Source organism: Leucobacter sp. WKLB1 (assembly GCF_059696215.1).
Genome location: NZ_AP046115.1, coordinates 1250221 through 1307891, shown reverse-complemented (window position 1 = coordinate 1307891; position 57671 = coordinate 1250221). Strand labels below are relative to the sequence as shown.

The 57671-nt window shown below is 68.4% G+C and carries 45 protein-coding genes and 1 tRNA gene (1 of these 46 running past the window's edge); 21 read left to right on the top strand and 25 right to left on the bottom strand.

The features are described 5' to 3' along the window. Nucleotides 1-174 precede the first annotated feature (174 nt). Complete coding sequence (locus ACZF5Y_RS05985; RefSeq protein ID WP_497534901.1) at nt 175-2136, top strand: thiamine pyrophosphate-binding protein; 1962 nt, start codon at nt 175-177, stop codon at nt 2134-2136. A 233-nt stretch (nt 2137-2369) separates the two neighbouring features. Further along, a complete protein-coding gene (locus ACZF5Y_RS05980; protein ID WP_497534900.1) occupies nt 2370-3068 on the top strand; it encodes a hypothetical protein in 699 nt (232 codons plus the stop codon). A 548-nt stretch (nt 3069-3616) separates the two neighbouring features. On the opposite strand, the gene ACZF5Y_RS05975 is transcribed toward ACZF5Y_RS05980, so the two are convergent. The 8 genes from ACZF5Y_RS05975 to ACZF5Y_RS05940 all read right to left on the bottom strand — a co-directional run bounded on the left by ACZF5Y_RS05975 (nt 3617) and on the right by ACZF5Y_RS05940 (nt 13533). After that, nucleotides 3617-5371: an amidohydrolase gene (locus ACZF5Y_RS05975; RefSeq protein ID WP_497534899.1), complete on the bottom strand. Its 1755-nt coding sequence runs from the start codon at nt 5369-5371 to the stop codon at nt 3617-3619. Between the two features lie 42 nt (nt 5372-5413). Beyond that, on the bottom strand, nt 5414-5896 hold the full coding sequence (locus ACZF5Y_RS05970; protein WP_497534898.1) for a DUF3237 domain-containing protein: 483 nt from the start codon (nt 5894-5896) through the stop codon (nt 5414-5416). Beyond that, nucleotides 5893-7716: a nickel ABC transporter ATP-binding protein NikE gene (gene nikE, locus ACZF5Y_RS05965; RefSeq protein ID WP_497534897.1), complete on the bottom strand. Its 1824-nt coding sequence runs from the start codon at nt 7714-7716 to the stop codon at nt 5893-5895. The genes ACZF5Y_RS05970 and nikE overlap by 4 nt, the downstream gene beginning before the upstream one ends. Further along, on the bottom strand, nt 7713-8576 hold the full coding sequence (locus ACZF5Y_RS05960; RefSeq protein WP_497534896.1) for an ABC transporter permease: 864 nt from the start codon (nt 8574-8576) through the stop codon (nt 7713-7715). The genes nikE and ACZF5Y_RS05960 overlap by 4 nt, the downstream gene beginning before the upstream one ends. Further along, nucleotides 8573-9532: an ABC transporter permease gene (locus ACZF5Y_RS05955; RefSeq protein ID WP_497534895.1), complete on the bottom strand. Its 960-nt coding sequence runs from the start codon at nt 9530-9532 to the stop codon at nt 8573-8575. Before ACZF5Y_RS05955 ends, ACZF5Y_RS05960 begins: the two co-directional genes overlap by 4 nt. Nucleotides 9533-9563: 31 nt before the next feature. Then, nucleotides 9564-11207, bottom strand: a complete 1644-nt coding sequence (locus ACZF5Y_RS05950) for an ABC transporter substrate-binding protein (protein WP_497534894.1) — start codon at nt 11205-11207, stop codon at nt 9564-9566. A 122-nt stretch (nt 11208-11329) separates the two neighbouring features. Next, nucleotides 11330-11842, bottom strand: coding sequence for a DUF3237 domain-containing protein (locus tag ACZF5Y_RS05945; RefSeq protein WP_497534893.1), 513 nt, complete (start codon nt 11840-11842; stop codon nt 11330-11332). Further along, entirely contained in the window at nt 11839-13533 is a 1695-nt protein-coding gene (locus tag ACZF5Y_RS05940) for a CocE/NonD family hydrolase (protein WP_497534892.1), read from the bottom strand. Before ACZF5Y_RS05940 ends, ACZF5Y_RS05945 begins: the two co-directional genes overlap by 4 nt. A 241-nt stretch (nt 13534-13774) precedes the next feature. On the opposite strand from ACZF5Y_RS05940, the gene ACZF5Y_RS05935 reads away from it, so the two are divergent. The 3 genes from ACZF5Y_RS05935 to ACZF5Y_RS05925 all read left to right on the top strand — a co-directional run bounded on the left by ACZF5Y_RS05935 (nt 13775) and on the right by ACZF5Y_RS05925 (nt 17019). Beyond that, nucleotides 13775-14341 carry a TetR/AcrR family transcriptional regulator gene (locus tag ACZF5Y_RS05935; RefSeq protein ID WP_497534891.1) on the top strand — a complete coding sequence of 189 codons (567 nt, stop codon included), beginning with the start codon at nt 13775-13777 and terminating at the stop codon, nt 14339-14341. A 117-nt stretch (nt 14342-14458) separates the two neighbouring features. After that, on the top strand, nt 14459-15445 hold the full coding sequence (locus ACZF5Y_RS05930) for an AraC-like ligand-binding domain-containing protein (protein WP_497534890.1): 987 nt from the start codon (nt 14459-14461) through the stop codon (nt 15443-15445). A gap of 161 nt (nt 15446-15606) precedes the next feature. Beyond that, nucleotides 15607-17019 (top strand): aldehyde dehydrogenase family protein, encoded by a 1413-nt coding sequence (locus ACZF5Y_RS05925; RefSeq protein WP_497534889.1) that lies wholly within the window; start codon nt 15607-15609, stop codon nt 17017-17019. A gap of 263 nt (nt 17020-17282) precedes the next feature. On the opposite strand, the gene ACZF5Y_RS05920 is transcribed toward ACZF5Y_RS05925, so the two are convergent. Then, nucleotides 17283-19391: a DEAD/DEAH box helicase gene (locus ACZF5Y_RS05920; protein ID WP_497534888.1), complete on the bottom strand. Its 2109-nt coding sequence runs from the start codon at nt 19389-19391 to the stop codon at nt 17283-17285. Nucleotides 19392-19558: 167 nt separating this feature from the next. Here ACZF5Y_RS05920 and hpaH point away from each other — a divergent pair, with 167 nt between their 5' ends. The 7 genes from hpaH (at nt 19559) to ACZF5Y_RS05885 (ending at nt 28039) form a co-directional block, all read left to right on the top strand. Continuing rightward, the gene (gene hpaH, locus ACZF5Y_RS05915) at nt 19559-20344 is read left to right on the top strand and encodes a 2-oxo-hept-4-ene-1,7-dioate hydratase (RefSeq protein WP_497534887.1); all 786 of its coding nucleotides are present in this window, start codon (nt 19559-19561) and stop codon (nt 20342-20344) included. Then, nucleotides 20329-21138, top strand: coding sequence for an HpcH/HpaI aldolase family protein (locus ACZF5Y_RS05910; RefSeq protein ID WP_497534886.1), 810 nt, complete (start codon nt 20329-20331; stop codon nt 21136-21138). Before hpaH ends, ACZF5Y_RS05910 begins: the two co-directional genes overlap by 16 nt. Before the next feature lie 115 nt (nt 21139-21253). Then, nucleotides 21254-22786: a fumarylacetoacetate hydrolase family protein gene (locus tag ACZF5Y_RS05905; protein WP_497534885.1), complete on the top strand. Its 1533-nt coding sequence runs from the start codon at nt 21254-21256 to the stop codon at nt 22784-22786. Between the two features lie 2 nt (nt 22787-22788). Next, entirely contained in the window at nt 22789-23466 is a 678-nt protein-coding gene (locus ACZF5Y_RS05900; protein WP_497534884.1) for a GntR family transcriptional regulator, read from the top strand. A gap of 52 nt (nt 23467-23518) precedes the next feature. Next, nucleotides 23519-25015, top strand: a complete 1497-nt coding sequence (gene hpaE, locus ACZF5Y_RS05895) for a 5-carboxymethyl-2-hydroxymuconate semialdehyde dehydrogenase (RefSeq protein WP_497534883.1) — start codon at nt 23519-23521, stop codon at nt 25013-25015. A gap of 47 nt (nt 25016-25062) precedes the next feature. Continuing rightward, a complete protein-coding gene (gene hpaD / locus ACZF5Y_RS05890; protein WP_053351995.1) occupies nt 25063-26205 on the top strand; it encodes a 3,4-dihydroxyphenylacetate 2,3-dioxygenase in 1143 nt (380 codons plus the stop codon). 280 nt (nt 26206-26485) lie between these two features. After that, on the top strand, nt 26486-28039 hold the full coding sequence (locus ACZF5Y_RS05885) for an APC family permease (protein WP_497534882.1): 1554 nt from the start codon (nt 26486-26488) through the stop codon (nt 28037-28039). Nucleotides 28040-28288: 249 nt separating this feature from the next. Here ACZF5Y_RS05885 and ACZF5Y_RS05880 read toward each other — a convergent pair whose 3' ends face one another. The 3 genes from ACZF5Y_RS05880 to ACZF5Y_RS05870 form a co-directional block, all read right to left on the bottom strand. Next, complete coding sequence (locus tag ACZF5Y_RS05880; protein WP_497534881.1) at nt 28289-29266, bottom strand: ribose-phosphate diphosphokinase; 978 nt, start codon at nt 29264-29266, stop codon at nt 28289-28291. Nucleotides 29267-29310: 44 nt separating this feature from the next. Further along, nucleotides 29311-30741, bottom strand: coding sequence for a bifunctional UDP-N-acetylglucosamine diphosphorylase/glucosamine-1-phosphate N-acetyltransferase GlmU (glmU, locus tag ACZF5Y_RS05875; protein ID WP_497534880.1), 1431 nt, complete (start codon nt 30739-30741; stop codon nt 29311-29313). A gap of 85 nt (nt 30742-30826) precedes the next feature. Continuing rightward, nucleotides 30827-30898 (bottom strand) — tRNA-Gln (locus tag ACZF5Y_RS05870). Nucleotides 30899-30998: 100 nt separating this feature from the next. Between ACZF5Y_RS05870 and ACZF5Y_RS05865 the strand changes: the two genes are divergently transcribed. Next, nucleotides 30999-31556, top strand: a complete 558-nt coding sequence (locus tag ACZF5Y_RS05865; RefSeq protein ID WP_497534879.1) for a MarR family winged helix-turn-helix transcriptional regulator — start codon at nt 30999-31001, stop codon at nt 31554-31556. A 99-nt stretch (nt 31557-31655) separates the two neighbouring features. On the opposite strand, the gene ACZF5Y_RS05860 is transcribed toward ACZF5Y_RS05865, so the two are convergent. The 3 genes from ACZF5Y_RS05860 to ACZF5Y_RS05850 form a co-directional block, all read right to left on the bottom strand. After that, nucleotides 31656-34433 carry an Ig-like domain repeat protein gene (locus ACZF5Y_RS05860; RefSeq protein WP_497534878.1) on the bottom strand — a complete coding sequence of 926 codons (2778 nt, stop codon included), beginning with the start codon at nt 34431-34433 and terminating at the stop codon, nt 31656-31658. Between the two features lie 89 nt (nt 34434-34522). After that, on the bottom strand, nt 34523-36475 hold the full coding sequence (locus ACZF5Y_RS05855; RefSeq protein WP_497534877.1) for a hypothetical protein: 1953 nt from the start codon (nt 36473-36475) through the stop codon (nt 34523-34525). A gap of 131 nt (nt 36476-36606) precedes the next feature. Further along, complete coding sequence (locus ACZF5Y_RS05850) at nt 36607-38307, bottom strand: amidase (protein WP_497534876.1); 1701 nt, start codon at nt 38305-38307, stop codon at nt 36607-36609. Between the two features lie 133 nt (nt 38308-38440). Between ACZF5Y_RS05850 and ACZF5Y_RS05845 the strand changes: the two genes are divergently transcribed. Further along, entirely contained in the window at nt 38441-39019 is a 579-nt protein-coding gene (locus ACZF5Y_RS05845) for a TetR/AcrR family transcriptional regulator (RefSeq protein WP_497534875.1), read from the top strand. Here the strand turns inward: ACZF5Y_RS05845 and ACZF5Y_RS05840 are convergent. Next, nucleotides 39011-39910, bottom strand: coding sequence for a LysR family transcriptional regulator (locus ACZF5Y_RS05840; protein WP_497534874.1), 900 nt, complete (start codon nt 39908-39910; stop codon nt 39011-39013). The genes ACZF5Y_RS05845 and ACZF5Y_RS05840 overlap by 9 nt on opposite strands. Nucleotides 39911-39983: 73 nt before the next feature. On the opposite strand from ACZF5Y_RS05840, the gene ACZF5Y_RS05835 reads away from it, so the two are divergent. From ACZF5Y_RS05835 to ACZF5Y_RS05820, 4 genes are all read left to right on the top strand, one after another. Then, nucleotides 39984-41498 carry an aminotransferase class I/II-fold pyridoxal phosphate-dependent enzyme gene (locus ACZF5Y_RS05835; RefSeq protein WP_497534873.1) on the top strand — a complete coding sequence of 505 codons (1515 nt, stop codon included), beginning with the start codon at nt 39984-39986 and terminating at the stop codon, nt 41496-41498. Nucleotides 41499-41563: 65 nt separating this feature from the next. Further along, nucleotides 41564-43045 (top strand): amino acid permease, encoded by a 1482-nt coding sequence (locus ACZF5Y_RS05830; RefSeq protein WP_497534872.1) that lies wholly within the window; start codon nt 41564-41566, stop codon nt 43043-43045. Between the two features lie 81 nt (nt 43046-43126). Next, a complete protein-coding gene (locus ACZF5Y_RS05825) occupies nt 43127-43819 on the top strand; it encodes a GTP cyclohydrolase II (protein WP_497534871.1) in 693 nt (230 codons plus the stop codon). Beyond that, nucleotides 43816-44358: a MarR family winged helix-turn-helix transcriptional regulator gene (locus ACZF5Y_RS05820; RefSeq protein ID WP_497534870.1), complete on the top strand. Its 543-nt coding sequence runs from the start codon at nt 43816-43818 to the stop codon at nt 44356-44358. The genes ACZF5Y_RS05825 and ACZF5Y_RS05820 overlap by 4 nt, the downstream gene beginning before the upstream one ends. A gap of 5 nt (nt 44359-44363) precedes the next feature. On the opposite strand, the gene ACZF5Y_RS05815 is transcribed toward ACZF5Y_RS05820, so the two are convergent. Beyond that, the gene (locus tag ACZF5Y_RS05815; RefSeq protein WP_497534869.1) at nt 44364-45587 is read right to left on the bottom strand and encodes an acyl-CoA dehydrogenase family protein; all 1224 of its coding nucleotides are present in this window, start codon (nt 45585-45587) and stop codon (nt 44364-44366) included. A gap of 173 nt (nt 45588-45760) precedes the next feature. Here ACZF5Y_RS05815 and ACZF5Y_RS05810 point away from each other — a divergent pair, with 173 nt between their 5' ends. Continuing rightward, nucleotides 45761-46435, top strand: coding sequence for a TetR/AcrR family transcriptional regulator (locus ACZF5Y_RS05810; protein WP_497534868.1), 675 nt, complete (start codon nt 45761-45763; stop codon nt 46433-46435). A 3-nt stretch (nt 46436-46438) separates the two neighbouring features. Here ACZF5Y_RS05810 and ACZF5Y_RS05805 read toward each other — a convergent pair whose 3' ends face one another. The 5 genes from ACZF5Y_RS05805 to ACZF5Y_RS05785 all read right to left on the bottom strand — a co-directional run bounded on the left by ACZF5Y_RS05805 (nt 46439) and on the right by ACZF5Y_RS05785 (nt 52441). Further along, on the bottom strand, nt 46439-47749 hold the full coding sequence (locus tag ACZF5Y_RS05805; RefSeq protein ID WP_497534867.1) for an amidohydrolase: 1311 nt from the start codon (nt 47747-47749) through the stop codon (nt 46439-46441). 29 nt (nt 47750-47778) lie between these two features. Then, a complete protein-coding gene (locus ACZF5Y_RS05800) occupies nt 47779-48426 on the bottom strand; it encodes a VOC family protein (protein WP_497534866.1) in 648 nt (215 codons plus the stop codon). Between the two features lie 111 nt (nt 48427-48537). Then, nucleotides 48538-49164 carry an MBL fold metallo-hydrolase gene (locus ACZF5Y_RS05795; RefSeq protein ID WP_497534865.1) on the bottom strand — a complete coding sequence of 209 codons (627 nt, stop codon included), beginning with the start codon at nt 49162-49164 and terminating at the stop codon, nt 48538-48540. After that, nucleotides 49164-50249 carry an S-(hydroxymethyl)mycothiol dehydrogenase gene (locus ACZF5Y_RS05790; RefSeq protein WP_497534864.1) on the bottom strand — a complete coding sequence of 362 codons (1086 nt, stop codon included), beginning with the start codon at nt 50247-50249 and terminating at the stop codon, nt 49164-49166. The genes ACZF5Y_RS05795 and ACZF5Y_RS05790 overlap by 1 nt, the downstream gene beginning before the upstream one ends. 368 nt (nt 50250-50617) lie before the next feature. Beyond that, nucleotides 50618-52441: an ABC-F family ATP-binding cassette domain-containing protein gene (locus tag ACZF5Y_RS05785; RefSeq protein WP_497534863.1), complete on the bottom strand. Its 1824-nt coding sequence runs from the start codon at nt 52439-52441 to the stop codon at nt 50618-50620. Between the two features lie 110 nt (nt 52442-52551). Between ACZF5Y_RS05785 and ACZF5Y_RS05780 the strand changes: the two genes are divergently transcribed. Beyond that, entirely contained in the window at nt 52552-54462 is a 1911-nt protein-coding gene (locus tag ACZF5Y_RS05780) for a lipase family protein (RefSeq protein ID WP_497534862.1), read from the top strand. Nucleotides 54463-54612: 150 nt separating this feature from the next. Here the strand turns inward: ACZF5Y_RS05780 and ACZF5Y_RS05775 are convergent, their stop codons facing one another. From ACZF5Y_RS05775 to ACZF5Y_RS05765, 3 genes are all read right to left on the bottom strand, one after another. Continuing rightward, nucleotides 54613-54813: a hypothetical protein gene (locus tag ACZF5Y_RS05775; RefSeq protein ID WP_497534861.1), complete on the bottom strand. Its 201-nt coding sequence runs from the start codon at nt 54811-54813 to the stop codon at nt 54613-54615. A gap of 50 nt (nt 54814-54863) precedes the next feature. After that, nucleotides 54864-55547, bottom strand: coding sequence for a DsbA family oxidoreductase (locus tag ACZF5Y_RS05770; protein ID WP_497534860.1), 684 nt, complete (start codon nt 55545-55547; stop codon nt 54864-54866). Between the two features lie 90 nt (nt 55548-55637). Beyond that, a complete protein-coding gene (locus ACZF5Y_RS05765; protein WP_497534859.1) occupies nt 55638-56564 on the bottom strand; it encodes a 4-(cytidine 5'-diphospho)-2-C-methyl-D-erythritol kinase in 927 nt (308 codons plus the stop codon). A 184-nt stretch (nt 56565-56748) separates the two neighbouring features. Between ACZF5Y_RS05765 and ACZF5Y_RS05760 the strand changes: the two genes are divergently transcribed. Further along, a protein-coding gene (locus tag ACZF5Y_RS05760) for an MDR family MFS transporter (protein ID WP_497534858.1) crosses the window boundary here: on the top strand, nt 56749-57671 show its 5' portion. 793 nt of this gene lie beyond the right edge of the window; only the first 923 of its 1716 coding nucleotides appear in the window; the start codon lies at nt 56749-56751; its stop codon lies off the right edge, out of view.

Sequence of the window (57671 nt, the reverse complement as noted above, 5' to 3'; positions counted from 1 at the left end):
CGCAGTGCTGGGTTCGGCGCGCGATCCGCCAGTATGATGAGTTCGTCCAGTTCGGTCGGTTCACACCGACCCGGCCGGGGAAGGCGCTCGAAAAAGGGGCGCTGCTGCTGAGCGAAGTCGCCGGCGAGACATACACGGTTCCCTGTATTTCGTGTCCCTCCCGAAGGATCTGTGATGTCTGACACCACTCTCGTGCGCGCGCTCGCGACCGCACTCGCACCCCACTCCGCCGTCTCGTTCGGCCTCATGGGCAACGGCAACGCCCACCTCATCGAGCAGTTGAACGCGCTCGGCCTCCGCTACGTCGCGGTGCGCCACGAGGCCGGCACCGTCGCCGCCGCCGACGCCTACACGCGCGTGAGCGGCAAGCTCGCGATCGCGACCACCACGTATGGTGCCGGCTTCACAAATGCACTCACTGCACTCGCCGAAGCGGCGCAGGCGCATACCCCCATGCTCATCGTCGTCGGCGACGCGCCCAGCACGGGCCCGCGCCCGTGGGACGTCGATCAAGAGATGCTCGCGGCCGCACTCGGCATCCGCACGCACACCCTCTCGGTGACCAACATCGAACGCACGGTGGATCGCGCGGTCGCCTACGCACTGCGCGTGCGCCGGCCCGTAGTGCTCGCAATTCCCTACGATCTCGTCTCATCGGCCGTCGCGGCGCCCGCCGCACTCGGGGCTTCCGCTGTACCCGATACTGCCGCCGCATCCGGCGCACCCGATACCGGCATCGACCTCGATGATCCCGCGGTTATCGCGGCACTCTCGGCATCGGTCGCGGGGTCGGCGGTGGCGTCAGCGTCATCGACCTCGGCTGCGACTGCCTCCGGCTCCGCCTCTGGCCCCAGCGCCGGCTCCTCGAGCACCCTCGCTGCCGGCCCCGCGACGTCATCGACCTCGATCGTGCAGATGCGGCCCGCAGACCACCAGGTCGAGGCCGCCGTGCGCGCACTTCTGGGCGCCGAGCGCCCGCTCCTGATCGCCGGCCACGGCGCGCACCTCGCCGGCACCTCCGCTGCGCTCGGCGAACTCGCTGACGCGCTCGGTGCTGTTACCTCCTCGACCGCACTCGGTCGCGGGCATTTCCCGGCGCCGCAGTTCGATCTCGGTGTGACCGGCGGATTCGGGCAGCACGCCGCCATGGAACTCGTCGAGACCGCAGACGTCGTGCTCGTCGTCGGCGCCACCCTGAACCAGTTCACGATGCGCTTCGGCGATCTCTTCGGCGCGGGCACCACCGTACTGCGCGTCGACACGGAACAGGTTGCGGCGCCGAAGACCAACCGCCCGATCACCCACCAGTTGCTCCAGGGCGACGCGCTTGAGACGGTAGAGCGCATCCTTGCGGGCGTAACCGCCGTGCGTGAAGCCCGTGCTGCGGGTGCTGCCGGTGGCGACCGTGCGGCAGGTGGAGAAGCGTCCGCGACCTCCGGGGCCGGCGCGGGCTGGCGCGACCGCATCGCCGGGCTTGAGCCCGATGGGGCGCTGCGCGCGCGCAGTGCCGGCATCTCGGGAGGCCTCTGCGCCGACGGACGCCTCGACCCGCGTGCCGTTGCCGCTCGCATCGCCGAGTTGCTTCCCGCAGAGCGCCACGTGACCACCGATGGCGGGCACTTCCTCGGCTGGGCGAACATGTACTGGCCGGTGGAGTCCCCCGAGCGCATGATCATGGTGGGCACGGCGTACCAAACGATCGGCCTGGGGTTCTCGACGGTGGCCGGTGTGGCCGCCGCGGCGCCCGGAACCACGACGGTGCTCAGCACGGGCGACGGCGGCGGTCTGATGGCGCTCGCCGACCTCGAGACCGCGATCCGCACAGCGTCGAGCTGCGTGATCGTGGTCTGGAACGACGGCGCGTACGGCGCCGAGGTGCACCTGTACGGCGCGATGGGTCTCGACGAGGGCCCTATGCTCATTCCCGATGTCGACTTCGCAGGGATGGCGTCGGCGCTCGGGGCGACCGGCGTGCGGGTGCGCGGCCTCGGTGACCTCGATGCGCTGCGCACGTGGGCGGAGAACGGGGCGTATGGCACGATCCTGCTCGATTGCCGGGTCTCGCGCAGCGTCGTGGCCGAGTACCAGCGCGAGATCCAGCGCGTGAACGGCCTCGACGTCCCCGACGCCGAGTAGGTCCTGCGCCGACCCCGCCCGCGACCTCTTCGCGAGCGCACCGGTTTCTCTCGAGCGCACCCGATCTGCGCCGGTGCACTCGCACGAAACCGGTGCGTTCGAGATGCCATCCCTCACCCTGCTCGCTGCAGCAGTCTCACGATGTGCGCATCGTGAGACTGCGCGGGTCGCCCGGGCACGCGAATGCCGTGCGCAGTGAGCACCCCGGCCAATCCTTCGAGGGTTCTGCTGTCATGGGATTCCAGGCGCAGGAGCGGCTTGCCGGTGTGAGCCGTGATGCCATGATGTCGACGTTTTTCGGCGAAGAACGCTTGTTCAGGCGTTCCGCCGCGCACGAAAGAATCGAGATATTTCGCTCGGCCGTCGCACTCGATGAATACCTGTGCATCGACGAGTTCGAGGTCGACGAAGTACCGTCCGAGCTGCGGCACGACGACTTCGACCTGCAATCGAACCTCGAACCCGAGCTGCACGAGCCGAAAGCGCGCGGCGCTCTCGAACGGAGAATCGGCTCGCGGGTCTGCAAGGAGTCGCAACGCACGAACCGCTCGAACTCCGCGGCGCTCACACGAGGTTTCCGCGATCCTGCGCATGCTCGATTGCCATGCGTGCCATGCGGCATCGTCGACGACTTGCCCACGCCGGGCGCGTGCACGGAGCGACGCATCGGCGCACGCGAGGGCGAGAGTGAATCGTTCGGTTCGTGCAAGGTCAGCAACCGCGGGTTCGGCCCGCGTGACTCGCAGCCCTTCGATTTCCTCGATATCTGCGGCATGCACGTGGCTGCGGTGCCGCACGATCGCGGGTGTGGCGCCGCCTCGCCCTCCCGGCTGACCCAGTACATGCACGCGTCGAGTGTCGGGAATCGCTGCGCGCGCCGCTCCGCACACCCAGTCGCTCCATGCCGGGAGTCCGTGCAGCACCGCCGCTGACCGATGCGAAAACGTCAGCCGAGAATTCGCCGCGCGCTGCGCTGCGACGATTGCGGAAAGGTGCTGCGACTCGGGAACCGAGTTTCGCCAATACTCCCCCGCGACGTACCACCCCGCCCTCAGGCGCACGAAGTCGCCATGCGCGACCGCAAGCGCCAGACCGCGGGCGGTGACGCCTGAACGCGCGAGTTGGTTGCTGGAGGTGAGCGCGTCGGTCGCCCGCGTCAGTTGTCTGCCGAGATCATCCACCTCACGAGCATGCGGCACGTGACCGCGCAGGCATCGGGTATCCACAGGTTCTGATGCGAATGGCACCCGGGCCTGGCATGTGAGCGGATCACCTGCGCCCCGAACGCACCACTTTCTGCCGAGTGGACCGGCCCCCAAAGGGTTGCGCTCGAGAGAAAGCGGTGCATTCGGGGAGAGCGTGGCGGCGCGGGCTCAAGCGGCGGAGCAGAGGCGCGGACGCTCGGGAGAAAGTGGTGCACTCGAGGAGAGCGTGGCGGAGCGGGCTCAGGCAGGGCTCAGGCGGGGCACGCGGCGCCGCCCTAGCGCGTCTCTGCCTCGAACACCACGCGGCCGGCGACGATCGTGGCGGCCGTCGCTGTGGCGAGCACCGCCGCAGCGGGCCCGTCGAACGGGTCACGCGTCGCAATCGCGAGGTCGGCGCGCTCGCCGACGCGAATGCGCCCGGCGACTCCGAGCACCAGGCTCGACGAACCACTGGTGTAGGCGGCAACGCTCTCGGCCAATGTGAGCGCCTGGGCCGGGTCGAGTGCCTCAGCTGCACCGGCAACACCAGCACCCTCACCCCCCGCCACCGAGTCCGGCGCCGCCGGCAGCGACCGGTTCACGGCGACGTGGATCGCGAGCCACGGGTCGGGTGGCGAGACCGGCCAGTCCGAGCCCATCGCGAGGTCGGCGCCGCCGTCGGCGAGGGTGCGGAACGGGTAGCCGCGCCGCATCCGCTCCTCGCCGATCATGGGGACGACGTGCTGGTCGGGTGCGGCCCACAGCGCCTGCATGTTCGCGGTCACGCCGAGCGGCCCGAAGCGGCGGGCGTCATCGGGGTGGATCATCGAGAGGTGCGCGACATGGTGCCGCGGCCCCGGTCCGTTGGCGGCGCGGGCCGCCTCGACGGCGTCGAGTGCCACGCGGATTCCGCGATCCCCCATGATGTGCAGGTGCAGCGCGAAGCCGGCGGCGTCGAGCTGCTGCACAACGGCGCGAATGGCGCCCTCCTCGAAGTGCAGCTCGCCCGAGTCGGGCGCGGCATCGGGATCGCCATGCGAGCAGTAGGGCTCGAGCAGTGCAGCGGTGCCGCCGTGGGGCACCCCATCGATCATGGCCTTGGCGGTCGACGTCGCGAAGCCGGCCGCCGCGTTCTCCGTGCGAAGCCGCACGAAGCGTTCGACCAGCTCGGGCACGTCGTTCTCGCGCAGACCGGGGGCGATCCAGAGCGCACCCGACACCCGGCTCGGCAGCTCCGCCGATGCAATCAGCTCGCGGTACGCTGCCGAGCAGTCGGCTTTGCCGTTGTACTCGCCGAGAATCGCTTCGTGCCAGCCAGTGATGCCGAGCGACCACAGGTACTCCTGCGCGTTGAGCAGGCCGGCGGCGATTTCTGCGTCGGTCGACGACGGGATCACCCGGCCGACGAGTTCCGCAGCGGTTTCGTTGAGATACCCCGTCGGCTCCCCCAGCGCGTCGATGTGGATGTGCCCGTTGTGCGGCTGCGGCGTCGCGGCAGTCACGCCGGCGAGCTCGAGCGCACGCGAGTTCACCCAGAGCGTGTGGTGCCCCGCGTCGGAGAGCGCGACCGGGCGATCGGGCACGATGGCGTCGAGCTGCTGACGGGTCGGGTGCGGAAAGAGCTCGTGGCTCCAGCCGCCGCCGGTGATCCAGGTGTCTCGGTCGGCACCGGTACCCGCACCGGCACCACCAGCCGACTCGCGCGAGGCATCTCGAATCACCTCCAGCGTCTCGTCGACGCTCCGCGCTCCACTGAGGTCGCAGCTCAGTCGCTCGACCCCGGCGAACGCGGCGTGCACGTGCGCATCGACGAAACCGGGCGTGATGAGCCCGCCTCGCGCGTCGATTACCCGGGTGTCCGAGCCGCGGAGCGCGAGCACGCGCTCGTCGGAGCCGACTGCCACGATGCGGTCTCCCCGCACCGCCACGCCGGTGGCGTCGGTGCGCACGCGGCCGTCGAACACGCGACCGTTCACCAAGCAGAGGTCGGCGGGTGCGGGCTCCGCCGCAACGTCGTCGCGATGGTCGGTGTGACTGTCGGTGGGGGTCATATCATCGCTCCTTCGAGATGAGGCTGCCGCATGCGGCGTGGATCAGACGAGCCGGAACACGCGGATGACCACGTGCCCTGGCTCGGGCCTCGCGTACCCGATGAACTGGGACGCGGTGAGCCACTCCAGTTGGGGATGCTCGGTCTGGAAGACGAACGCGGTGCGGTAGTAGAGCGCGTCTTCTCCGACGTACTCGCCCGATTCGAGGCGCGCGAGGCCCCCTTCGTCGGTACGCCAGTATCCGCGGTTCACCACGTCGATCGCGGCCGTCACACCCCCGTCGAGTTCGGCCTCGATGATGTACCGGGCGTCGAGGCGCACGGTGAGCCCTCGACCGTTCCACCAGTCTCCGCCGCCGGGCAGAATGCGGCCGCGCAGGCGCGGGCCGTCGAACATGCCGCCGGTGATGGGGGCGAAGTGCAGCCCTTCCTCCGGAGTCGATCCGCCGATGGGCAGCGCATCGGCTACGGCGACGCGCAGTTCGAAGCAGTACTCGAACGCGGGCGTGAGCAGGGTGTCGGTCATGCGGGGTCCTTCGGTTCGGAGATGCGGCCACGAGTGCGGCCTCGGTCGAGATCGTAGCGAGGTGCGGCGGCGACCGGCCCGGTGAGGGTCGGGATCGCCGACGTGCGACCGAGGCGGCGCCGGCGCGGCACCCACCCCTCGCGGGGAATCGAGTCGAGCAGCAGTCGCGTGTACTCGGCCTGCGGGTCGTCGAGGATTTGCTCGGCCGTTCCCGCTTCTTCCACGCGCCCCGACCGCATCACGATGACACCGTCGCACAGTCGCCGGATCACCGTGAGGTCGTGGGTGATCATGAGCAGCGCGACGCCGGTCTCGCGGCGGATGGTGTCGAGCAGGCCCAGAATCTCGACCTGCGTGGTGACGTCGAGCGCCGAGACGGCCTCGTCGAGTACCAGCAGCTCGGGTTCTGCGGCGAGCGCGCGGGCGATGGCAACGCGCTGGCGTTGACCGCCCGAGAGTGCGCGCGGGCGCGCGTCGAGCAACTCGGGGTCGAGCCGTGCCTGCGCGACGAGCTCGGCGATGCGTGCGGTGATCTCGGGCTGAGATGCCCGCTTGCGGTGCACGCGGATCGCCTCGGCGAGGCACTGGCGCACGGTTTGGCGGCGGTCGAGCGACTGGTACGGATCTTGGAAAACCATCTGCACGGTTTTCGCCCGTGCCCGACGCTCCGTTCCGCCTCGCGCCGGCGTGCTCCAGTCGTCACCGGCGACGGTGACCGTGCCGGCATCGGCGCGTTCGAGACCGCAGATGATGCGGGCGGTGGTCGATTTGCCTGATCCGGATTCACCGGCGATGCCGAGCGACCCGCCAGCTCGGAGTGCGAATGCGACGTCGTCGACGGCAACGAACGTTTCGCGGGCGCCTCCAGCTCCCCGCACGCGGAACGTCTTGCGCAGACCCGCGACCTGCAGAATCGGCTCGGGCGCTTGCTCGGAAACGGAAGCGGACGCGGTAATGGAGTCCTCAGCGGCGTCGGTGAGCTCCGCGGCACCCGAGATACCGGCGACATCGGGCGCAGCCTCAACCGATACCGCCCGCGCCGTCCCATCGCCCAGCGACGCCGACATGAGCACGCGGGTGTACTCGTCACGGGCGTCGGCGCGCATGGTGCGGGCGTCGAGGGTCTCGATGGTGCGCCCCTGGCGCATCACGACGACGCGGTCGCAGACGGCGCCGGCGAGCGCGAGGTCGTGGGTGATGAACAGCAGTGATAACCCGCGATCGCGACGGAGGTCGCCGATGAGGGCCATGACCTCTTCTTGGGTGGTGACGTCGAGCGCCGTCGTGATCTCGTCGGCGAGCAATATCTCTGGGTCCATGGCGAGCGTCGCCGCGATCATGACGCGCTGCAGCAGCCCGCCCGAGAGCTCGGCGGGGTACTGTCGCAGTCGCCGAACGGGATCGGTGATCCCGACCTCGTCGAGCAGTTCGGCCGCCCGCCGTGCTGCGGCGTCGGGACGCACTCGCCCGACGGTCACCTGCGCCTCCGTGAGGAAGTCACCGATCGTGCGGAGCGGGTTGAGGTGAGCCCGGGGCATCTGAAAGATCATGCCGAGGCGGCGCGCACGCAGTTCGCGCAGTTCGGCGGGCGGGGTGCGCTCGAGGTCGTGGCCGAGCAGTCGTACGGTGCCGCCGGTGCGGAAGTGAGCTGGGAGCAGGCCGGCGACAGCGCGGACCGAAAGGGTCTTGCCCGATCCCGATTCACCGACCAGACCGACGGCCTCGCCGGCTCCCACGGTCAACGTGCAGTCGTGCACGAGCTGATGCTCGGGCGTCGCGATGGAAAGGTGGTCGAGATCGAGTACTGGGGCTGCGGTCATCGTTCCTTCTCCTCTGCCCAGGTGGTGATGCGTGCCCCGATGATGCTCACCGAGAGCACGGTGATGACGACGAGGATCGCGGGGTACATCGACTGCTCGGGTGCTCCGGCGAGAATGCCGGCCTGTCCGCTCGCGATCATCGACCCCCAGTCGGCGGCGGGCGGCTGCTCTCCGAGCCCCAGGAATGAGATCGCGGCGAGGTCGAGCATGGCGTACCCGAATCCGACCGCGACCTGCGCCGCGACCACCGGGACGAGCGCGGGCACGAGGTGCCCGAAGCAGATCGCGAGGCTCGAGACGCCCTGCACGCGGAGCGCGGCGATGTAGGGTTTGCCGAGCTCCCGAGACGCCGCGGTCTGCGTGAGCCGGGCGACGACGGGAATGTAGGCAATCGACAGCGCGATCACCGGAGCGACCACGCCCTTGCCGAACATCGCGACGGCGAGCACTGCGAGCACGAGGCCCGGAATGGCGAAGATGACGTCGATGACGCGGGCGATCGTGCCGCGGACGATCCCGCCGAACCAGGCGGCGACGATCGCGAGCGCCGAGCCGAGCACCGTCGAGAGCAGTACGACTGCGATCGGGGCGATGACGCTCGTGCGCGCGCCGGCGAGCACCCGGGAGAGGATGTCTCGCCCGACGTCATCGGTGCCGAACGGGTGTGCCAGCGAACCCACCCCGTTGATGTCGCCCACCGAGAGTTCGTTGGGGTCGTAAGGAGCGACCGACGGGCCGAGTGCGGCGGCCAGCGCGACGAGGCCGAACACGATCAGGGCGCTACGGAACAGCCAGTCGGCGCGTGCCGCCCGCTGCACCGCGCGCGGGGTTCGCCCCGCGGCGAGTTGTGCGACGCTCATGCGATCCTCCCGGACCCGACGCTGTCGGGGTCGATCAGGGCGCTCACGAGGTCGGCGACCGCGTTGAGCACGACGAAGATGGTGACGAGCAGCAGGGACACCAGCTGCACGACGGGCAGGTCTTTGCGAGCGGCGGCCTCGGTGAGCAGGGACCCGATGCCGCCGAGCCCGAACGCCTGCTCGGCGATGGCCGACGCGGCGAAGAGCCCGGCGACCGTCGTACCCGAGATCGCGAGAATCTGCGGTGCCGCGTTGCGGAAGACGTGCACCCGGAAGATGCGACCGCGCGGAATGCCTCGCACGCGTGCGGTTTCGACGTGCTCGGAGTGCAGCTGGGCCACCAGCGAACTGCGGGTCACCCGGCTGATGTAGGCGATGAACATGACGGCGAGGGAGATCGCGGGCAGGATCAGGTGCCACACGCGATCCCACCCGCCCGCGCCCTCGCCGTACACCGGGAACCAGCCGAGCGACTTCGCGAAGACCCAGATGAGCAGGATCGCCACGACGAAGGTCGGCAATGCCATGCCGAGCGCCGTCAGCAATCCGATCGCTCGGTCGACCCGGGGCCCGCGAGTCGCCGCGAGTACTCCGGAGCCGACGCCCGCGAAAAGAATGATCACGACGGTGAGCAGTACCAGTTGCAGGGTGACCCCGAAACGCGGTGCGATGAGCGTGAGCACATCGGTCTTGTAGACGAAGGATCGCCCGAAGTCGCCCGAGAACACCCCGCCGAGCCACTGGAGGTAGCGCGACCAGATCGGGTCGTCGAGGTGGTACTCCGCACGGATCTGCGCGACCAGATCGGGGGTCGGCTTCGCACCTCCCGCGAGAGCCGCGATGGGGTCGCCCGGGGTGAGGAGCAGCGCGGCGTAGATCACGATGCTCGCAAGAAACAGGGTGAGCAGGAGCCCGCCCAGTCGGCCCGCGAGTGCGCGCACGAGTGCGGTGTTCATGGCGATTCTCCGTTCGCGCTGCCCCGCTGCATCACTTGCCGCCGAGGTGCAGCGCCCAAGGGCTGCTGTACATGGCGACCGAGCTCGTGATGCCGCTGAGATCGTCGTTCAGGTAGCTCAACTGATAGGCGCCGGCGAGGGTGACCTGCAGCATGTCGGGAGCGAAGATCTGCTGCGCGGCGACGAACTCGTCGGCCGCGGTCTGCTCGTCGGTCGCGGTGCGTGCGGCCTGCATGTGCGCGGTCACCTCGTCGTTCCGGTACCCGCTCCAGTTGAAGACTCCGCCGAGATCCTCCGGCAGCATGAAGAGCGTCGGGTAGCCGAGCACGCCCGGCGTCTCGAGGTAGCCCTGCGTCGCGACGAAGTCGATGCCGTCTCGGGCCCCCGCGTCGTAGAACATCGCCCCGAAATCTGAGGCCTGCATCTCGTTGATCTCGATGGTAAGCCCGATCTGCTTCGCGGCGCTCTGCACGATCTGCGCGGTGTTCTTGAACTCCGTGGCGCCGGCTGGTACGGCGAGCACGAGCGGACGACTGACGTCTTCGCCGCTGTCGGCAACGAGCTGCTTCGCGGTATCGAGGTCGACTTCGGGTGCCGGCAGCGCGTCGTAGCCGGCCTGGTAAGTGTCTGCCGCAGCGAGCTCCTGGAAGGTGAACGGCGGCACGATGGTGCGCTGCACTTCACCGAGCCCACCCAGCACCGTCGAAATGTACTGGTCGCGATCGATCGCAAGACTCAGCGCGCGCCGAATGTCGGGGTTCGCTGCCGGTCCCTCCGACGTCGTCGGCCCGAAGCTGTACGAGGCCGTCGACGGCCCGACGATCAGGCTGCCCGCTCCGTCGCCCTCGAATGCGGCGCGCGAGCTCGGCGACACGTTGAGTGCGCCGTCGATCTCACCCTGTGTGAGCGCGGTCGCGAGCGTCGAGGAATCGGTCACGAAGACGTACTTCAGCGATTGCACGAGGGGCGCGCCGTTCCAGTAGTCGGGGTTCGCCGTGGTGACGATCTCGCTGCCCGGCTTCCATCCGCCGTCGGCGAGTTCGAACGGGCCGGTGCACATGAGACCGCCGTCAGACGTGCCCAGTGCGTCCCCCGTGCTCGCACCGTAGGCGGCGCTCATCACCGCGCCGCCCTGCCCGGCGATCGCATCGCGGAACGCCGAGTCGGGCGCTGTGAAGGTGAGCGTCACCTCGCGGTCGCCGGTCGCCGCAATACTGTCGACGAGCGCGAAGGCGCTGAACCACTGCGACTCGGGGGAACGGTTGCGCTCCAGGCTGTAGACCACATCGGCTGCGGTCAGCGGACTGCCGTCCCAGAACGTCACGTCGTCGCGAAGCTCGATCACAAAGGTCGTGGGGGTCGTCCACTCCGCACTCGTCGCGACCCCGGGCTCGACCGAGAAGTCGGGCTGCAGCGAGAGCAGATTGTCGCAGAGGTTCGGAATGATGAGGTTGGCCGATGACACCGGGTCGAGCGTCGCCGGCTCCCCCTCCAGCACCGACCAGGTGACCTCGTCGACGGGCTGCGTGCCGGCGGGCGTAGAGGCGACGAGGTCGGCCGCGCTGATCGGCGACCGATTACCGCTCGAGGCGGAGTCGCGCGGTGCGCAGGCGGTGAGGCCGAGCAGGGCGACGGCGCCGAGCGCGAGCCCGGCGGTGAGTGCCGTTCGTTTCATGATGTTTCCTTTCGCGGGTGCGACCGGTCGTCGTCGACTCGGCCGCGCGGTTCGGGGTGGATCGGAGATGATCTGGGGTGGCCGTGGCCGACGACTGCGACCACTGCGTGATGCCGTCGGTGTCAGCGCAGCACGAAGACGCGCACACACACTTGCCCGCGGTCGTCGCGCGCGAGCCCGACGAACTGGTGCTCGGCGAGCCAGCGGTGCGCGGGGGCGTCGGTCTGGAAGACCGGGGCCGTGCGGAAGTACAGGCCGTCGGTCGTCTCGGGCAGGTCCTCCCCCGCTTCCATGCGGCTCAATAAGTCGGGGGTCGCGCGGAAGTACCCACGGTTCACGATGTCGATCACCGCTCCGTCATCGGCGCGAATCAGGTAGCGGGCCTCGAGTTCGGCGGTGCCGGATCGCGTGACCGCCCAGTCGCCGCCACCCGAGAGCACCTCCCCGTTCAAAGCCGGGCCGCGCACGCTGCCGCCGGTCACCGGGGTGAAGCTCAGCGCCTCGTCGACGCCTCGCCCGATGTGGTGGTCGGGGGCGATCGAGGCGCGGATCTCGAAGACGAACTCGAGACGAGGCACGGGCAACTCGGCCAGCACGGCCGGGTCGGTATGCAGGGTGCGAGGATCGACGGTCATGCGAGGGCTCCGTTCAGCACGGGGAGTTCGATCGCGCAGGCGTCGGCGCCTCCCACGATCATGGTTTGGGTGTTTCGCGCGGTTTCGAGACCGTCCGTCCAGGGGTCGCGCCCCGTGCCGGGTTGCGGCAGGAACTCGGGGTAGTCGCTGCTCGACACGTGCACGCGCAGCCGGTGGCCCGCGCGCAGCAGGTAGCCGATGTGACCGAGATCGACCTGCAACTCACCCCCGCGCTCGGCTTCGCGCAGCTGCCGCTGCCCGCGGGCGATGCGCAGCGCGGTGCCGTCTGGAGCGACGTCGAGCAGGCGCACGAAGCAGTCGAGCACGGGGCCCGAGGAGCGCACGTTCACGGTTGCGGTGACGGGGCCCGCCAGTTCGACATCGGTCTGTTGCTCAGCGCCGGTGAAGACGAGCACATCGTCGCGGTCGCCGATCGGGGCCTCGTTCGGCAGGTGGAGCAGATACGAGAAGGCATCGGGAACGGTTGACGGAACCAGGTGGTCGGGGTTGTGCGCCCACTGCAGTTCGCTCGTCGAGGCGGGGCGATCCACCACCAACTCGCCTTCGGCGGTCGCGAACCGGGTCTCGTGCCGCACATTCGCCGGCGGCCAGACGGTCTCCACACGCTCCTCGTCGGTGCCCGCCAGGTTCCACACCACGCGCGGAATGTCTTCGGCGGCGCCGTTGCCGCGCACGAACACCTCGAAGAACGCGAGCGCGGGGTCGAGCGTGCGCGGCAGAATGTCGCGGATCTGTGCCTCGGTGCGATCCGGCACCCGATCGCCGGGAGCCTCGATGAGCTGATAGCTCTCGTGATCGATCGATTCGATGCGCAGGTGGTGATGCGCATCCCAGCCCGGCCGCGTCCGAATCTCGGCGACATCGGCCCACGAGAGCGGTGCGCAGTTGTCCCACCACCCGATCGTGTGCAGCACCGGCACGGAGCGACCCGCGAATGGACTGCCGGCCGGGAAGCGCGGCAGCGTCACGGGGTGCGGCACCCACTGGTCGTACGAGATCGAGCGCGAGCCGGCCCAGGTCTGGAACGCTTCGGCTTGCGCCTCGAAGTCGCGTCGCGACCAGTCGGGCTCCCACAAAAAGGTGTCGTTGCCGTGGAAGTGCGTGAGCGGGTACAGATTGGTGATGCCCATCTCGACCGCGCGCTCGCGGGCGTCGGCATCTCGGTGCACCGGTTCGCCGAGCGCGGTGCCGGTGACGCGCGGGGCGATCGCCCGGAGTGCCGGGTGCCCGCTCGCCGCCGCAGCCCACTGCGTGTAGCCGTAGTAGCTGTCGCCCCACATCGCCACCCGGCCGTTCGACCAGGGCTGCGCAACGATCCAGTCCAGGGTGTCTTCACCGTCGCGGACCTCGTTCACGAAGAGCAGCGCATCGCCCTCGGAGCGGAACTTGCCGCGCACGTCTTGCGCGACGACGCGGTATCCATGAGCGAGGAAGTACTCGGCGACCAGCGGAATGAACGTGTACTCGCCGCTCTTGTCGTAGGGCAGGCGGATGAGAATCGTATCCCCCGGGGTCGCATCGCGCGCTGCGGGGTCGGCGGTGCCGCCCGTGCCCGAGCTCGCGGGCAGATACACGTCGGTGGCGAGGTGCACACCGTCACGGGTGCGCACGCGCTCCTCAGTGGCGAGCGCACTCAGCGGTGCGGCTTCGATGCGCAGGTAGTCGGCCATGTCACTCCTTCGAGACGGGTCGATATAGGCAATCGCGCGGTGCGGATGCCGAGTCCGGGCGGTGCCGGTGGGATCACTGTAAGGACGATGTTAGTAAATAGTCAAGTCTGACTAGACAATTTTTACTTCGTCGAAATCATCGCTAGTCTTCGAGGGGAGCCTGCACGTGCAGGTCGCGCTGCGAAGCCCCGGCCTCGCCTCGGCACCCGGCATCCGCAGCCCGCTTCAGAGAGGATTCGCCATGGCACGCCCTTCAGTCGCCGACGAGCGCCGCGAGCAGATCATTGCCGCCACTCTCCAGACGATGGCGCAGCACGGCATCAGCGGCACGACGCTCGATCGCATCGCCGACACCGCCGGCATGTCTCGCGGCCACGTGCGTCACTTCGTCGGCAACCGCGACCGACTACTGCTCGACACGGCGCGGGCGTTCTACGCCGCCCCGGCGGTGCTGCCCGCCGAGATCGACGATCTACCGGCCGCGCTCAACTACCTCTTCGGCGACGAGTTCGCGAGCTCGAGCGCCGACAACGCCATCGTGCTCGCGTTCGTCGAGCTTGCGCGATCCTCCCCCGACATCGCCTCCGTGCTGGCCGAGGCCTACGGGTCGGCCCGCGAGCGTCTCATCGAGTTCATCGCAGCCGCGCACCCCGATGCGGCAACCCCGCTGCACGAGGTCGCAGCTCAAGGCGTATTGACGACCGCGCTCGGCAACGTCTTCATCGGCGACTTCGACCGCGAGCCGCAGCGCACCGAACGATCGCGAGCGGCCGTCGACGCGCTACTAGGGGCGCTCAAGCGCCACTGAGCCAAACCCGCAGCCCTTCACCGGCATCTCGGTGTATCCTCTCCGCAGAGGGCACCGGCGCCGACGGGCGCGGGCCGCAGCTCCCCGGGTTCCCGGGCACGATCGAAAGCATCTTTCATGGCACACGCAGCGACGCGAGCCGACCACGTGGCCGGAGCGACCATCGGGGGCGACGCGCGCGCACGCGACATCGAAGGGTTCCGGCGCATCGTTTCTTCGTCGTTCGTGCCACTGCAGGTGTCGGCCGAGCGATCCGGCCCGTTCGAGGCACGTATCGCATCGGCGGATGCCGATGATGTGGTGTTCACCGAGGTCGCGGCCCGACCGCACCTCGTCGAGCGTACTCCCGAGACGATCGCCCGCGGCGGCAATGGCTTCTATAAGGTGAGCCTGCTGCTCTCGGGTTCGAGCATTATCGTGCAAGACGGCCGCGAGATCGTCATGCGCCCCGGCGATCTCACGGTGTACGACACCTCGCGACCGTACTCGCTGCTGTTCGGCGAGGAATTCCGCAACCTGATCATGATGTTCCCGAAAGATCGGCTCGAACTTCCCGTGGCCTTCACCGATCAGCTCACAGCGGTGTCCCTGAACCGCGAGGACACGGGCCTCGCTCCCGTCATCACGGCGTTTCTGTCACAGTTCCCGGCGCAGCTCACCACGCTCGACGACCGGGTGCGCGCGAAGCTCGCCCACACGAGCATCGACCTGATGTCGACCCTGTTCACCCACATTCTCGATACCGACCCGGTGCAGCGCGATCCGCACCGCGTGCTGCTGCAGAAGATCACGGCGCACATCGACTCTGAACTCGGATCGCCGGATCTCTCCCCCGACAGCATCGCCGCCGCGCACTACATCTCCACGCGCCACCTACACGGTCTGTTCCGCGAGACCGGCACCACGGTCTCGACCTGGATTCGCGAGCGGCGACTCGAGCGCTGCCGCACGGACCTCATCGATCCGGTGCTCTCCGACCGCACCGTGTCGGCGATCGCCGCCCGCTGGGGCTTCACCGATGCGGCGCACTTCAGTCGTATCTTCAGAACGGCGTACGACGCGTCTCCGAGCGACGTGCGTCGCGGCGGCGGACCACCCGGCTGAACCGATCCGCCCTTTACCGGTGCGGCGGGAGATCCACCCTCGCCCAATCGCACCCAAGCGTGCTCGAATCGTCAAGGCGGCTGCCCCGTGAGACAAGCGCGCACACGCGCTCCGCTCGTAGCCTGATCTCATCAGGATCCGGATCTCGAAGCGGAGGACCCATGCACACCTACGACAGCTTGCTGGCAGCCATCACCCCGACGGGCGGTGAGACCCGAGAGGTCTTCGACCCCGCGACAGGCGCCCGCATCGGCACGGCCCCGGTCGAGGGTCTCGACGATCTCAACGCCGCGATCGATCGCGCCGAGTCCGCGCAGGCCTCCTGGGCAGCACTGCCCGACGCCGATCGCATCGCGACCCTGCACCGCGCCGCAGACGCGATCGAGGCATCATCCGAGGCCCTCGCCGAGCTCCTGTCGCGCGAGCAAGGCAAGCCGTTGAACGGCCCCAACGCGCGCTTCGAGGTCGGCGGATGCGTCGCCTGGACGCGTGCCGCCGCCGATACGCCGCTGCCGGTCGAGGTCATCATCGATGACGAGTCGGGCTACGCCGAGATGCACTACCGTCCCCTCGGTATCGTCGGCGCCATCTCGCCGTGGAACTGGCCCATGATGATCTCCATCTGGCAGATCGCACCGTCGCTGCGCATGGGCAACACCGTCGTCATCAAGCCCGCAGAGACCACATCTCTGTCAGTGCTCGCACTCGTCGCCGTGATGAACGAGGTGCTCCCAGAGGGCGTACTCAACATCGTGGCCGGCCCAGGCCGCACCGTCGGCGACGCCCTCACCCGGAGCCCGAAGATCGGCAAAATCATGTTCACGGGTTCGACCCCGGTGGGCAAGCGCATCATCGAGGCGTCCGCCGCGAACGTCGCGCGCCTCACGCTCGAACTCGGCGGCAATGACGCCGGGATCGTGCTGCCCGATGTCGATCCCGCCGCGATCGCGGAAGACCTGTTCTGGGGCGCGTTCATCAACACCGGTCAGACCTGCGCGGCGCTGAAGCGTCTGTACGTGCACGACTCGGTCTACGACGCGGTCGTCGATGAGCTCGCAAAGGTTGCCGCCGCCGTGCCGATGGGCGTCGGGCTCGAGGAGCAGAACGTGCTCGGGCCGCTGCAGAACCGCGCACAGTTCGAGGAGGTCGATCGCCTCGTCGAGTCGGCAAAGGCCTCGGGTGCGCGCGTGGTGCTGGGCGGCGAGCCGGATCGCGACGCCGTGGGCAACTTCTACCCGACCACACTGATCGCCGACATCGATCCGCACAACGACCTCGTGGTCGAGGAGCAGTTCGGGCCGGCCCTCCCGATTATCCGCTACTCGGATCTCGACGAGGTCATCGGGCTCGCCAACGAGCTCGAGTTCGGTCTCGGCTCCTCGGTGTGGTCGTCGGATCGCGCCAGCGCCCTCGCGGTCGCCGCGCGTTTGCAGGCGGGCACCACGTGGATCAACTCGCACGGCGGCCTGCACCCGATGATCCCGTTCGGCGGCGCGAAGCAGTCGGGATACGGCCGGGAGTTCGGCGTGGCGGGCCTGAAGGCCGTCGCTGAACCGCACGTCATCAGCGGCTGACGCGCACCACCGCTCCCTCGCGAGCTCCCGGCGGGCCCTCTCGCGGGCTCGCCCTGCCTGCGCTCGGGCTCGCCCTGCCTCGAACGCACCCCTCTCGCACGAACGCACCGGAAAACCGAGCGTACATTCGCGAGAAAGGGGTGCGTTCGGCACGGGTTGCGCGCCGTGGCGCGTGGCTCACCCTGCGGAGCCCCAGCACCCGCCCGAAACGACTGAGGGGCTGGATCCAGATGGATCCTGCCCCTCAGTTGTGACGCGAGAAGTTACCAGCGCGGCTTGCGCTTGCCGTCGGAGCGATCCGAACCGAAGTCGCGGCCGCCACGGTCGTCGCGGTTGCCGTAGCCGCCCGAACGCCCACCGCGATCATCACGATTGCCACCGTAGCCACCGCCCGAACGACCGCCACGGTCGTCGCGGTTGCCGCCGTAGCCACCGCCGGAGCGTCCGCCGCGATCGTCACGGCTGCCGCCGTACCCGCCGTCGCGCCCACCGCGATCGTCGCGCGACCAGCGATCGCCGCCGCCCGAACGCCCACCGCGGTCGTCGCGATCGCGACCGTAGCCGCCGGAGCGCCCACCGCGATCGTTACCGCCGCGATCGCCACGATCGTAACCGCCGCGGCCGCCACGACCACCGCGGTCGTCGAAGCCCTTGCCGCGGGGCGCAGGGCCGTTGTCTTCGCGGAGGTTGATCGGCTTGCCACCGATCTGCGTGTCTTCGAGGCGCGCGACCGACTCTGCGGAGAGCTTGGCGGGCAGCTCGACCAGCGAGAAGTCATCGCGGATCTGGATGCGGCCGAAGTCGTCGCGGGTCAGCCCGCCCTCGTTCGCGATCGCACCGATGATCTGACCGGGCTGCACGTTCTGGCGGCGGCCGACCTCGATGCGGTACATGCGGAGGTCGTCGCGGCGCTCGCGTGGGCCGCGGTCTTCGCGGGCCGGGCGGTCGCGGCCGCCGGCGGAGTCGTCGAGGAACTTCGCGGCCTGCTTGCGGTCGCGCTCGAACTTGCGGTCGTCTTCTTCGGTGAGCAGCAACGGGCGATCGCCCTGCGACACCACGGCGAGTGCGGCGGCGACGTCGGTCTCGGGCACATCGTGGTGACGCACGTAGTGCGCGATGATGTCGCGGAATGCGTCGATACGACGGGTCTCCGAGAGCGCCGAGGTGATCGCATCGTCGAAGCGCGAGAGACGGGTCGCGTTGACCTCATCGATCATGGGCAGCGGCATCTGGGTGAGCGGCTGCTTGGTCGCCTTCTCGATCGCCTTCAGCAGACGCTGCTCGCGAGGCGTGACGAAGCTGATCGCGTCGCCGGTACGGCCGGCGCGACCGGTGCGGCCGATGCGGTGCACGTACGACTCGGTGTCGATCGGCAGGTCGTAGTTGATGACGTGGCTGATGCGCTCGACGTCAAGGCCGCGCGCGGCGACGTCGGTGGCGACGAGAATATCGAGTTTGCCGTCTTTCAGCGCCTGCACGGTGCGCTCGCGCTGCGCCTGCTGGATATCGCCGTTGATGGCGGCAGCCGAATAGCCACGAGCACGGAGCTTCTCGGCGACCTGCTCGGAGTCACCACGGGTGCGAGTGAAGACGATCATGCCGTCGAACTCTTCGACCTCGAGAATGCGCGTGAGCGCGTCGAGCTTCTGCGTGTACGACACCACGTTGTAGCGCTGCGTGATGTTCGAGCTCGTCTGCGTCTTGCCGGCGATCTTGATCTCGCGCGGGTCGTTCAGGTGCTGCTGCGAGATGCGGCGGATCTGCGCGGGCATGGTCGCCGAGAAGAGCGCGACCTGCTTGGAGCTCGGGGTGTCGGCGAGGATCGTCTCGACGTCTTCGGCGAAGCCCATCTTGAGCATTTCGTCGGCTTCGTCGAGCACGAGGAACTTGATCTGCGTCAGGTCGAGCGATCCGCGCTTCAGGTGGTCCATGATGCGGCCCGGCGTACCCACCACGATGTCGACGCCGCGGCGCAGCGCGGAGAGCTGCTGGCCGTAGGCCTGGCCGCCGTAGACGGGGAGCAGGTGCACGTCGAGGTGAGTGGCGTAGCTTTCGAAGGCCTCGCACACCTGGAGTGCGAGTTCGCGGGTGGGGGCGAGCACGAGTGCCTGGGGCACTCCCTGGCCTGGAGTGATGCGGGAGAGGATCGGAAGTGCGAATGCAGCGGTCTTGCCGGTGCCCGTCTGTGCGAGGCCGACGACGTCGGTTCCCTCGAGCAGCACGGGGATGGTCGCGGCTTGAATCGCGGAGGGGGTCTCGTATCCGACCTCCGTTACCGCGCGGAGCACCTCGGGCGCGAGGCCCAGGTCGGCGAAGGTAATGCGCTCGCCCTCAGTTTCGGTCGGGGCAGCGTTCTCGGAAGAGGTCATCATACTAGTCTACCCCGTTCCCGCATGCCGCGAGTGCGCACGCCGTGACGTCATCAACCCGGCGCTCGCGGTCCATTCTGAGTTCACGCACGCCGCACCAGCGGGACCCTGGCGTCCGCGCAGTCAGATCGTATACGATCTACCCAACCGCGAACGACAACGGAGGTCACGTGCTCGAGCAGACGCAGATTGCAGCCATCGCCGACGAACTGGTGCAGGCGGACAAGGATCGCGCGATCCTCCCCCGGCTCACCGCCCGCTACCCCGACATGGTGATCGAAGACTCGTACGCCATTCAGAAGGAGTGGTCGGATCGCCGCATCGCCGCCGGGGCCCGCCTCGTCGGGCACAAGATCGGTCTCACCTCGAAGGTGATGCAGGTCGCCACGGGCATCAGCGAGCCCGACTACGGCGTCATCCATGACGACATGGTGCTCGAGTCGGGCGCGACGGTCGAGTTCGACAAGTTCTCGAACGTACGCATCGAGGTGGAGCTGGCGTTCGTGCTCGCGAAGCCGCTCTCGGGGCCGAACGTCACCCTCTTCGACGTGCTCGACGCGACGGCGTATGTCGTGCCGGCGCTCGAGATCCTGAACTCGCACCTGGAGTTGGAGGGTCGCACCATCGTCGACACCATCAGCGACAACGCTGCAATGGGCGCGATGGTTGTCGGCGGTCGCCCGGTGCGCGTCGACGAACTCGACCTCACGTGGGCGAAGGCCCTGCTGTACCGCAACGAGACCATCGAGGATTCGGGTGTGGCCGGTGCCGTGCTCGGACACCCGGCACTCGGCGTCGTCTGGCTCGCCAACAAGCTCGCGCAGCACGGCCAGTCACTCGAGGCCGGCGAGATCATCCTTGCCGGTTCGTTCACGAAGCCGATGTGGGTGGAGCGCGGCGACACCGTGCACGCCGACTACCACGAGCTGGGGTCGGTGACATGCCGATTCATCTGAGCCTCCCGGAGACCCTGCGGGATCGCCTGGCTTCCGCGGACCGCGCCCTCATCGGCCTGTGGGCCTCTGCCAGCAGCCCCGTCACCGCCGAGATCGTCGCCGGCAGCGGGTGCGACTGGGTGCTACTCGACGCCGAGCACTCCCCCAACGGCCTCGAGTCGGTGCTCGCGCAGCTCCATGCGATGTCGGCATATCCGGTCGCGCCCCTGGTGCGCGTGCCCTTCGGCGACACCGTGCTGCTCAAGCAGTTCCTCGATCTCGGCGCGCAGAACCTGCTCGTGCCGATGGTCGATTCGGCCGAGCAGGCCGAAGAGATCGTGCGCGCGGTACGGTATCCGCCGCGCGGCGTGCGCGGCGTCGGCTCGGCCCTCGCCCGTTCGGCCCGCTGGAACCGCGTCGAGGGCTACCTCGGTCGAGCGGACGAGACCATCAGTTTGACGGTCCAGATCGAGTCTGCGGCAGCCGTCGCCGATGCCGAACGGATCCTCGCGGTGGACGGCGTCGACGCGATTTTCATCGGCCCGTCGGATCTCGCGGCGTCGATGGGGCTGCTCGGTCAGCAGAACCACCCCGATGTGGTCGCCGCGGTACTCGCCACCATTGAGCGCTCGGTCGCCGCGGGCAAGCCCGCCGGCGTCAACGCATTCGTTCCGGACGACGCGGAGCGGTACATCGCCGCCGGCGCTGCGTTCGTCGCCGTGGGAGCGGACGTCGCGATCCTTGCCAGGCAAACCGAAGCACTCGTTGCTCGATTCGTCGGCGACAGCGCGGCGCCGCAGCGGGCCTCGTACTAATCCTGCAGCGGCACGTGCCGCATGTACGGAGTTTTCGAGCCGGCGGAGAGTGCGCCCTCGACAACTCGAACCAGATCGTATACGATTTCAGATACAACGAAGAAGTGAGGCCCCGATGACGTATGGAATCGAGCATCTCGGCATCGAGACGCCTGGCAAGGTCATTGCCGTACACCTGAACTACCCGTCGCGCATCGCGCAGCGCGGCCGTACTCCGGCGCAGCCGTCCTACTTCCTCAAGCCGGCGTCGTCGCTGGCGCCGACCGGCGGCACCGTCGAGCGCCCCGCAGGCACCGAGCTGTTGGCGTTCGAGGGCGAGATCGCACTCGTCATCGGCGAGCCGGCCCGCAACGTCTCCCCCGAGCAGGGCTGGCAGCACGTCGCCGCGGTCACCGCCGCGAACGACCTCGGCCTCTACGACCTGCGGGCCGCCGATAAGGGCTCGAACCTTCGCAACAAGGGCGGCGACGGGTTCACCCCGATCGGACCGCGCGCAATCTCGACGGCGAACATCGGGCAGGATGCCTGGCGTGTACGCACCTGGGTCAACGGTGAACTGGTGCAGGAAGATACGAGCGATACACTCGCGTTCCCCTTCGGCCGCCTCGTCGCCGACCTGTCGCAGCACCTCACGCTCGAGACCGGCGACGTGATCCTCACCGGCACGCCCGCGGGCTCCTCCGTGGTCGTGCCCGGCGACGTCGTCGAGGTGGAAGTCGACGCCCCGTCGGCGCCGGGCGCCCCGACCACCGGTCGCCTCTCGACCACCGTCACGCAGGGCACCACCGCATTCGGCGACTTCGGCTCGAAGCCGCAGATCGACGACCTGCAGCGCATCGAGGCGTGGGGCGATGAGACGGCGCACGCCGCTGCGGTCGCTGATGGCCGAGCCACCCCGCTCGACGCCAACACCGAGGCCGCACCTGCGGTACCCGCGCTGACCGATGAGATCCGCACGCAGCTCGACGGCGTCGCGGTCGCCACCGTTTCGGCCGCGCTCCGCAAGCGGGGCTATGTCGACATCTTCATCGACGGTGTGCATCCCAACCACGAGGGCGACACGATCCTCGGCACCGCGAAAACGCTCCGTTTCATCCCGTTCCGCCCCGACCTCTTCACACGGTTCGGCGGCGGCTTCAACGCCCAGAAGCGCGCGTTCGACACGGTGAACCCCGGTGAGGTGCTCGTCGTCGAGGCGCGCGGCGTGCCCGAGACCGGCACCGTCGGCGACGTACTTGCGCTGCGCGCGCAGGTGCGCGGTGCCGCGGGCATCGTCACCGATGGCGGCGTACGCGACTTTGCGGCGGTGCAAGAGTTCGACATCCCCGTGTTCTCGCAGGGGGCGCACCCGAGCGTGCTCGGCCGACGCCACGTACCGTGGGAGGTCGACGTCACCGTCGCCTGCGGCGGCGCAGCCGTGCAGCCCGGTGACATCATCATGGGCGACCGCGACGGCGTCATCGTCATCCCGCCGTTCCTGCTCGCCGAGGTGGCCGCCGAGGCTGCCGCGCAGGAAGCCGCGGACGCGTGGGTCGCCGAGCAGGTCGCGGGCGGCGCCCCCGTCGACGGACTTTTCCCGATGAACGCCGAGTGGCGGGCGAAGTACGACGCCCACGTCGCCGGCCGCACCGCAGAAGCGCAGGCCTGATCATGGCTGCCGAGTCCAAGTCCGAGATCGCCTACCGGCTGATTCGCGAGCGCATCGACAGCGGCCAGTACGTTCCGGGATACCGTCTCGTGCTGGCGCCGATCGCGACCGAGCTCGACATGTCGGTCGTGCCCGTGCGCGAGGCGATCCGCCGCCTCGAAGCCGAGCAGCTCGTGACGTTCGAGCGCAACATCGGCGCCCAGGTCGCGCTCATCAAGGAGACCGAGTACCTGCACACCATGCAGACGCTCGCGCTCGTCGAGGGCTCGGCGACTGGCCTGGCGGCGCCCGACATCACGGCCGACCACATTCGACGCGCACGTGAGATCAATCAGACGATGCGCGAGACGCTCACCGGCGCGTTCGACCCGCAACGCTTCACCGCGCTCAACCTCGAGTTCCACAGTGTGCTCTTCGAGGCGTGCCCCAATCCGCACATCCTCGACCTCGTGCACCGTGGATGGAACCGCATGAAGGTGCTGCGCAACTCCTCGTTCAGTTTCGTACCCGGACGCGCCGCCGAGTCGGTCGACGAGCACGAACAGATTCTGCAGCTCATCGAGCAGGGCGCCGATCCGCTCGAGATCGAGCTCGCGGCCCGCGCGCACCGCACCGCGACGCTCGATGCCGTCCTCGCGTACACCGAGGAGCACCACCACGCCGAACCATCGGCATCCTGACTCCCGCACGCTCCACGACTTCCATCCCCACCGCACACTTGGAGGACTCCGCATGACCCACCAGAAGCCCGCAGGCCTGCCCGACCGCATCCGCCACTTCATCGACGGCAAGTTCGTCGATTCGGTCGGCGGCGAGACGTTCGACGTACTCGATCCCGTGACCAATGAGAACTACATTCAGGCGTCCGCCGGCCAGCAGGCCGACATCGACCTCGCCGTCGCCGCGGCCAAGCGCGCGTTCCGCGAGGGCCCCTGGCCGAAGCTGCTCCCCCGCGAGCGCTCGCGTATTCTGCACAAGGTCGCCGACATCGTCGAGTCGCGCGATGCGCAGCTCGCCGAACTCGAGAGCTTCGACTCGGGCCTCCCGATCACGCAGGCGAAGGGCCAGGCCCGTCGCGCGGCCGAGAACTTCCGCTTCTTCGCCGATCTGATCGTGGCCCAGCACGATGACACCTTCAAGGTGCCCGGTCGCCAGATCAATTATGTGAACCGCAAGCCCATCGGTGTCGCCGGGCTCATCACGCCGTGGAACACCCCGTTCATGCTTGAGTCGTGGAAACTCGGCCCCGCCCTCGCGACCGGCAACACCGTCGTGCTGAAGCCGGCCGAGTTCACCCCGCTCTCGGCGTCGCTGTGGGCCGAGATCTTCCAGGAGGCGGGCATTCCCGACGGCGTCTTCAACCTGGTCAATGGACTCGGCGAGGAGGCCGGCGACGCCCTCGTGAAGCACCCCGACGTTCCCCTGATCTCGTTCACCGGCGAGAGCAGCACCGGATCGCTGATCTTCGGCAACGCCGCCCCGTTCCTCAAGGGCCTGTCGATGGAGCTCGGCGGCAAGAGCCCCGCGGTCGTCTTCGCCGACGCGGATCTCGATGCAGCGCTCGATGCGACCGTCTTCGGCGTCTTCAGCCTGAACGGCGAGCGCTGCACCGCGGGCAGCCGCATCCTCGTGCAGCGCGACATTTACGACGAGTTCGTCGAGCGCTACGCCGAACGCGCGAAGAACGTCGTCGTGGGCCTCCCCTCTGACCCCGCGACCGAGGTCGGCGCCCTCGTGCACCCCGAGCACTACGCGAAGGTGATGAGCTACGTCGAGATCGGTAAGGGCGAGGGTCGACTCGTCGCCGGCGGCGGCCGCCCCGACGGCTTCCCCACGGGCAACTACGTCGCCCCGACCGTCTTCGCCGACGTCTCCCCCGACGCCCGCATCTTCCAGGAGGAGATCTTCGGGCCGGTCGTCGCCATCACGCCCTTCGACACCGATGAGGAGGCGTTGGAGCTCGCGAACAACACCAAGTACGGCCTCGCCGCCTACATCTGGACGTCGAACCTGAAGCGCGCGCACAACTTCTCGCAGTCCGTCGACGCGGGCATGGTGTGGCTCAACTCGAACAACGTGCGCGACCTGCGCACCCCGTTCGGCGGCGTGAAGGCGTCCGGCCTCGGCCACGAGGGCGGCTACCGCTCGATCGACTTCTACACCGACCAGCAGGCCGTGCACATCACGCTGAACGAGGCGCACTCGCCCAAGTTCGGCGCCGGCAAGTAACCCCGACCGCACCGTTCGCGCTGCACTGACGCACAAGGAAGCACCCCATGGCAAAGCTCAATGATGCCGACAAGCAGTCGGCAGGTTTCTGGGTCACCACAGAGGCCCCGATTCAGTCCGAGAATCCGATCCCGACGCCCACGTCGCCCGCACCCGACATCCTGCGCTGCGCGTACATGGAGCTCATCGTCACCGACCTCGCCGCATCGCGCGAGTTCTACGTCGACGTGCTCGGGCTGTACGTGACGACCGAGGACGACGAGGCGATTTACCTCCGTTCGACAGAGGAATTCATTCACCACAACCTCATACTGCGCAAGGGCCCGGTCGCGGCCGTCGCCGCGTTCTCGTACCGGGTGCGCACGCCCGAAGACCTCGACCTCGCAGTGGCGTTCTACGAGGAGCTCGGCTGCGAAGTGCGCCGCAACCCGAACGGCTTCGTCACGGGCATCGGCGACTCGGTGCGCGTGGTCGATCCACTCGGATTCCCGTACGAATTCTTCTACCAGACGGAGCACACGGAGCGTATGTCGTGGCGCTACGACCTGCACATTCCGGGTGAGCTCGTGCGTCTCGATCACTTCAACCAGATCACGCCCGATGTGCCGCGCGCGGTCGGATTCATGCAGAACCTCGGCTTCCGCGTCACCGAGGACATCCAGGACCACGAAGGCACCGTCTACGCCGCGTGGATGCGCCGCAAGCCGACCGTGCACGACACCGCGATGACGGGTGGCGACGGCCCGCGCATGCACCACGTGTGCTTCGCGACCCACGAGAAGCACAACATTCTCGCGATCTGCGACAAGCTCGGTTCGCTGCGCCGGTCCGACAGCATCGAGCGGGGCCCGGGTCGCCACGGCGTCTCGAATGCGTTCTACCTCTACCTGCGCGACCCCGACGGCCACCGCGTCGAGGTCTACACGCAGGATTACTACACCGGTGACCCCGACAACCCCGTGGTCACCTGGGACGTGCACGACAACCAGCGACGCGACTGGTGGGGCAACCCGGTCGTGCCGTCCTGGTACACCGACGGCTCGCTCGTGCTCGACCTCGACGGCAATCCGCAGCCGGTCATTGCGCGCACCGACGATTCCGAAATGGCGGTCACCATCGGCGCAGACGGATTCTCGTACACCCGAGACGGCGACGAGCAGAAGGGCTTCAAGCTCGGCAACACGTTGTAATTCCTGCGGTTCGTTCGTGCAGGATCCGGGCCGGGGCGCGCATGCGCCCCGGCCCGCTGGCGTCGTTCGCCCATCCGCTCATGACTCGTCGGCGACACCGGCCGAGCGATCCGACACTATCCATTTGGACAGCTTTGCGCGCATGTCCATGCCCCCTGCGCTCACGGCATAGACCCCCGGAGGCCCGCTTTCTAGACTCGATCCATCAGCGGGCGCTGCATCGATGCGGCGTCACATACCCCGCATCGGCACAGCCGCCACCCGCGAGAGGACCTCCCCGATGAGCGCATCGAGTCAGACCCAGGCATCACCCCCGTCACCCACCACTGAACACGACCCGGGCCTCAGCCGCCGCACCCTCGGCGTCCCTGCGATCACGCTCATGATCATCGCCGCCTCCGCACCGCTCACCGTGGTCGCCGGCGGCGTCACCACCTCGTTCGCGGTCACCGAGTCGCTCGGCGTGCCCCTCGGGTTCCTGCTCATCGCCGTGATCTTGACGGTCTTCGCTGTCGGATACACCGCAATGGGCCGACACATCACCAACGCCGGCGCGTTCTACGCGTACATCGCACAGGGGCTCGCACGCCCGCTCGGCGTTGGCGCCTCGCTCATCGCGCTCGTCTCGTACAATGCCATGCAGGTCGGCATCTACGGACTCTTCGGCTTCCAACTCTCGATGTTCTTGGAGGCCAAGTTCGGCTTCGCATCGCCGTGGTGGGTGTGGATCCTCCTCTGCATCGTGGTCGTCGGCGTGCTCGGCGTGAACCGCGTCGACCTCTCGGCCAAGGTGCTCGGCGTGCTCGTCGGCCTCGAGTTCCTCGTCGTCATCATCTTCGACATCGTGTCGTTCGCCGCCGCCCCCGAGGGTGTGTCGACGGCCGCGCTGAACCCGAGCGCGCTCTTCGGCCCGGCACTCGGCATCATCCTGGTGTTCGGCGTCGCCGCCTTCATGGGGTTCGAGGGCGCCGCCATCTACGGCGAAGAGGCGAAGGATCCGAAGCGCACTGTGCCCCGCGCGACCTACGCGGCGATCGCGATCATCGGCATCTTCTATGCGTTCAGTGCGTGGGCGTTCTCCGTCGGCATCGGCCCATCTGCGATCGTCGGTGCCTCGCAGGAATCCGGCCCCGACCTCATGTTCGTCTTCATGACCGACCAGACCGGCGTCATCTTCTCCGACATCATGACGCTGCTGTTCCTCACCAGCCTCTTCGCTGCACTCCAGTCGTTCCACAACGCCGTCGCGCGTTACTTCTTCTCACTCGGTCGCGAGGGCGTGCTGCCCGCCTGGTTCGCGCGTACCTCAAAGGTCGGCGCTCCCTGGGCCGGGTCGGTCGCGCAGACTGTCATCGCGCTCGTCGTGGTCGTGGCGTTCATCTTGGGCGGCGAGGTCTTCGGCGGGGCCGATGCGCTCGGGGACTCGGCCTTCCTCTTCCCCGTACTGACCATGTTCACGTGGCTCACGAACACCGGTGCCATGGGGCTCGTACTGCTCATGGCAGTCACGGCCGCAGCCGTGATCGGCTACTTCGCACGCAACCGCCGGGGCCTGAGCGTGTGGGTGACGGCCGTCGCCCCCGCGATCTCGGGGGTCGCGCTGCTGTGGGTGTTCATCATGATCCTGCAGAACTTCCCGCTCATGCTCGGCCAGACCGAGCCCGACGCGACCACGTTCCTGCTGCCGGGCATCGTGTTCGCCGCAGCCCTCATCGGTATCGTATGGGCGCTCATCATGCGCTCGCGGACGCCCCAGCAGTACGCGCAGATCGGACACGGCACCGAACCCGGAGCGTACGGCACGCAAATCGTGGACGTGGTCGACGGCGACTAGCCAGGGCTGAGGCGCCCCGGCGCCCGCCCCGCACACCGAATCGACGAACCGCATACAGTTCCTGCCCGGAGCTGTATGCGTTTCGTTGAATCGGTGCCTGAAGCTCAGGCGGAGGGCGACGTGAAACCGGCGCTGTAGCGCCGCCGCAGCGTAGAAAACGCGATGCGTTTTTGTTCGGCAACCACCCCGCGCTTCGCTCCGTGGGCTGACGCTACGCGTCACCGCTGCGTAGAAAACGCGATGCGTTTTCTACGCAGCGCCCTCAAACATGGAGGTGACGGAGCCGTCTTCGAAGACCTCGTGGATCGCTTTCGCGAGCAGCGGGGCGATCGAGAGCACGGTGAGCTTATCGAAGCGCTTCTCCTCAGGCACGGGCAGAGTGTCGGTGACCACGACCTGATCGATGAAGTCCTGCGACAGGTACTCGGTCGCCTTGCCCGAGAAGATCGCGTGCGTGCAGGCGATGGTCACGCCTCGCGCACCGGCGGCCTTCAGCGCCTCGGCGGCCTTCGCGATCGTGCCGCCGGTGTCGATCATGTCATCGACCACAACGCACCAACGATCTTGCACCGTACCGACGATCTCGTGCACCGACACCTGGTTCGGCACCAGCGGATCACGGCGCTTGTGAATGATCGCGAGCGGCGCGTCAAGCTTGTCGCTCCACACGTCGGCAACGCGCACTCGGCCCATGTCGGGCGAAACAACGGTGAGGTCATCACGCGCGATCGTCTTGCGGAAGTGCTCGAGGAGCACCGGCATTGCGAAGAGGTGGTCGACCGGGCCATCGAAGAAGCCTTGAATCTGCGGCGCGTGCAGGTCGACCGACATGATGCGGTCGGCCCCGGCGGCCTTGAAGAGGTCGGCGACGAGTCGTGCAGAGATGGGCTCGCGACCGCGACCCTTCTTGTCTTGACGTGAATACGGGTAGAAGGGTGCGACCACCGTGATGCGCTTCGCGGAAGCGCGCTTCAGCGCGTCGACCATGATGAGCTGCTCCATGAGCCACTCGTTGATGGGGTTCGTGTGCGACTGGATCACGAAGGCATCCGAGCCGCGCACGCTCTCGTCGAAGCGGGCATACAGCTCGCCGTTCGCGAAGGTGCGGGCATCGGTCGGCACGAGTTCCGCACCGAGTTCGGCAGCAACCTGTTCCGCCAGCTCGGGATACGCCCGGCCCGTGATCAGGACGAGCTTCTTCTGCCCGGCCATCTCAATATTGCTCATCGCTGCATGCTCCTCATCGGTGCTGAAAATTCCAATGCTCTTCGTCAGTTCTCGCGCTCAACCGCGCGCTGCGCCGCCTCGGCGGTGCTCGTGCCCGGCCGGTTCTCGGCGACCCATCCGGAGATGTTGCGCTGAGGTGCCACATTCATCGCCAGCGAGCCCGCGGGTACGTTCTTCCGCACCACCGTTCCCGCTGCCGTGTATGTGCCGTCTTCAATGGTAACCGGCGCAATCAGAACGTTCTTCGATCCCACGCGAACGCCGTCGCCGACCTCCGCGCGGTGCTTCTGCACGCCGTCATAGTTCGCAAAGATCGTGCCCGCACCAATGTTGCTGCCGGTGCCGATCGTCGCGTCGCCGACGTAGCTGAGGTGCGGCACCTTGCTCCCGTCACCGATCTGCGCATTCTTGGTCTCGACGAACGCGCCGATCTTGCCGCCCGCGCCGAGCTCGGTGCCGGGGCGGATGTAAGCGAACGGGCCGACCTCAACGCCGGAGGAGAAGACCGCCAGTGTCGCCTCGCTGCGGCGAATGCGTGCGTCGACCCCGACTTCGCAGTCGATGAGCGTGGTGTCGGGGCCGATGATCGCCCCGGTGGCGATCGACGTGGCGCCCTGCAGGAACGTGCCGGGAAGCACCTCGACATCGGGCTCGATCGACACGTCCGCGTCGATCCAGGTGCTGGTCGGATCTTGAATCGTGACACCGGCGCGCTGGTGCGCGCGAACGATGCGGGCGTTCAGCTCGCGCCCGGCCTCCGCGAGCTGCGCACGGTCGTTCACACCTGCGATAGTCCAGGGATCGTCCGTGGCGACGGCCTCGACCGAACCACCGGTCGCAAGAATGCTGGCCGCGGCGTCGGTGAGGTACTTCTCACCCTGCGCGTTGTTCGTGTCGATCCCTGCAAGCGCGGTTTCGAGCGCGCGTCGGGCGAAGACGTAAATGCCTCCATTGATTTCGGTGACTCGGCGTTGCGCGTCATCGGCATCCTTTTCTTCGACGATACCGAGCACCGAACCCGCCGGGTCGCGAAGGATGCGCCCAAGACCGGTGGGATTGTCGAAAATCGCCGACAGCAGGGTCATGGCGCGGCCCTCCCCGAGATGCCCGCTGACGAGCCCGTCGAGCGTGGCGGTGTCGATGAGCGGCGCGTCGCCCGAGAGCACGACGACGGATCCTTCGAAATCTGCGGGGAGCGCGGCCAGCGCTTGCTCAACGGCACGGCCGGTGCCGGGAATCTCGTCTTGATCGACGATGACGGTGTCGGGGGCGTGGTCCAGGATGGCAGCGGACACCCGGTCGCGATCGTGTCGCACGACGGCGACGACCTGCGACGGCTGCAGACCGGCTGCGGCATCGAGCACGTGGGCGATGAGCGAACGCCCACCGATGCGGTGCAGCACCTTCGGAAGTGAGGACTTCATGCGGGTACCCTGACCCGCTGCGAGAATGACGACCGCGACGTGCTCTGCCATGTTGTCCTTTCGTCGACCGACGGAACTCCACCGACGCGATGCGCTGTGCGGAGCGAGAACCGACCGAGCTCGTCGACCGCTTCCGTTCCGCCTCCAGGATTCGAACCTAGACCGAACAGCTCCAAAGGCTGTCGTGCTGCCATTACACTAAGGCGGACCGTGCCGGATTCGGCACGCGTACTAGTCTGCCATGGGTCACGGCTGAGAAGTGCCACCGCGAGTCGCGCTTCGCGCCAGATTCATCAGATAATGGAGGGATGAAGCACGAGGACGAGGTCGACCGGATCATCTCTGATTGGGAAGCCGCCCGCCCTGATCTCGACTTCGCCCCACTGGCCATCTTCTCGCGCATGTGGCGTGTCACGAAGCACATCGACCGCGCGCGTGCGCATGCGTTCGAGCGTTCTGGCCTCATGTCTTGGGAATTCGATGTGCTTGCGGCGCTGCGTCGCAGCGGCGAGCCGTTCCGGCTCAGCCCGAAGATGCTCGGGCAGCAGACGATGGTCTCGAGCGGCACCATGACCAACCGCATCGACCGCATGGCCGAGCGCGAGCTGGTGCGCCGTTTGACCGATCCGAATGACGGGCGTGGCGTGCTCGTGGAGATGATGCCGCAGGGGCTGACACTCGTCGACGCCGCGATTACGCGCCTGACCGATTCCGAGGAGCGCTTGCTCGATGGCATTCCCCGGTCGGAGCGGGATCGTCTGGGCGTGCTCCTACGTCGTCTCGCGCTGAGTGTCGATCGATACGTTCCGGTGTCCGAGCCCCTCGACGGCGCCGACCGCACAACCGAACGGGCTGACGCGGAGTAGCCACGCCCGGAGGAGCGCGTACGGATCTGCGTCCACGCCGTAGCGCGCGGAGGAGGGCCCGGTGCCGAGCATGCTCGGTACCGGGCCCTCCTACTCCGACTACTTCACCTTCTGGGTGGCGGTCGCCGTCTTTCCATTGGTGTTGCCGTCGCCGACGAACTGGGCGGTCACCTTCGTATTCGCCTTCAGTGCCTTCGGAGCCTTCACGGTGAGCACACCGCGCTTGGCCGCGGCGAGCGACACGGTCTGCTTCGCGGAGCCGAACGACACGGTCACCTTGCCGGTCGGATACGCGCCGTTGTCGAGCTTGCCGAACGCGATCGTGACTGACGGACGCGTGCCCTTCTTCGCCGTCTTCGTGGTGATCTTCGCCGATTTCACCGACGTCTTCACCACCTGCACGGTGCCGGGTGTGGTGCGCTTCGCCGAGTCTGCATAGGTATCGTCGCCGAGGTACTGTGCCGTGACGCGGTAGCTGCCGACGGAGAACTTCGGGAGCTTCAGTGTGGCGACGCCGTTCGCACCGACTGCGGCGGTGCCGAGGTCGCGCGCACCCGAGGTGAAGAGCACCGTGCCGGCTGCGGCTCCCGAGACCGTCACGGACGCCGTGGGCTGCACGCCGTACACGACCTTGGTCGCGCTCAGGCGCACGGTCGACAGATACACGGGAGCGTGCGACACGGTTACGCGCTTCGCCTTGGAAGTCGCCGCATTGTATCGGGTGTCACCCGCGTAGACGGCGGTCAGCTGGTGGCTCGTGGCGACGGGCGGCGTGGTGCTGAGCGTCGCGACTCCGCCAGACACCGCGGCGGTGCCGAGGCTCTGCGATCCGGCACGGAATTCGACCTCGCCGGTGGCGTCTGCCGGAACCGAGGCGGTGAAATCGAACTCATCGAGCACGGTGCCGGTGAGGTCACCGGATACCGACACTGCGGGCACGATTTTTGCGATCTCGACGGACAGCTCGGCCGCCGCGTCGGCGAACGCCCCGCTCGCATCGTGGAACGTGGCCGCAGCGGTGAAGGATCCACCGGCCGCGAATGCAGCGCTCGCACAGGTGGCGGTTGCGTCGACAACGGAAACCGCCTCGCAGCCCGGCACGGCGACGCCGTCGAGGGCGAATGAAACGGTGCCGACCACGGCGCCCGCGCCCGCACGAGCCGCGGTCGTCGCGGTGAGCGCGCCGCCGTTTGCGACGGAGAGCTCGGCGCTCTCGAGCGTCAGCGTGGCCTCCGCGGCGCCGAGCAGGTACACGGCGGCGTAATCGGTGCCGTTCGCGCCGCCGACCAGATCGGGGACGCCGTTGCCGTCGAAGTCGGAAACGGAGCCGACCGAACGGCCGAGCTGCGCTCCGGCGGTCGCGCCGTCGATGCGGAACCCGGTGGTCGCATCGAGCGCGGCAGCCGAGAGCGTGCCCGAGAACGCAGGCTGACCGTAGATCACGTACAGCGCACCGGCGTTTGAGCCCGCGGAATCCTGGCCCCAGGCTCCGAGCACGACCTCACCGACGCCGTCGCCCGAGAGGTCGGCGATACCGGCCGCCGACCACCCGAACTTGTCGTTGTCGACGGCGCCTTCGATCCAGTAGCCGCGCGGGGCGGCGGTCGTCGCGCAGACACCGGTGGTATTCACCGACTCATCTGCGCACTGGTAGACCGCGTTCTGCGCGGCTCCGGGCGTCGTGAAGACGGTCTGCGTCGACGCCGAGCCGTACACGACCGCTGCGGCTCCGGCGCGCGGACCGGTCGCAGCGTTCGATACGCCGTCGCCGCCGACCACGAAGTCGGCGAGGCCGTCGCCGTTGATATCGCCGAGTGCGGCCGCCGAGGTGCCGAGGCGATCGCGCCCGCGCTGCGGGCCGTAGACGGCGAACCCGTGTTCACCGAGCGAACCGGCATCGAGGTGCTGGGGCGTTGCCGAGCCGAAGATCGCGTACGCGGCGCCGGCGACCGGCGAGGCGCTCCCCCACGGGGTGGCCGCGTAGCTGCCGATCACGAGATCGGCGAGGCCGTCGCCATTGATGTCGCCGACGCTCTCCGCGGAGATGATCTGGCCGGCGCGACCGTCAATGGTCTGGAGCACGCGCCCGACCGATTCCGGCGCGGCGACGTCGAGCGTCGACACGTTCTCGGATCCGGCGATCACCCAGACGCGGCCAATGTTCGCCACCGCGGGTGTTCCCGCCGTCGCATCGGCCGGGCGATCGTAGAGGTTGTCGACGATGGCGAAGTCAGCCAGGCCGTCTCCATTGACATCGCCGAGGCCAGTCACCGCGTACCCGAAGTTCGCGCTGCCACCGGGGGCGCTGTTCTCGGCGACCGCCGCCGAGTTCGTGATCTCGAACCCGCGCGTGCCGAGCGAGTCGACATCGACCGGCTCGAAGTCGCGTGCACCGAGGATCACCCAGGCGCGCTGCGTGCGGTTCGAACCGATGAGCAGATCGTCGATGCCGTCGCCGTTCACGTCGTTCAGGCAGGACACGCTCTGAGCAGCGAACGCGTTGGCGGTGTTCGGGCCGTCGATGCGCACCGCACCCACGGCACCGCCGGTGCCGATGGGCCCGCCAACGGGATTCTCGCCGCCGAGCAGCACGTATGCGGCCCCGGCATTCTTCGTGGTGCCGCGCGCCCACCACCAGTCGCCCACGATCGCGTCGTCGACGCCGTCGCCGTTCACATCGCACGACGTGCGGCTCGCCGCGTATCCGAGGTCGCCGCCGGCTTCGCCGGTCCAGCGCACCTCCGACACGTGGGGGGTGGCGACGGGTGCGTCGGCGAACGCCGGCGCTGCCGCCACCGCCGGAACGACGAGCGTCGCCCCGATCAGTGCGATCGCGGCGGCCGAGCCGGCCGCGATCCTCCCGAATGTGCTCTTCACTGCGGTCCTTTCCATCTGCCGAGGGCAGGGGTGTGCAGACCGAGAGTGCTCGGTCTGTTCCGACGGCTGCGGGCGGCGCCCACGCCGAATCAGTTGGGCGCGTGCACCCCGTTGCCGAGCCCGAAGTCGGCCTTGGTGTCGAACTTCTGGCGGGCGAGCTGCACGGTGCCGAGCACGCTTCCCGGGTGAATCAACTGCGGCACCGATCCGACGGTGGGTTTCGCCTGCGCGTTGCCGCCGTAGGGATCGGTGTACACGATGCCTGACGCGGTCCCCGGATCCGCGATCTGCAGATCGGCGAGGTAGAAGTCGCGCTGCGCGCCATCAAACGGGGATCGCGGATCGCGGTAGTCGAAGCGCTCCTCAGCCGCGAGGCCCGCCCAGAGGTAGTCGGTAGGCGCTCCATCGGTGAGCCAGGCCAGATCGAGCGGGCGGCTGATGCCGTTCACCGTCGCGGAGCTCGTACGAGCGTCGTAAATGCGACTCGGGTTGCGGATCCCGAACCAGGGATCGAAGCGCGCCAGCACGGCACCATCGGCACTCGTGATCGCGTTCTCTCCCTGCCAGAGCTCATACAGCGACCAGTCGGTGGGGTTCGCCGCGACGCACTGCTGCGTCGGAATGATGCGCTTGCCACCGTCGCCCGCTGGCAGTGTGCTGCCGACCGTGGCGATCGGGATTTCAGTCGCGCACGTCGAGAACATCTCGTTCGCATTGCCGAACCGGGAGAGCATCGACGTGATGATCTCGGTGCCGTCGGTGCACTTCGCGGTATAGAGGATCTCGTGGGCGTTGTTCGACGTGGCGTCGGGCGACCAGCTGCCCTGGTGCTGCTTGATCAGGAAGTCGCAGGCGAGCTGCGAACCGTCGGCGAGCTTCAACCAGTTGCGGTTCGCATCGAGCATTTTCACGTTGTTGGCGACGAACACCTTGTGCCCGCCGTTGTCCTCGTGCCGCATCGACATGTCGCCGTGCTCGTGCACATAGTTGTCGAGCTCCTCGCTCGTGTACCCGAACGGCAGGCCGGTGGGCTCGCCGTCGACCAGATCGTCCGGGGCGTACCAGGCGGCGACCCAGTCGGAGATGTCGGAGGTGGCGGGGTCTGCGCCGTGCTCGTGCCCGAAGGTGCACAGCTGACCGGTTGCGGGATCGGTGGCTTGCGCGGGGTGCCAGGTCGGGTAGTACTTCCCGTCGGGGCCCAGCACGCGATACGACGCGTGGAGTTCGGCGGGGCAGGTGTCGTACTCCGTGGGAGTCCAGTTGCGTTCGACGTAGGCCTTCGAAAAGCCGCGATCCGGATCTGGCTCGGGTTCGGGCTTTGTCAGGGTCACGGAGGTCGTAGCGGACACCGGCTCGGGGCTCGTCTCGGCGATCACCACCCGCTGCGCGGTCTCACCGGCGGCGAGCGCGTCGACCACCGTCTGCGACAGGGTGAACGTGACCGATTTCGCGCCCGACTTCGCGCTGACCTTCTGGGTGGCCGCCGTCTTGCCGCCGATCTGAAGCTGCACATTGGCGACGCACCCGGCGGATGCCGCGCAGCGCAGCGCGACCGGAACCGTACGATCGGCGCCCACCGCAATGGACTTCTGCGTGACGGTGAGCTGCGGAGTCGCCGGCTTCACCGTGGCTTTCGCAGCGAACTTCGCGGCGCTGGGCTTTTTCGCGGTGCCACTGACCGTCAGCGTGGCCTGCTTCTTCGCGGTGAAGGTGCGGTACTGGGCGGCGGTGAGTGTCCAGTTCAGGAGCTTGCTCGACCGCTTCGCGACGCTGTATGAGAGCGTCTTGGAGCCACCGGTGCTCAGCACGAGCTTCACCGTTCCCGAGCAGGTCTTCGATGCAGCGCACGCGATCGACACGGTTACCACACGATCCGTGCCCACGGCAGCGGTGATCTTCGCCTGTTGGGCGGCAGCAGCCGATGCGGGTGCCGGCGCCACGCCGAGTCCGATCGAGGCGATCAAGCTGCCGCAGAGCGCCGCCGCCGCCAGGGTGTGGCGGCGGTTTCGGGCTCGATCGTGGGTGTGGCGTCGCTGGCGCATGCGTCCTCGTTCTCAGAAATGAACTCGGCCGTTCAGCGGACGCGAGCGCCTCATCATATCTATATGAGGATCACCTGAACAACATCTGATGTAAGGATGCATGCGCCGGAGCGCCGGGCAACGCCCCAGGGTTACTCGCCGGCGACGTCCCCCTGCAGCGCCGGGGCAGACTCTGGCGCCCGACGGAGCGTGCCGCCGTCACCCGCCTCGAACGCTCCCGCGAAGGCCAAGAGTTCGGGGTCAGCGTAGGCGCGACCGGCGAACGTCAGGCCGACGGGCATGCCGATATCGCTCATCAGCCCCATGGCGACCGTGACCGTGGGGATGCCCAGGTGGCGCAGTGCATAGTTGCCGTTCGAGAAGAACACGCCATTCGCCCAGGCGCGATCAGCCGCCGCCTGATCGACATCGGCGTTCTGCGCGCCCACGTCGGCGTTCGCCGGGAACACCACGCCGTCATAGCCTTCAGCGGTCAGCCACGACTCGAACAGCTCCTCGCGCAGCCGCACCAGCGCGCGCAGTCCGTCTGCGAAGTCGGCGCGGTCGCGGGGGTCGGAGATGCCCTCCTGCGCCATGGCGACGGTTGCACGGTATCGGTTCTCGTAGTCGTCGACCTCTTCGTAGCGGTCGGGCAGCGCCCCCGGAGGCTGCGGGAAAATGGTGTCGGGGTCGACGACGCCCAGGTTCGGGATGGACGGGTCGCCATTGGCTCGCAGAAAATCGTCCCAGCCGAAGGCGAGAAAGTGGTTGAATTCCGTGTCCATCCAGCCGTCAGGCAGCACGCCGAGCGCTCCGACGTTCTCCTGCCCCGGGCGGTCGCCCTCGTACTGCTCGATCAGCGGGAAATCGGTCACGACGACCTCGGCGCCGAGCGCTCCCAGCCGCGCACGAGCGGCCGCGAAGAGCGCGAGCACCGATGGGCGCACCTCGATCGGAAAGTTCGGATCCTCGCCGAGGTACATGCGGGGCACCGCGAAGCGCTTGCCGCGCAGCGCATCGGGATCCTGCACCTCGAGATAACTCGCGGGCCGATGCGCGCTCGATGCCGGCAGCTCGATCACCTGCTGATTGCGCCAGAAATCACCGCGGGTGTTCGCGTCGTCTTGCACCAGCACGTCGAGCACCCGGAGCATGTCGGGCATCGAGCGGGTGTGCGGCACCACGACGTCGCGGGCGGGGAAGAGCGGCCAGTTGCCACGAATGCTGAGCACACCCCAAGACGGCGTGTAGGCGCACAGGCCGTTGTTGGATGCGGGGCTGCGCCCCGACGACACCGTCTCCTCCCCCATGCCGAAGACCGCGAGGTTCGCCGCGGTCGATACTCCGGAACCGTTCGACGACCCGGAGGCGTAGGCAGCGGCGAGGAAATCGCGGTTGTAGGGGCTCTCGGCGCGGCCATAGACCCCGCGCTGCATACCGCCGTCGGCCATCGGCGGCATATTCGTCTTGCCGATCAGCACCGCACCGGCCTCGCGGAGCTTGGCGACAGAGAACGCGTCCCACTGCGCGACGAGATGCTCGAAGGCCGGCGATCCCGACGCCACCGTGAGCCCCTGCACCATATACGAGTCCTTGACCGTGAACGGTACGCCCTCGAGCGCACGCGGGGTGCCCTCGCGCCAGCGGCGATCGGACTCGGCCGCCTGGGCCAGCGCGTCGGGGTTGTCGACGACGATGGCGTGCAGGCCGTCGGTGCCGCGATCGTAGGCCTCGATGCGCGCCAGGTAGCGCTGAGTCAGCCAGGTGCTCGTGATGTCGCCGCGCTGGAATGCGGCGAGCACCTCCTCGATCGTGGCCTCGATGATCTGGAACGGTGCGGCAGAGTCGCCCATGGGAACCTCAATTCTGTGCAGCGGTGCGCAGCCTCGCGCGCTTGCCCGACGGATACCCGTGCGCGTATCCTGAAAATAGTTTCAGTACTGACGCGTTCCCTGTCAAGCGGGCGCGCAAAACCGGAAGGATCGCATGGCCCACGACGCACGCGAACGCATTCTCGGCGCCTGCGAGCGCGTCATCGCACGCGCCGGCATTCGCGGCTTCCGCATGCAAGACGTCGCCCGCGAGGCCGGGGTGTCGATCGGCCTCCTCGCCTATCACTTCGGCGATCGCGACGGTCTGCTGCGGGCCGCGCTCGATCACGTCACCGCCGGCGCGATCGGACGCGCCGCCGAGAGTTCGGCCGATGCGCCGGCCGCCGAGCGACTCGCCGCACTGCTGTGCTCGGAGTTCGGCGACGACCCGGGGATTCGCGCCGGCTCGATCGCGTGGAACGAGCTTCGCGCACTCGCCGTGTTCGAGCCCGTGCAGGCTTCGGCCGTTGCGCAGTCGACCGCGACCTGGCAGCGTACGGTCGCCGAGCTCGTGCGCGAGGCGGCACAGGATCGCGGCATCCCGGGTGACCCCGACGACATCGCGCTGCTCCTCACCGCCCTCGTCGAGGGGCTCTCGGGGCGCTGGTTGACGGGTCAGATCGATGCCCGGGCCGCGCAGCGCGCCGTGCGCGACGCCCTGACGCACTTCGGCTTCTCACCGCAACTACCGTAGCTCGGCGGTGGCCCGCTCGAACACCTCACCGAGCCAGCCGACCGCCGGCGGCACGGGCCCGCGCCGCGTCACGAACGATACGCGACGCTCGCCGAGATCCTGCACCGCCGGGCGGAGCACCACGTCGAAGTCCGCATCGACGGCCGCGTCGGTGGTGAGCGCCGCACCGAGACCTTCCGCGACCAGGCCGTGGATCATGTAGAGGTCGTCGGTGCGCATCAGCACCCGCATCGGCAGCCCGAGCGCCTGGTGCACCCGTCGCAGCACGCGATCCGAGGCCTCGTCGTCGCTGCGGCTGCATACCCAGGCGGTGTCACCGAGTTCGACGAAGTCGATCACGTCGGCAGCCGCCCACGCGCTCTCGCGCCCGACGAGCACGCGGTACGGTTCGGAGAAGAGCGAGCGCTGCACGAGGTCAGTCCCCTCAAAGCCGGGTTCGGTCGAGACGTGGTAGATCAGCCCGGCATGCACCTCCCCCGCGCGCACCATGCGCACCACCTCCGTTGGTTCGGCCTCGACGACCTCGACCCGCACGTTCGAGCGGCGCTGCAGCTCGGAGACCGCTGCCGGAATCAGCCGGGACCCCATCGACGAGAAGCTGCCGACGCGCAGGGTCACCGTGCCCGCATCGCGCAGTTCGGCGACGCTGCGCTCGGCGCGTGCGATGCGCGTCAGCACGGGCGCCACCTCGTCGGCGAAGTGGGCGCCGAGTTCGGTGAGCCGTGCCCCCAGGCGGTCGCGCACGACGAGTTGCGTGCCGAGGTGCGCCTCGAGCCCGCGCAGGTGGTGCGTCACCGTCGGCACCCCGTACTGGAGCGCATCGGCCGCGCGGGTCAGGCTTCCCGCTTCACGGATCGCGAGCAGGACACGCAGTTGCTGCAGGGTGATCATGTGATAGAGGGTATGTCACGAACGGCGAATACTTGATATTCCGCAGGGGCTCACGGCTGCCTATCGTGGGGACGTGCTCGATTCACCCCGCCGCGCGGATGCGGCCCTCACCTCAGTCTCTGCCCAACAGTTGGAGACCCCGTACGTCGATGCGCTGCGGTCACTCGCCGCAGAGCCCTGGCAACGACTGCACGTGCCCGCGCACCACGGTGTCGCCGGCAACGCGCCCGGCATCGATGCGCTCGTCGGCACCGACGCGGTCGCCCTCGACTTCCCGATGCTGTTCAGCGGAGTCGACCAGCGCACCTGGCGCCTCACGACCCCGGGCCGGGTCACCCCGCTCATGCGTGCGCAGCAGCTGGCCGCCGAGGCCTGGGGTGCGAGCCGCACGTGGTTCATCACCAACGGCGCCTCCGGCGGCAATCACGTCGCGACGACCGTGGCGCGCGGACTCGGCCGTGAGACGGTGATGCAGCGCAGCGTTCATTCGAGCGTGATCGACGGAGCCACGCACGTCGGGCTCGATCCGCACTTCGTCTATGGGTCAGTTGATGCCGGGCTCGGTGCGTCGCACGGCGTGACGGCTGCGCAGATCTCGGAGGCCCTCGACGCGCACCCCGAGAGCGCTTCGGTCTACGTCGTCTCGCCCAGCTACTTCGGCGCGGTCGCCGATATCGCGTCCATTGCCCGCGTGGCGCACGACCACGGTGTGCCACTCATCGTCGACGAGGCGTGGGGCTCGCATTTCGGCATGCATCCGGACCTCCCCGTGAATGCGGCCCGCCTCGGGGCCGACCTCGTGATCTCGAGCACGCACAAAGCTGCGGGATCGCTGACGCAGTCGGCGATGATCCAGCTCGGGCACGGACCGTTCGCAGCCCACCTCGAATCGCTCGTCGACCGGGTGGTCCGTTCGTTCCAGTCGACTTCGACCAGCGCCCTGTTGCTCGCTTCACTCGACGAGGCCCGCAAGCACATCGCCACGCGCCCCGATCTGATCGGCCGTTCGCTGCACTCCGCCGACCGCATCCGCACCGCGATCCGCGAGGATCGCCGCTATCGCGACGCGACGCCCGACGTGCTCGATCGCGCGGATGCCATCGCGAACGACCCGTTCAAAATTGCAATCGATACGCGCGGTGCAGGCATCACGGGAGGCGAGGCGCACCATCTGCTGCTGCGCGACCACCGCATCTACTGCGAGCTCTCGACCCCGTCGGCACTGCTCGCACTGATCGGCGCGACGTCGAACATCGATGCCGATCGCTTCCTCGATGCGCTGCAGCAGCTGCCCGAGGCCGAGGTCGAGCCCGAGCGCCCGATCGCGTTGCCCGCCGCCTGCGAACGCGCGATCGGGCTGGGCGAGGCCTTCTTCAGCGATGTCGAGGTCGTCAGCGCGACCGACGCCGTCGGCCGCGTCTCCGCCGACGCGCTTGCGGCCTACCCGCCCGGTGTACCCAATGTGCTGCCCGGCGAGGTGCTGTCGGCCGAGGTCGTCGCGTTCCTCCGCGCCACCGCCGCGAGCCCGGCAGGGTATGTTCGAGGATCGGTCGACGCTGCCCTCGAAACGTTCCGCGTGGTCGCCTGACGCCCGCGAGTTCATCTCCCCACCACCGCACCAGTCGGCATCCGGCCGACTCACGAAGGAGTGTCATGACCAGTACGCACACGGGAACACCGCAGTCCCCCGGAGGCTCGGCAGCCGATGCCGCCGAAGAGCCCGACGGCGGCATGCAGCGCGGCCTGAAGAACCGCCACCTCCAGCTCATCGCCATCGGCGGTTCGATCGGCACCGGTCTCTTCCTCGGTTCCGGCAAGCTGATCAGCGTGTCGGGCCCCTCGATCATCTTGGTCTATTTGGTGATCGGATTCTTCGTCTTCTTCATCATGCGGGCCCTCGGTGAGCTGCTGCTCTCGAACCTGCATTACAAGACCTTCGGCGACATCGCAAAAGACATGCTGGGGCCGTGGGCCGGGTTCTTCGTGTCGTGGAACTACTGGTTCTCCTGGGTGATCGCCTGCGTCGCCGACATCGTCGCGATCACCGCCTACGTGCAGTGGTTCAACCCCCACATTCCGGCGTGGATACCCGCGCTCGTCACGGCACTCGTGCTCACCGTGCTCAATCTGCAGCCGGTGAAATTCTTCGGCGAGACGGAATTCTGGTTCGCGATCGTGAAGATCGTGGCGATCCTCGGTCTCATCGTCGTCGGCATCATTCTCATGGCAACGCAGTTCACCTCCCCCGACGGCACGACGACCTCGGTGACGAACCTCTGGACGCACGGCGGCCTCTTCCCGATGGGGGCGAGCGGCTTCGTGCTGGGCTTCCAGATGGGCATCTTCTCGTTCATCGGCGTCGAGCTCGTCGGCACCGCCGCCGCCGAGACCCAGAGCCCCCGAAAGACGCTGCCGAAGGCGATCAATTCGATCGTCGTGCGCATCCTCATCTTCTACATCGGCGCCCTCGTCGTCATCATGTCGGTCACGCCCTGGGACGAAATCTCACCCGACAAGAGCCCCTTCGTCGCCACCCTCGCCACAGCCGGATTCGGACTCGCGGCGGTCGTGATCCAGCTCGTGGTGCTCACCTCGGCGGCGTCGAGCGCGAACTCCGGCTTGTATTCGGGTACGCGCATGCTCTTCGGTCTCGCCAAAGACGGCCATGCTCCCCGAAAATTCGCGCTGACCGATCGACACGGCGTGCCGCGTCGCTCGGTGTTCTTCACCTGCGTCTTCCTCTTCGCGGCGATTCCCCTGCTCTTCGCCGGCGACGGCGTGATCGCGGCCTTCACGTTCGTGTCCTCAATGTGCGCGACGCTCATCCTGTTCACCTGGGGGTCGATCGTCGTGAGCTACATCGTGTATCGCAAGCGCCATCCGGATCGCCACGCGGCCTCGGTCTTCAAGTTGCCGCTGTCACGCGTCGCCCCGTGGCTGGTGCTCGGATTCTTCGTGTTCATCGCGGGCACGCTGCTCTACGGCGCCGACACACGGGCATCGATTCTCGCCGCCCCCGTCTGGTTCGTTCTGCTCACCGTGCTCTGGCAGTTGCGCAAGCGCCGCCTGATCAAGGAGGGACGCCCGCTCACCGGGGCGATCCCGACAGTCGCACACCCGCTCGACGACGAGTAACCCGCCCGGGGCTCGCCGGACACACGGCGTCATCTCGGCGAGCCCCGGGAATACCCGCCATCTTCGCGCGTTGCATCGCACATGGTTGAAACTTCACACACCACGATCGACGCGTTCCCGGCTGCCTTTGTGCGCACCCGCGTACGCATCCCCCTGCGCTTCCCCGACGACTACGCAACCCCCGCCGACGTCTTCACCTTCACCGACCTCGTCGACGGAAAAGAGCACCTGCTGCTCGGGCTCGGCGACTGGGAATCGGCGCTCGCCACTGGAGCCGCCGCGGCCGGTGCGGAGTCCACCGAGACCGATACCCCGCTCGTGCGCCTGCACAGCGAGTGCCTCACCGGCGACGTCTTCGGCTCGGAGCGCTGCGACTGCGGCCCGCAGCTGCGCGAGGCGGTCGAACGCATCGCCGAGCACGGCGGCTTCCTGCTCTACCTGCGGCAGGAAGGCCGCGGCATCGGCCTCTACGCCAAGCTCGACGCCTACGCGCTGCAAGATTCGGGCCTCGACACCTACGAGGCAAACGTCGCGCTCGGCCGCGGCGAAGACGAGCGCGACTACACCTCGGCCGCGCAGATGCTGCGCGCCGTCGGCGCCGAGCGCATCCGCCTGCTCAGCAACAACCCTGACAAGGCCGAGCAGCTCGGCGCGCTCGGCATCGAGATCGCGGGCCGCGTTCCCACCTCGGTGCACCTCTCCGGGTTCAACCGCAAGTACCTCGAATCGAAGCGCGACCACACCGCGCACACGATCGACCTCACCGCGGCGTGAGCAGCGGGAGCCCTGCCGAAGCGGGCGGCACGACGCCACCTGCCCGGACAGTGCCGAGCGTCGGAGACGCCGGGCGATCCGGCACCGAACGGCGCCTCGCCGACGCCGAGATGGACACGTGGTTGCCACTGATCCGCGTCGCGCAGCTCCTGCCGCAGGCACTCGATCGCACCCTCCGCGATGAGGCGGGCATCAATCACGCCCGCTATGCAATTCTGGTGATGCTCGCCCGCCCGACCGACGAGCAACCCTCGATGTCTGAACTCGCCCGCATCGCCGGGCTCAGCCGGTCGCGCCTCAGCCACGCGATCGATGCGTTGGTCGAACGCGGGTGGGTCGAGCGCTCGAGCTGCGGCGAAGACCGTCGATCACGCTCGGCACACCTCACAGCCGCGGGGCTCGAGGCACTGCGCGACGCGGCACCGGCGCACGTCGCGCAGATCCGCGAACTCGTGCTCGGCCCGCTCGACGTCGCCGAGCAGCAGCAGCTCGCCGTGTTGCTCGGCAAGCTGCTGCCCGGCATCGAGCGCGCCCTGTAGCGGGCTCAGGCGAACGCCGAGATACCCGTGATATCGCGACCGATGATCAGAGCCTGCACCGTCTCCGTGCCCTCATAGGTGTGCAGCGCTTCGATGTCGGCGAAGTGCCGCGCCACGCGGTTCTCGAGCAGGATGCCGTTGCCGCCGAGTAGATCGCGCGCGTTGCGGGCCAGGTCTCGCGCCGTGCGCGTGGCCGTGTACTTGCCGAGTGATGCGCCTGGGCCGCTGAGTTCTCCGCGCTCCTCGGCGCGCGTGAGCTGCATGAGGAGTGTCTGCAGCGAGGTCAACGCACTCAGCATCTCGGAGAGGCGTGCCTGCACGATCTGCGAGGCCGCAAGCGGGCGCCCGAACTGCACCCGCTGCTGCGCGTAGTGCACCGCCGTCTCGTACACCGCGGTGGCCTGACCGAGGGCACCCCACGCTACGCCGAGGCGCGTCGCCTGCAGCACCCGCGCGGTGTCCTTGAAGCTGTTCGCGCCCGGTAGCTTCGCGCTCGCCGGCACCTGCACGCCGTCGAGCTCGATGTGCGCCTGCCAGATCGCGCGCAGCGACACCTTCTGCTCGATGGTGCGCGCACGATAGCCCGCACTGTCTTGCGGCACGAGGAACCCCTGCACCTGTCCGTCGTCACCGCGCGCCCACACGACGGACACCTGCCCGACGCTGCCTGAACCGATCCACTTCTTGTGCCCGGTGATGCGGTACCCCTCACCGTCGGCCTCGGCCCGCGTCTCCAGACTGACCGAGTCGGAGCCGTGCGTCGGCTCCGTCAGCGCGAACGCCCCGAGTTCCGTGCCGCGGGCAAGCGGTTCACCCCAGCGCTCGCGCTGCTCATCAGACCCGCAGTACGCGATCGAACGGAGCGCCAGACCCCCCTGCACGCCGACAATGGTCGCGATCGACCCATCGCCGCGTGAAAGCTCCATCATCGTGAGGCTGGCGGCGAGCAGGCTCTGCGCCGGGAAGCCGGGCACATCGATGCCGTCGCGCAGCAGATCGAGGTCTCCGAGGCGCCGCGCAAGATCAAGCGGGTACTCCGCACGATCCCAGACCCCGGCGATCACGGGTCGCACCTCGTCTTGCACGAATGCCCGCGCGCGGTTCCAGTAGGCGCGGTCGTCGGACGAAACATCACGGAAGACTCCCGCGACATCGGGGTCGAGCGGCTCCCAGAGCGCGTACTCGGGCTCGGCGGTTCCCTGGCTGGTGACGGGCTTCGCGTGCGACATGCGTTCCTCTCGCGCGTCGGTCGGCACCGGCGCTTCGACTCCGAGCCTGCCTGAGACGCGGTGCCACGTCAAGTGGCTCGGGGCGCGGGATCACCGAGACTTCACTGACAGACCGGCGCCAAGTTGCGCTGGAACGGAGTCCCAAACTCACCGAAATGTGCTACGTTCGGGGCATGTCATCGAACGCCGCAGCACCGGCTCCCGAGAGTTCGACCGCCGCGATCCGCCACCTCGCCGAGCGCGGCTACGATGCCACGACGGCCGAAGACCTGGCCACGGCGGTCGGCATGAGTCGGAGCACGTTCTTCCGGCGCTTCGGCAGCAAGGACGACGTCGTCTTCGCCGATCACGACCACGCGCTCGCGCAGCTCGAGAGCGGCCTCGAGACGACGACGCTCCCCCCGGCAGCCGCGCTGGTCGAGGGAACCACCGAGGTGCTGCGCCTCCTCATCCGCGACCCTGACGCGGCCCGGCTGCGGTTCGAACTCATGCGGCACACCCCGGCGCTGCGCGACCGCGAACTCGTCATCACGCACCGCTACGAGCGCGTCTACACCCGCTACATCCGTGAGGTGCAGCAGCCTGGCACCCCAGCCTGGGTAGCCTCAGCGCTCGGCGCTTCACTCGTCGCGGCGCACAATGCCGCTCTGCGATCGTGGCTGCGCGGGCGCGTCACCGATGCCGTGCGCGCACTGCACGACGACCTCGACCAACTCACCGCGCTCTACACACGGTGGTTGGCACCCAGCGACGAGGTCTCCGAGCAGCGCGTCATGGTCGCGGTCTACGATGCGCTCGGCACTCCGCAATCGGTACTCGACGCGGTCGCGGAACACCTGCGCCGCTAGGCGTCACGCCTCCCAGCGGTAGCGCCCGCCGCGGGCCTCGAACTCCTGCTGCACCGCTGCGCGCAGCTCGGCATCCGCAAGGTAGTCGATCGCGGCCGACCCGAGTGCGACTGCTGCGTCGGCGAGCGCGTCGAACGCCGGGGGCTGTACCGTGAGGTCGGCGAAGGCAGCGTTGTGCGGGAAGACGTCGTCGGGCCCGCCGAGACCAATCGACGGGTGAATCGACGGGATGAACTGCGTGACGTTACCCATATCAGTCGACGGCCCACCCTGGGTGGGCACGGGCGGTGGGGCCGGCGTCTCGCGCCCGCGCGCGGCGAGCGCGTCGGCCCAGCGCCGACCGAGCTCGACGTTCGGCTCGAGTGGCAGGTAGGGCGGCACGGGATCGACCTCGATCTCGGCCGTGGTCCCGGTTGCCAGCGCAGCACCCTCCAGCGCCGCGACGACGCGATCGGTCAGCACCCGCAGGGTATCGATCTCGCCGGAGCGCACGTAGAACAGCGCTGAGGCCTGCTCGGGAACCACATTGGGCGCGGCTCCCCCGTCGGTGATGATGCCGTGCACGCGATCGATGGGCAGGATGTGCTGCCGCAGTTGCGCCACCGACTGGTACGCCGTGACCGCCGCGTCGAGCGCGTTGAGCCCGAGCCAGGGGGTGCCCGCGGCGTGGGCCGCGCGCCCGCGATACGTCACCGCGACGCGTCGCACGCCCGTCGTGCGTTCGCCCCAGATGGCCGATACGCGAGACCCGGCTGCGGGGTGCACCATCCCAGCGGCGTCAACGTCATCGAAGCCGCCGGCGCGCAAGATGTACTCCTTGCCTCCGCCGTTCTCCTCCGCGGGCGTTCCGATGAGCGAGAGCGTCGCGCCGAGCTCTCGCGCGATCGGCACGGCGCTCAGAAAGGCGCCGACCGCCACTCCGGCGATGATGTTGTGCCCGCAGGCGTGGCCGACGCCCGGCAGAGCATCGTACTCGGCGATCACCGCGAAGTGCGGCCCGGCCCCGTCGCCGACGGTCGCCCGAAACGCGGTGTCGAGGCCGAATACGCCGACCTCGGTCTCGACGCCGTGAGCGGTCAGCACGTTACTGATCAGCCCCACGGATGCGTGCTCGGCGAACCCGATTTCTGGAGAGGCGTACAGTGCACGCGCGAGCGTTTCGAGCTCGGGGCGCAGTTCGTCGACCGCGGCCGCGAGACGCTCGTGCGCCGCCGCTCCCGCCCCGGCGAACGTCGATGAGCGGTGCTCGGGCGGGTGCAGAGGCACCTGCGCCCGGCGTTGATAGTCGACGTAGATGTCGTAGGGATCAGTCATCTCGCGTGATTCCGTCTCGTACCGTGCGGTCAGAAGGTGACAGTCTCACCGTCGGCGCGCCGCAGTTCGAGGCGGTAGCCCGCAGTCTCGTCAGCGATGACCTCGGTCACTCCGTCCCCGAGATCGAGGGCATCGAGGGCCTGCTGCACCGCCGCGGCATCGACCTCGGCGCGCACGAACCGCACGAGTTCGATCGTCGGGAGGTCGCTGAGCCCGGGCTGCGTCGTCGCGCCCCAATCGATGAGGAACGGCACGTCGAGGCGATCCAGTGCGGCACCGGTGAGGCGCCACTCGAGCAGGTCACCTGCGGGTGTGCGCCTCGAGAGCTCCCACACATCACCGGGGTCGAAGCCGCGCGACCGCGCCCCGGCCACCACCGCATCGATGTCGGAAGGATGCACCGCGTACGCCTGCACCGAGGGCTCGGTGAGCCCATCAATGCCGAAGGTCGTCGGCACTGCGGGGTCTTCGCGATCGGGGTTCGGCCCGATGAGCTCGATGTATTGCGGGCCGCGCTGCCCATCGATCGTGAGCGCGACCAGCGCGTTCGCCGTGCCCGTAGGGTGAGCGCCGCCCGGAGCCGCGACGACGCCCGTACGTTCTGCAAACCAGTCGACGAGTGCGGGGAGGTCGGGGCCGGCGATGACGATGTGATCCAGAAGGCTCGGAATGCTCATACCGCGATTCCACCACACCGCAGGCGCCCGCGCCCAGCCCCGCCGTCACACGCGGTCACGCGGGCGTCGGGGCTCGGCGCGGGCGTCGCCTGCGCCGAGCCCGCGCCCTGATCAGTGACCGCGCGCGATCCATTCGTCGAGATGCGGCGCCTCGGCACCGATCGTCGTGGTGTCGCCATGCCCGGTGTAGACGGTGGTGTCTGCGGGCAGCGTGAGCAGACGCTCGCGAATCGATTCGATGATCAACGGGAAATCGCTGAACGAGCGTCCTGTGGCCCCCGGGCCGCCCTGGAACAGCGTGTCACCGGTGAAGACGGCCCCGAGCGCGGGCGCGCTGAACGAGGTCGATCCTGGGGAATGGCCGGGCGTGTGCAGCGCGGTGATCTCGATGCCTGCCACGGTGAACACGTCGCCGTCTGCGATCTCGGCGTCGGGCGCGGTCTCGTGCACCGTCTCCCACAGCATCGCGTCTGCCGGGTTGAGGTGCAGCGGTGCACCGAGCACCGCTGCGGTGTCGCGAGCGGCCCGAATGTGGTCATCGTGCCCGTGAGTGAGCAGAATCGCCCGCACGGTGCGACCCGCGACCGCTTCGGCGACCGCGGCGGCATCGTGGGCCGGGTCGATCACGATCACCTCGGCGTCGTCTCCGACGAGCCAGACGTTGTTGTCGACCTCCCAGGTGCCCCCGTCGAGCGAGAACGTGCCGCTCGTGACGAGGCGTTCGATGCGTGCGCCCATCAGAGCACCACCACCGAACGCAGCACCGTGCCGTCGTGCATGCGGTCGAACGACGCCTCGACGTCGCCGAGGCCGACCCGCTCCGTCACGAAGCCGTCGAGATCGAGACGTCCGAGCTTGTACTGGTCGATCAGCATCTCGAAGTCTCGGCTCGGCAGGCAGTCGCCGTACCACGACGACTTCAGCGAGCCGCCGCGCCCGAAGACGTCGAGCAGCGGCAGCTCGAGCTGCATCTCGGGCGTCGGCACGCCGACGAGCACCACGCGGCCGGCCAGATCGCGTGCGTAGAACGCCTGACGGTACGTCTCGGGGCGCCCGACCGCGTCGATCACGACGTCGGCGCCGAAGCTGTCGGTGAGCGCGCGAATCGCCTCGACGGCGTCCTCGTTCTTCGAGTTCACCGTGTGCGTGGCGCCGAAGCGCTTCGCCTGCTCAAGCTTCGCATCGTCGATATCGACGGCGATGATCGTCGTGGCGCCCGCGAGCTGTGCGCCCGCGATCGCTGCCGTGCCGACGCCGCCGCAGCCGATCACGGCAACCGACTCGCCCCGCTTGACCTCGCCCGTGTTGATGGCGGCGCCGATGCCGGCCATCACGCCACAGCCCAGCAGGCCGACCGCAGCAGCATCCGACTCCTCATCGACCTTGGTGCACTGACCCGCTGCGACCAGCGTCTTCTCGATGAACGCGCCGATGCCGAGCGCCGGCGACAACTCGGTGCCGTCTTCAAGCGTCATCTTCTGCGTCGCGTTGTGCGTCGCGAAGCAGTACTGCGGCTGCCCCTTCGCGCACGCGCGGCACTGCCCGCAGACGGCGCGCCAGTTCAGGATCACGCGATCCCCCACGGCCACCTCGGTGACGCCCTCGCCGACCGCCGCCACACGACCGGTCGCCTCGTGACCGAGCAGGAACGGGAAGTCGTCGCTGATGCCGCCGAGCTTGTAGTGCAGATCGGTGTGGCAGACGCCGCTCGTGATGATGTCGACCACGGCCTCACCCGGGCCCGGATCGGGCACGATCACCGTTTCGATGGTCGCCGGCGCATTCTTCTCGCGAACGACAACGCCTTGCACTCGGTACGCCATGGGGTTCCTTTCACCGGGATTTCTCGGGCGCGCGCCGTGGGTCGAAGACCGAGCAGCGCACATATCCAGGCTATCGATACCCGCCGACATTCGCCCCGGATCACGACGCCTCTGCAACTCCGACGGCACATCGGCGCGCACGCGATCGATGAGCTGAAGCCAACGTGGATCTTCCATGCACCACTGGTGCAGCGACCGCACGGAGCACGATGCGCTTCCGTTGACGGAGCCCGTCGCGCACCCGCAACCCGTTACCCGTTCCCCGTTCCCGCGGAAATTCAGCGGATCGCGGACCGGTTCGCACGATGCAGTCAGCGATCAGCCGAATCTCCGCGTCGAGGTCAACTCACGTGCGTGGGCTAACGCCCCTACTCCAGCTCGCCCGACAGCTCCAGCCAGCGTTCCTCGAGCGCGGCGACCTCGTCTTCGATGGCGGTGATCTTCGTCATCTCCGCGTTGAGCAGCGTGTAGTCGGTCTGGTCGAAGTTCGCGAGCCCGTCGCGCGAGCGCACGATGTCGGCCTGCAGGCGCTCCATCTTGCGCTCGACGGCGGCGAGCTCTTTCTCGGCGGCGCGGCGGTCGGCGCCGCTGAGACCCGCCGCGGGTGCGGGGGCCGAGGCGCTCGGTGATCCGGCAGCACGCGACACCGATGCGGCGCTCACGTCGCGGCCCTGCTCCTGCGCGGTGCGCAACTCAAGGTACTGATCGACGCCGCCGGGCAGATGTCGCAGGTGCCGGTCGAGAATGGCGAACTGCTGATCGGTCACACGCTCCAAGAAGTAGCGGTCGTGCGACACGACGATGAGCGTGCCGGGCCACGAGTCGAGCAGGTCTTCCATTGCGGCGAGCATGTCGGTGTCGAGGTCGTTGGTCGGCTCGTCGAGAATCAGCACGTTGGGCTGATTAAGCAGGATCAGCAGCAGCTGCAATCGCCGCTTCTGGCCGCCCGAGAGATCTTTCACGGGCGTGGAGAGCTGCGCGCTGGTGAACCCCATGCGTTCGAGCAGCTGCCCCGGCGTCAGCTCCTGCGCTTTCGAGCCGCTGCCGACGGTGAAACTCGTGCGCAGGCGTCCGATGACGGTGCGCACCGGCTCCTGCAGGTGCTCCTCGAGCTCGTCGAGGCGCTGTGTCAGGGTCGCGACCTGCACGGTCTTGCCGCGCTTCACGCGACCCGAAGTCGGCTCGATCGTGCCCGAGATGAGGCCGAGCAGCGTCGACTTGCCGGCGCCGTTGACGCCCAGAATGCCGGTGCGTTCGCCGGGCGCGAGCATCCAATCGACGTCTTCGATGATGGTGCGATCGCCGTACGTGACCCCGGCCTCGACGAGGTTCACGACCTCCTTGCCGAGGCGCGCGACGGCCATCGACTGCAGCGACACGCGGTCGCGGATCTCGGGAACATCGGCGATGAGCTCATTCGCGGCATCGATGCGGAACTTCGGCTTCGAGGTGCGCGCGGGGGCGCCACGACGCAGCCAGGCCAGCTCCTTGCGCGCCAGGTTCTGGCGCTTCTGCTCGATTGTCGCGGCCTGACGGTCGCGTTCGACGCGCTGCAGAATGTACGCGGCGTACCCGCCCTCGAAGGGCTCGACGATGCGGTCGTGCACTTCCCAGGTGGTGGTGCACACCTCGTCGAGGAACCAGCGATCGTGGGTCACGACCAGCAGCGCCCCCTGCCCCGGCTGCCACCGACGCTTCAGGTGATTCGCGAGCCAGGCGATGCCCTCGACGTCGAGGTGGTTGGTCGGCTCATCCAGGAACAGAATGTCGAACTCCTGCACCAGCAAGCGGGCGAGGGCCACGCGCCGGCGCTGCCCGCCCGAAAGGGCATCCAGTGACGCCTCCCAATCGAGGTCCGAGACCAGGCCAGCGATGACCTCGCGCGCCTTCGCGTCGCCGGCCCATTCGTACTCGGGGCGATCCCCTACGATCGCGTGCCCGACGGTTTCGCCGTCGTCGAAGTTGTCGGCCTGGTCGAGCACCCCGATCGTTGTGCCGCCGCGCATGGTGACCTGCCCGCCGTCGGGTTCGCGCCGCCCGGCCAGCATCATCAGCAGACTCGACTTGCCGTCGCCGTTGCGGCCGACGATGCCGATGCGATCGCCCTCGGCGACGCCAAGCGTCACCGAGTCGAAGACAGTCTTCGTCGGAACTTCGAGATGCAGGGCCTCGGCCCCCAAGAGATGCGCCATAACCCCTCCAGCGTAGCCGTGCGCGCCGCGTGCTCAGTACACTGAGCGCAGTCGCGAGCACGCGGCAATCCGCCTCGATCCGCGCTGGATCCCGCTCGGAAGGCTCACCGGTGGCCCGCACGTCTCAGCCTGCACCGCTCGCACGTATCGTTCACGCGCTCGGTGAGGCGCGCACTCCGCTCCGGATCGCCCTCGGCCTCGCCGCAGTAGCGCTCGGGGCGGTGCTCGTGCTCGCCCCGATCAGCGTGCACGGCATCGCGATCATCACGGGTTTCGGTCTCGCCGCGATCGGCATCGCGGCGGCGCTCCCGGGTGGTGCCTCGGCTGGCAGCGCCTTGGCGAGCGGCGCCTCGGCGCGCGGTGTGCGCACGTCGACGCTGACTCGGCGCCTCGGAGCGACCGTGCTGATGATCGTCGGCCTGATCATGGCGGCGTGGCCGGTCGCGGGCGCCCCGTGGCTGGCGTTTCTCGCCGGTGCCGCGCTCGTCGTGCACGGCGCACTGGCGCTCGTCGCAGCGGTCGTCGACCGCACGGCGACGCTCGATCATCGCGTCAGCGGCGTCTGCCTCGCGCTCGCAACGGTCTTCGTCGGCGGCATCACGTTCTCCTGGCCCGTGCTCACCCTCCTACTCTTCCGCTACGGTGTCGGCGCGTGGCTCGTGCTCCTCGGGCTGCAGCTCTTGCTTGATCCGGTGATCGCCGCGATGCGCGCGCGACGGCAGGTTCGCACTGTTGCTGCCACTGCACCGAGCCCAGAAACTCGCCGCACCGCTGCGCTCGCTGCACCGTGGCGATGGGCACGCACGATCGCGTCTGGCATCGCTCTCGTCGCTTCGGTCGCGCTCGCACTCGGCAGCGGGTTCGTGCTCGGCGGCGTGCCGATGCCGGCGCCCGACGCCTTCTACGCCGCACCGGCTGCCGCACAGATCCCCGATGCGCCGGGCCAGCTCATTCGTTCGGAACCGCTCACCACCGGCGTCGCCGCGGGCGCCGAGGCGTGGAAGATCCTGTACACGACGACGCACCCCGACGGCAGCCCTGCCATCTCGAGCGGCACGGTGATCGTTCCCGCAGATCGCGAGAGCACAGCACTGCCGCTGTTGAGCATCGCGCACGGTACGAGCGGCGTCGTCGCGGCCTGTACGCCCTCGCTCAGTGCCACCCCGTTCTCAGATGGGGCCGGCGCCGCGCTCGCCGAGATGGTGACGCAGCACGGATGGGCGGCAGTGACCTCCGACTACATCGGGCTCGGCACCGCCGGCACGCACCCCTACCTCGTCGGCGAGGCGGAGGCCCGGAACGTGCTCGATGCCTCGCGTGCCGCCCAGCAGCTCTCGGGCCTGACGCTCTCCACCGACACCGTGGTGTGGGGCCACTCGCAGGGGGGCCAGGGTGCGCTCTGGACGGGGCAGGAAGCGGCGTCGTACGCGCCCGAGCTCACCGTGAAGGGCATCGCTGCATTCGCACCGGCGGCGAACCTCTACGGGCTCGCAGACGCTGACAAGAACGACCCTGCGGGGAAGACGGTCTCGGCGTACATCGCGACGACCTGGAACGACGTGTTTCCGGAACTCGACCTCGAGCGGCATCTCACCCCGGGGTCGGCCGGCGGGGTCGAAAAGATTCGTGAGCTCTGCTTCAGCGGTCACGACGGACTCGCGGCGATCCTGCTCGGCACCCAGGTACCCAATCAGATCTTCCCCGACAGCGCACTCGCGGGCCCCATCGGCGACATGCTCAAGCAGCAGACGCCGGATGGCCCCTTCCCGGCACCGGTGCTCGTAGCGCAGGGGCTCGCCGATCCGCTGGTGAAGCCGCAGTTGCAGCTCGACTACGTCGAGGGCCGCTGCGCTGCGGGCGTCACCCTCGACTACCGCACTTACCCGGGCCTGAATCACGGCACGCTCGTGGCCGAGGACTCTCCGCTCACACCCGAGCTCGTGCAGTGGACGCTGGATCGCTGGGACGACAAGCCGGCGACCCCGAACTGCGACGCCCTGCCGAACTCGGTGGCCGACTAGCGGGGCAGCGCACGCGCGGCCCCGCGCGCTCCGCTTCCTCGCGAACGCACCACTTTCGTGCGAGCGCACCGTTCACAAAGACGTGCACTCGCGCGAAAGCGGTGCGCTCGCGGGAGGATGTGGGCCACAGCTCCCGGGCTCAGCGCCGGGTCACACCGAGCAGCAGGACCCGCCGCAGCACGAGCCGCCCGACTCGGCATCGCCGAGCAGGTTGAGAATCTCACGGGCCTCGGCGTCGGCGAATGACGCGGCGCCCTCCAGTCCGGCTTCGGCCGAGAACTGGGGTGCGGCAGGCTCTGGGGCCGGGGCAACGTCGGTGGTGGCGCCTACGGTGGGCTGCTGGTCAGTCATGAGAACTCCTTGCTGCGGTTCGATCGGGAACGCCGCTGATACGGCTGATATTACTGGGCGGTCGCGGGTGCCGCACCGCGCTGGAATCCGAGTACCTGCTCGAAAACGTTCGCGAAGGCGTCGGCTGACTGCGCCCCCGAAACGCCGTACTGCTGATCGAGCAGGAAGAAGGGCACCCCGCTGATGCCGAGCTGCTGCGCGCGGGTGATATCGCGCTGCACCGCCTCGCCGTAGGCCTCATCGTCGAGAGCGGAGCGCACCTCGTCGGCGTCGAGCCCGGCTTCGGCGCCGAGCCGCGCGAGCGCGTCAGCATCGGACATGTCTTCGCCCTCCGCGAAGTACGCACGGAAGAGCCGCTCCTGCACGGCAGCCTGCACGCCGCGATCTTTCGCGAGGTGCAGTACGCGATGCGCGCGCTGCGTGTTGGCGTGCTTCACGTCGTGGAACCCGAACTCGACCCCCTCGGATGCGCCGAGCTCGGTCATCTGTCCGAGCATCTGCTCGACCTGTTCAGCCGGCATGCGCTTGTGCTTCACGAGGAAATCGACCTCGCTGCCCTGAAAGTCGAGTGGCGTATCGGGGGCGAGCTCAAAGCTGTGACTCTCCACCTCGATGGCAACCTCGGGGTGCTGCTCACGAAACGCTTGCACCGCCGTTTCGAAGCGGTGCTTGCCGAGGTAGCACCACGGGCAGGCGATATCGGACCAGATGTCGACGCGGATCGTTTCACTCACACCGAGTGCAGCGTTCGCGGGCCGCGCCGTATTCCCGCCCGGGATCGCGGAGCCCGAGGAGTCCCGGCGGTCCCCCGCCGCTCAGCGAACTCAGATGACGCGGGCGCCCGGCACCGGCCCCGAGACGGTCAGTGCGCGAGTGCCCTGCCGCCCCAGCACAGCGCGCAGTTCCGCGGCTTCCTGGGGCGTGCCGACGAGAAACGCGATCGTCGGCCCCGAACCCGAGACGATGCCGGCGAGCGCGCCGCGCGACTCCCCCAGCTCCAGAATCTCGGTCAGCTCGGGCGCGAGTTTGAGCGCGGCGACCTGCAGATCGTTGTGCATGGCCTCGGCGAGCGACCCCGCATCACCGATGCGCACGGCCTGCAGCACCGCGGTCTCGACCTTGACCAGGTCGGGCTGCGGGCCGAGATCGCGCGCGTGGCGGTCTCGATGCTCATCGAGAGTGCGATAGACGACGGGAGTGCTCAAGCCGGAGTCGGACATGGCGAGCACCCAGTGGAAGTCGCCCTTGGCGAGCGCCGGGCTCAATTCGTCACCGCGTCCGGTGCCCACGGCCGTGCCGCCCTCCAGCGCGAAGGGAACGTCGGCCCCGAGCTCGGCTGCGAGCGGCAGGAGTCCGTGGCGACCCAGGCCGGTACCCCAGAGCTCATCGCAGGCGACCAGCGTGGCGGCGGCGTCGGCCGACCCGCCACCCATGCCACCGGCGATCGGCACGCGCTTCAGCACGGTCAGCGCCGCCCCGCCCGCGTACCCGGTGCGCTGGGCAAGCAGTTTCGCGGCGATGAGCGCGAGATTGGTGTCGTCGCACGGCAGCTGCGATGCGTCGACGGGCCCGACGAAGCGTACCGAGAAATCATCGGAGTGCTCGGCCGTCACTTCTTCGAAGAGCGAGACCGCCTGGTAGAGGGAGGCGACGTCGTGGTAGCCATCGTCTTGCAGCGCGCCAACACGGAAGAAGACATTGATCTTCCCCGGAGCCCGGACTGTGACCGGACCCCCTCCGCTCCTACCCATGCCCCTACGCTAGCGCACGCTCCAACATTCTTTTGACGCATTGCGCCCCATCGCCACGCCACTCGCACAGGTAGTTGACATCCATCAACCAAGTGCTATCGTTGATCTCCGTCAACAGTTGATCCAAGTCAACCGACGCGCGTCCGCCCGGCGCGACCCCGCAGCACACAGAAACCAGGAATTCATGTCTCTCCCCGCTTCCGCGCACACGGAGCGCCCGAAGATGACGCATCGGCAGGTTCTCGAAGCCCTGTCGGGCCTCCTCCTCGGCATGTTCGTCTCGATGCTCGCCTCGACCGTCGTCTCGAGCTCGCTCCCCGTCATCATCCACGACCTCAAAGGCGACCAGACCGCTTACACCTGGGTTGTCACCGCGACCCTGCTCACGACGGCGATCTCGACGCCGATCTGGGGCAAGCTCTCCGACCTCTTCAACCGCAAGGTGCTGTTCCAACTCGCGATCGCGATCTTCGTGCTCGCGACCGCAGCGGCAGGCTTCTCGCAGGATCCCGGTACCATGATCGCGTTCCGCGCGGTGCAGGGCGTCGGCGCCGGCGGCCTCGCCGCCCTCAGCCAGGTCATCATGGCCGACATCATCAGCCCGCGCGAACGCGGCCGCTACATGGGGCTCTTCGGCGCCGTGATGGCACTGTCGACCGTCGGCGGCCCGCTGCTCGGTGGCGTCATCACCGACTCGATCAACTGGCGCTGGAACTTCTTCGTCGCACTCCCCTTCGCCGTCGCCGCACTGATCATCGTGCAGAAGACACTGCACCTGCCGGCGCGCCCCGCGAAGCGGACCAGCATCGACTACTTCGGCATCGTGCTGCTCTCAGCGGCCGTCTCGCTGCTGCTCATCTGGGTCACCAACGCCGGCAAGGATTACGACTGGTGGAGCCTGACCACGGTACTCATGGTGGGTGGCGCCATCGTTTCGACAGTGCTCTTCATCATCGTGGAGCTCCGCTCGAAGGAGCCGCTCATCCCGCTGACGCTCTTCCGCAGCCGCACGTTTACTCTCGCCGTCGTCGCATCGATTGCCACCGGCATCGCGATGTTCGGCTCTTCGGTGTTCCTCAGCCAGTACATGCAGCTGTCGCGCGGCGC

What these genes read in the sequence shown, in the direction of transcription:
- hpaE (WP_497534883.1), top strand. Translation starts at nt 23,519, where the DNA reads ATGACCCACCAGAAGCCCGCAGGCCTGCCCGACCGCATCCGCCACTTC.
- ACZF5Y_RS05825 (WP_497534871.1), top strand. Translation starts at nt 43,127, where the DNA reads ATGGTTGAAACTTCACACACCACGATCGACGCGTTCCCGGCTGCCTTT.
- ACZF5Y_RS05920 (WP_497534888.1), bottom strand. Translation starts at nt 19,391, where the DNA reads ATGATGACCTCTTCCGAGAACGCTGCCCCGACCGAAACTGAGGGCGAG.
- ACZF5Y_RS05815 (WP_497534869.1), bottom strand. Translation starts at nt 45,587, where the DNA reads ATGTCGCACGCGAAGCCCGTCACCAGCCAGGGAACCGCCGAGCCCGAG.
- ACZF5Y_RS05930 (WP_497534890.1), top strand. Translation starts at nt 14,459, where the DNA reads ATGGCACACGCAGCGACGCGAGCCGACCACGTGGCCGGAGCGACCATC.
- ACZF5Y_RS05880 (WP_497534881.1), bottom strand. Translation starts at nt 29,266, where the DNA reads ATGAGCAATATTGAGATGGCCGGGCAGAAGAAGCTCGTCCTGATCACG.
- ACZF5Y_RS05840 (WP_497534874.1), bottom strand. Translation starts at nt 39,910, where the DNA reads ATGATCACCCTGCAGCAACTGCGTGTCCTGCTCGCGATCCGTGAAGCG.
- ACZF5Y_RS05955 (WP_497534895.1), bottom strand. Translation starts at nt 9,532, where the DNA reads ATGAACACCGCACTCGTGCGCGCACTCGCGGGCCGACTGGGCGGGCTC.
- ACZF5Y_RS05900 (WP_497534884.1), top strand. Translation starts at nt 22,789, where the DNA reads ATGGCTGCCGAGTCCAAGTCCGAGATCGCCTACCGGCTGATTCGCGAG.
- ACZF5Y_RS05945 (WP_497534893.1), bottom strand. Translation starts at nt 11,842, where the DNA reads ATGACCGTCGATCCTCGCACCCTGCATACCGACCCGGCCGTGCTGGCC.
- ACZF5Y_RS05800 (WP_497534866.1), bottom strand. Translation starts at nt 48,426, where the DNA reads ATGAGCATTCCGAGCCTTCTGGATCACATCGTCATCGCCGGCCCCGAC.
- hpaD (WP_053351995.1), top strand. Translation starts at nt 25,063, where the DNA reads ATGGCAAAGCTCAATGATGCCGACAAGCAGTCGGCAGGTTTCTGGGTC.
- ACZF5Y_RS05885 (WP_497534882.1), top strand. Translation starts at nt 26,486, where the DNA reads ATGAGCGCATCGAGTCAGACCCAGGCATCACCCCCGTCACCCACCACT.
- ACZF5Y_RS05985 (WP_497534901.1), top strand. Translation starts at nt 175, where the DNA reads ATGTCTGACACCACTCTCGTGCGCGCGCTCGCGACCGCACTCGCACCC.
- ACZF5Y_RS05855 (WP_497534877.1), bottom strand. Translation starts at nt 36,475, where the DNA reads ATGCGCCAGCGACGCCACACCCACGATCGAGCCCGAAACCGCCGCCAC.
- ACZF5Y_RS05975 (WP_497534899.1), bottom strand. Translation starts at nt 5,371, where the DNA reads ATGACCCCCACCGACAGTCACACCGACCATCGCGACGACGTTGCGGCG.
- ACZF5Y_RS05980 (WP_497534900.1), top strand. Translation starts at nt 2,370, where the DNA reads ATGGGATTCCAGGCGCAGGAGCGGCTTGCCGGTGTGAGCCGTGATGCC.
- ACZF5Y_RS05910 (WP_497534886.1), top strand. Translation starts at nt 20,329, where the DNA reads ATGCCGATTCATCTGAGCCTCCCGGAGACCCTGCGGGATCGCCTGGCT.
- ACZF5Y_RS05960 (WP_497534896.1), bottom strand. Translation starts at nt 8,576, where the DNA reads ATGAGCGTCGCACAACTCGCCGCGGGGCGAACCCCGCGCGCGGTGCAG.
- ACZF5Y_RS05935 (WP_497534891.1), top strand. Translation starts at nt 13,775, where the DNA reads ATGGCACGCCCTTCAGTCGCCGACGAGCGCCGCGAGCAGATCATTGCC.
- ACZF5Y_RS05950 (WP_497534894.1), bottom strand. Translation starts at nt 11,207, where the DNA reads ATGAAACGAACGGCACTCACCGCCGGGCTCGCGCTCGGCGCCGTCGCC.
- glmU (WP_497534880.1), bottom strand. Translation starts at nt 30,741, where the DNA reads ATGGCAGAGCACGTCGCGGTCGTCATTCTCGCAGCGGGTCAGGGTACC.
- ACZF5Y_RS05785 (WP_497534863.1), bottom strand. Translation starts at nt 52,441, where the DNA reads ATGGCGCATCTCTTGGGGGCCGAGGCCCTGCATCTCGAAGTTCCGACG.
- ACZF5Y_RS05805 (WP_497534867.1), bottom strand. Translation starts at nt 47,749, where the DNA reads ATGACTGATCCCTACGACATCTACGTCGACTATCAACGCCGGGCGCAG.
- ACZF5Y_RS05765 (WP_497534859.1), bottom strand. Translation starts at nt 56,564, where the DNA reads ATGGGTAGGAGCGGAGGGGGTCCGGTCACAGTCCGGGCTCCGGGGAAG.
- ACZF5Y_RS05790 (WP_497534864.1), bottom strand. Translation starts at nt 50,249, where the DNA reads ATGGCGTACCGAGTGCAAGGCGTTGTCGTTCGCGAGAAGAATGCGCCG.
- ACZF5Y_RS05810 (WP_497534868.1), top strand. Translation starts at nt 45,761, where the DNA reads ATGTCATCGAACGCCGCAGCACCGGCTCCCGAGAGTTCGACCGCCGCG.
- ACZF5Y_RS05905 (WP_497534885.1), top strand. Translation starts at nt 21,254, where the DNA reads ATGACGTATGGAATCGAGCATCTCGGCATCGAGACGCCTGGCAAGGTC.
- ACZF5Y_RS05850 (WP_497534876.1), bottom strand. Translation starts at nt 38,307, where the DNA reads ATGGGCGACTCTGCCGCACCGTTCCAGATCATCGAGGCCACGATCGAG.
- ACZF5Y_RS05940 (WP_497534892.1), bottom strand. Translation starts at nt 13,533, where the DNA reads ATGGCCGACTACCTGCGCATCGAAGCCGCACCGCTGAGTGCGCTCGCC.
- ACZF5Y_RS05865 (WP_497534879.1), top strand. Translation starts at nt 30,999, where the DNA reads ATGAAGCACGAGGACGAGGTCGACCGGATCATCTCTGATTGGGAAGCC.
- nikE (WP_497534897.1), bottom strand. Translation starts at nt 7,716, where the DNA reads ATGACCGCAGCCCCAGTACTCGATCTCGACCACCTTTCCATCGCGACG.
- ACZF5Y_RS05775 (WP_497534861.1), bottom strand. Translation starts at nt 54,813, where the DNA reads ATGACTGACCAGCAGCCCACCGTAGGCGCCACCACCGACGTTGCCCCG.
- ACZF5Y_RS05925 (WP_497534889.1), top strand. Translation starts at nt 15,607, where the DNA reads ATGCACACCTACGACAGCTTGCTGGCAGCCATCACCCCGACGGGCGGT.
- ACZF5Y_RS05830 (WP_497534872.1), top strand. Translation starts at nt 41,564, where the DNA reads ATGACCAGTACGCACACGGGAACACCGCAGTCCCCCGGAGGCTCGGCA.
- ACZF5Y_RS05970 (WP_497534898.1), bottom strand. Translation starts at nt 5,896, where the DNA reads ATGACCGACACCCTGCTCACGCCCGCGTTCGAGTACTGCTTCGAACTG.
- ACZF5Y_RS05795 (WP_497534865.1), bottom strand. Translation starts at nt 49,164, where the DNA reads ATGGGCGCACGCATCGAACGCCTCGTCACGAGCGGCACGTTCTCGCTC.
- ACZF5Y_RS05845 (WP_497534875.1), top strand. Translation starts at nt 38,441, where the DNA reads ATGGCCCACGACGCACGCGAACGCATTCTCGGCGCCTGCGAGCGCGTC.